The organism is Angustibacter speluncae, from assembly GCF_054777815.1.
Window position 1 is genome coordinate 55574 of record NZ_BAAHAF010000072.1, and the last position, 54638, is coordinate 110211.

66 protein-coding genes (2 of these 66 running past the window's edge) are annotated in these 54638 nt (G+C 74.0%); 23 read left to right on the forward strand and 43 right to left on the reverse strand.

All coding sequences use genetic code 11. From position 1 onward, the window contains the following. The 3 genes from ACYVKY_RS08445 to ACYVKY_RS08455 all read left to right on the forward strand — a co-directional run. Positions 1-183 carry the end of an LLM class oxidoreductase gene (locus tag ACYVKY_RS08445; RefSeq protein ID WP_460434525.1) on the forward strand. Its footprint begins 798 nt before the window's first position, so the window shows 183 of its 981 coding nt (coding positions 799-981); the start codon falls outside the window, past its left edge; its stop codon occupies positions 181-183. Between the two features lie 82 nt (positions 184-265). Beyond that, positions 266-1396 (forward strand): GGDEF domain-containing protein, encoded by a 1131-nt coding sequence (locus ACYVKY_RS08450; protein WP_460434526.1) that lies wholly within the window; start codon positions 266-268, stop codon positions 1394-1396. A 35-nt stretch (positions 1397-1431) separates the two neighbouring features. Next, positions 1432-1890: a DUF4442 domain-containing protein gene (locus tag ACYVKY_RS08455; protein ID WP_460434594.1), complete on the forward strand. Its 459-nt coding sequence runs from the start codon at positions 1432-1434 to the stop codon at positions 1888-1890. Here ACYVKY_RS08455 and ACYVKY_RS08460 read toward each other — a convergent pair. The 4 genes from ACYVKY_RS08460 to ACYVKY_RS08475 are packed head-to-tail and all read right to left on the reverse strand — an operon-like array spanning position 1860 to position 3774. Beyond that, entirely contained in the window at positions 1860-2243 is a 384-nt protein-coding gene (locus ACYVKY_RS08460) for a YchJ family protein (protein ID WP_460434527.1), read from the reverse strand. The two genes, ACYVKY_RS08455 and ACYVKY_RS08460, sit on opposite strands and share 31 nt — an antisense overlap. Next, positions 2194-2742: a DUF2306 domain-containing protein gene (locus tag ACYVKY_RS08465; RefSeq protein ID WP_460434528.1), complete on the reverse strand. Its 549-nt coding sequence runs from the start codon at positions 2740-2742 to the stop codon at positions 2194-2196. Before ACYVKY_RS08465 ends, ACYVKY_RS08460 begins: the two co-directional genes overlap by 50 nt. Before the next feature lie 42 nt (positions 2743-2784). Beyond that, positions 2785-3117, reverse strand: a complete 333-nt coding sequence (locus tag ACYVKY_RS08470; protein ID WP_460434529.1) for a hypothetical protein — start codon at positions 3115-3117, stop codon at positions 2785-2787. Between the two features lie 51 nt (positions 3118-3168). Further along, on the reverse strand, positions 3169-3774 hold the full coding sequence (locus ACYVKY_RS08475; protein WP_460434530.1) for a LysE/ArgO family amino acid transporter: 606 nt from the start codon (positions 3772-3774) through the stop codon (positions 3169-3171). Positions 3775-3847: 73 nt separating this feature from the next. On the opposite strand from ACYVKY_RS08475, the gene ACYVKY_RS08480 reads away from it, so the two are divergent. Both ACYVKY_RS08480 and ACYVKY_RS08485 read left to right on the forward strand, forming a co-directional pair. Further along, positions 3848-4717 (forward strand): ArgP/LysG family DNA-binding transcriptional regulator, encoded by an 870-nt coding sequence (locus ACYVKY_RS08480; protein ID WP_460434531.1) that lies wholly within the window; start codon positions 3848-3850, stop codon positions 4715-4717. A 48-nt stretch (positions 4718-4765) separates the two neighbouring features. Further along, positions 4766-5671: a bile acid:sodium symporter family protein gene (locus tag ACYVKY_RS08485; protein ID WP_460434532.1), complete on the forward strand. Its 906-nt coding sequence runs from the start codon at positions 4766-4768 to the stop codon at positions 5669-5671. Positions 5672-5708: 37 nt separating this feature from the next. Here the strand turns inward: ACYVKY_RS08485 and ACYVKY_RS08490 are convergent, their stop codons facing one another. From ACYVKY_RS08490 to ACYVKY_RS08500, 3 genes are all read right to left on the reverse strand, one after another. After that, positions 5709-6788: a TerC family protein gene (locus ACYVKY_RS08490; protein ID WP_460434533.1), complete on the reverse strand. Its 1080-nt coding sequence runs from the start codon at positions 6786-6788 to the stop codon at positions 5709-5711. A 129-nt stretch (positions 6789-6917) separates the two neighbouring features. Further along, complete coding sequence (locus ACYVKY_RS08495; protein WP_460434534.1) at positions 6918-8084, reverse strand: PucR family transcriptional regulator; 1167 nt, start codon at positions 8082-8084, stop codon at positions 6918-6920. Between the two features lie 89 nt (positions 8085-8173). Continuing rightward, positions 8174-9055, reverse strand: coding sequence for an SCO6745 family protein (locus tag ACYVKY_RS08500; protein WP_460434535.1), 882 nt, complete (start codon positions 9053-9055; stop codon positions 8174-8176). Positions 9056-9140: 85 nt separating this feature from the next. On the opposite strand from ACYVKY_RS08500, the gene ACYVKY_RS08505 reads away from it, so the two are divergent. Next, entirely contained in the window at positions 9141-9446 is a 306-nt protein-coding gene (locus tag ACYVKY_RS08505; RefSeq protein ID WP_460434536.1) for a hypothetical protein, read from the forward strand. Between the two features lie 18 nt (positions 9447-9464). On the opposite strand, the gene ACYVKY_RS08510 is transcribed toward ACYVKY_RS08505, so the two are convergent. Further along, positions 9465-10061, reverse strand: a complete 597-nt coding sequence (locus ACYVKY_RS08510; RefSeq protein WP_460434537.1) for a GrpB family protein — start codon at positions 10059-10061, stop codon at positions 9465-9467. Between the two features lie 110 nt (positions 10062-10171). Here ACYVKY_RS08510 and ACYVKY_RS08515 point away from each other — a divergent pair, with 110 nt between their 5' ends. Next, a complete protein-coding gene (locus tag ACYVKY_RS08515; RefSeq protein ID WP_460434538.1) occupies positions 10172-12055 on the forward strand; it encodes an acyl-CoA dehydrogenase in 1884 nt (627 codons plus the stop codon). A 101-nt stretch (positions 12056-12156) separates the two neighbouring features. On the opposite strand, the gene ACYVKY_RS08520 is transcribed toward ACYVKY_RS08515, so the two are convergent. From ACYVKY_RS08520 to ACYVKY_RS08535, 4 genes are all read right to left on the reverse strand, one after another. Beyond that, positions 12157-12429: a DUF6458 family protein gene (locus ACYVKY_RS08520; protein WP_460434539.1), complete on the reverse strand. Its 273-nt coding sequence runs from the start codon at positions 12427-12429 to the stop codon at positions 12157-12159. Positions 12430-12537: 108 nt separating this feature from the next. Then, positions 12538-13089, reverse strand: coding sequence for a septum formation family protein (locus ACYVKY_RS08525; RefSeq protein ID WP_460434540.1), 552 nt, complete (start codon positions 13087-13089; stop codon positions 12538-12540). A gap of 174 nt (positions 13090-13263) precedes the next feature. Next, positions 13264-15159, reverse strand: coding sequence for an NHL domain-containing thioredoxin family protein (locus tag ACYVKY_RS08530; protein ID WP_460434541.1), 1896 nt, complete (start codon positions 15157-15159; stop codon positions 13264-13266). A gap of 33 nt (positions 15160-15192) precedes the next feature. Then, positions 15193-15786 carry a DinB family protein gene (locus ACYVKY_RS08535; protein ID WP_460434542.1) on the reverse strand — a complete coding sequence of 198 codons (594 nt, stop codon included), beginning with the start codon at positions 15784-15786 and terminating at the stop codon, positions 15193-15195. Between the two features lie 233 nt (positions 15787-16019). Here ACYVKY_RS08535 and ACYVKY_RS08540 point away from each other — a divergent pair, with 233 nt between their 5' ends. From ACYVKY_RS08540 to ACYVKY_RS08550, 3 genes are all read left to right on the forward strand, one after another. After that, positions 16020-16406, forward strand: coding sequence for a DUF1304 domain-containing protein (locus tag ACYVKY_RS08540; protein ID WP_460434543.1), 387 nt, complete (start codon positions 16020-16022; stop codon positions 16404-16406). Between the two features lie 3 nt (positions 16407-16409). Next, on the forward strand, positions 16410-17063 hold the full coding sequence (locus ACYVKY_RS08545) for a GntR family transcriptional regulator (RefSeq protein WP_460434544.1): 654 nt from the start codon (positions 16410-16412) through the stop codon (positions 17061-17063). A gap of 80 nt (positions 17064-17143) precedes the next feature. Beyond that, positions 17144-18181, forward strand: coding sequence for an aminocyclopropane-1-carboxylate deaminase (locus tag ACYVKY_RS08550; protein WP_460434545.1), 1038 nt, complete (start codon positions 17144-17146; stop codon positions 18179-18181). Between the two features lie 6 nt (positions 18182-18187). On the opposite strand, the gene ACYVKY_RS08555 is transcribed toward ACYVKY_RS08550, so the two are convergent. The 5 genes from ACYVKY_RS08555 to ACYVKY_RS08575 form a co-directional block, all read right to left on the reverse strand. Then, positions 18188-18502 carry a type II toxin-antitoxin system PemK/MazF family toxin gene (locus ACYVKY_RS08555; protein ID WP_460434546.1) on the reverse strand — a complete coding sequence of 105 codons (315 nt, stop codon included), beginning with the start codon at positions 18500-18502 and terminating at the stop codon, positions 18188-18190. A 6-nt stretch (positions 18503-18508) separates the two neighbouring features. Further along, positions 18509-18742, reverse strand: coding sequence for a ribbon-helix-helix domain-containing protein (locus ACYVKY_RS08560; RefSeq protein WP_460434547.1), 234 nt, complete (start codon positions 18740-18742; stop codon positions 18509-18511). Positions 18743-18869: 127 nt separating this feature from the next. Further along, positions 18870-19871 (reverse strand): Gfo/Idh/MocA family protein, encoded by a 1002-nt coding sequence (locus ACYVKY_RS08565; protein ID WP_460434548.1) that lies wholly within the window; start codon positions 19869-19871, stop codon positions 18870-18872. After that, positions 19868-22000: a S9 family peptidase gene (locus tag ACYVKY_RS08570; protein WP_460434549.1), complete on the reverse strand. Its 2133-nt coding sequence runs from the start codon at positions 21998-22000 to the stop codon at positions 19868-19870. Before ACYVKY_RS08570 ends, ACYVKY_RS08565 begins: the two co-directional genes overlap by 4 nt. Then, positions 21997-22494, reverse strand: a complete 498-nt coding sequence (locus ACYVKY_RS08575; RefSeq protein WP_460434550.1) for a MarR family winged helix-turn-helix transcriptional regulator — start codon at positions 22492-22494, stop codon at positions 21997-21999. The genes ACYVKY_RS08570 and ACYVKY_RS08575 overlap by 4 nt, the downstream gene beginning before the upstream one ends. 57 nt (positions 22495-22551) lie before the next feature. On the opposite strand from ACYVKY_RS08575, the gene ACYVKY_RS08580 reads away from it, so the two are divergent. Next, the gene (locus tag ACYVKY_RS08580; RefSeq protein WP_460434551.1) at positions 22552-23754 is read left to right on the forward strand and encodes a Rossmann-fold NAD(P)-binding domain-containing protein; all 1203 of its coding nucleotides are present in this window, start codon (positions 22552-22554) and stop codon (positions 23752-23754) included. Here the strand turns inward: ACYVKY_RS08580 and ACYVKY_RS08585 are convergent. Continuing rightward, positions 23729-24034 carry an antibiotic biosynthesis monooxygenase family protein gene (locus ACYVKY_RS08585; RefSeq protein WP_460434552.1) on the reverse strand — a complete coding sequence of 102 codons (306 nt, stop codon included), beginning with the start codon at positions 24032-24034 and terminating at the stop codon, positions 23729-23731. The genes ACYVKY_RS08580 and ACYVKY_RS08585 overlap by 26 nt on opposite strands. Positions 24035-24056: 22 nt before the next feature. Then, positions 24057-24944: a DMT family transporter gene (locus tag ACYVKY_RS08590; protein ID WP_460434595.1), complete on the reverse strand. Its 888-nt coding sequence runs from the start codon at positions 24942-24944 to the stop codon at positions 24057-24059. A 71-nt stretch (positions 24945-25015) separates the two neighbouring features. On the opposite strand from ACYVKY_RS08590, the gene pdxR reads away from it, so the two are divergent. Beyond that, positions 25016-26572, forward strand: a complete 1557-nt coding sequence (gene pdxR, locus ACYVKY_RS08595) for a MocR-like pyridoxine biosynthesis transcription factor PdxR (protein ID WP_460434553.1) — start codon at positions 25016-25018, stop codon at positions 26570-26572. Here pdxR and ACYVKY_RS08600 read toward each other — a convergent pair. Next, positions 26502-28001 carry a CoA-acylating methylmalonate-semialdehyde dehydrogenase gene (locus ACYVKY_RS08600; RefSeq protein WP_460434554.1) on the reverse strand — a complete coding sequence of 500 codons (1500 nt, stop codon included), beginning with the start codon at positions 27999-28001 and terminating at the stop codon, positions 26502-26504. The two genes, pdxR and ACYVKY_RS08600, sit on opposite strands and share 71 nt — an antisense overlap. 77 nt (positions 28002-28078) lie before the next feature. On the opposite strand from ACYVKY_RS08600, the gene ACYVKY_RS08605 reads away from it, so the two are divergent. Then, a complete protein-coding gene (locus ACYVKY_RS08605; protein ID WP_460434555.1) occupies positions 28079-28753 on the forward strand; it encodes a class I SAM-dependent methyltransferase in 675 nt (224 codons plus the stop codon). Between the two features lie 105 nt (positions 28754-28858). Here ACYVKY_RS08605 and ACYVKY_RS08610 read toward each other — a convergent pair whose 3' ends face one another. Genes ACYVKY_RS08610 through ACYVKY_RS08620 form a run of 3 tightly spaced genes read right to left on the reverse strand, consistent with a single transcriptional unit; the run spans position 28859 to position 32046 of the window. Further along, a complete protein-coding gene (locus tag ACYVKY_RS08610; protein ID WP_460434556.1) occupies positions 28859-30817 on the reverse strand; it encodes a cytochrome c oxidase assembly protein in 1959 nt (652 codons plus the stop codon). Then, a complete protein-coding gene (locus ACYVKY_RS08615; protein WP_460434557.1) occupies positions 30814-31224 on the reverse strand; it encodes a copper resistance CopC family protein in 411 nt (136 codons plus the stop codon). Before ACYVKY_RS08615 ends, ACYVKY_RS08610 begins: the two co-directional genes overlap by 4 nt. Positions 31225-31245: 21 nt before the next feature. Beyond that, positions 31246-32046, reverse strand: a complete 801-nt coding sequence (locus tag ACYVKY_RS08620) for a carbon-nitrogen family hydrolase (RefSeq protein ID WP_460434558.1) — start codon at positions 32044-32046, stop codon at positions 31246-31248. A 25-nt stretch (positions 32047-32071) separates the two neighbouring features. On the opposite strand from ACYVKY_RS08620, the gene ACYVKY_RS08625 reads away from it, so the two are divergent. Continuing rightward, positions 32072-32965 carry a sulfurtransferase gene (locus ACYVKY_RS08625; protein ID WP_460434559.1) on the forward strand — a complete coding sequence of 298 codons (894 nt, stop codon included), beginning with the start codon at positions 32072-32074 and terminating at the stop codon, positions 32963-32965. Next, entirely contained in the window at positions 32962-33309 is a 348-nt protein-coding gene (locus tag ACYVKY_RS08630; protein ID WP_460434560.1) for an iron chaperone, read from the forward strand. The genes ACYVKY_RS08625 and ACYVKY_RS08630 overlap by 4 nt, the downstream gene beginning before the upstream one ends. Before the next feature lie 3 nt (positions 33310-33312). Here ACYVKY_RS08630 and ACYVKY_RS08635 read toward each other — a convergent pair whose 3' ends face one another. Then, on the reverse strand, positions 33313-33657 hold the full coding sequence (locus tag ACYVKY_RS08635) for a YnfA family protein (protein WP_460434561.1): 345 nt from the start codon (positions 33655-33657) through the stop codon (positions 33313-33315). 97 nt (positions 33658-33754) lie between these two features. Here ACYVKY_RS08635 and ACYVKY_RS08640 point away from each other — a divergent pair, with 97 nt between their 5' ends. Continuing rightward, entirely contained in the window at positions 33755-34300 is a 546-nt protein-coding gene (locus ACYVKY_RS08640; RefSeq protein WP_460434562.1) for a MarR family winged helix-turn-helix transcriptional regulator, read from the forward strand. Continuing rightward, positions 34297-35985 (forward strand): MDR family MFS transporter, encoded by a 1689-nt coding sequence (locus ACYVKY_RS08645; protein ID WP_460434563.1) that lies wholly within the window; start codon positions 34297-34299, stop codon positions 35983-35985. Before ACYVKY_RS08640 ends, ACYVKY_RS08645 begins: the two co-directional genes overlap by 4 nt. A 146-nt stretch (positions 35986-36131) precedes the next feature. On the opposite strand, the gene ACYVKY_RS08650 is transcribed toward ACYVKY_RS08645, so the two are convergent. Beyond that, positions 36132-36374 carry a toxin gene (locus tag ACYVKY_RS08650; RefSeq protein WP_460434564.1) on the reverse strand — a complete coding sequence of 81 codons (243 nt, stop codon included), beginning with the start codon at positions 36372-36374 and terminating at the stop codon, positions 36132-36134. After that, on the reverse strand, positions 36371-36604 hold the full coding sequence (locus ACYVKY_RS08655) for a ribbon-helix-helix protein, CopG family (protein WP_460434565.1): 234 nt from the start codon (positions 36602-36604) through the stop codon (positions 36371-36373). The genes ACYVKY_RS08650 and ACYVKY_RS08655 overlap by 4 nt, the downstream gene beginning before the upstream one ends. A 357-nt stretch (positions 36605-36961) precedes the next feature. Between ACYVKY_RS08655 and ACYVKY_RS08660 the strand changes: the two genes are divergently transcribed. Next, positions 36962-37318, forward strand: coding sequence for a hypothetical protein (locus tag ACYVKY_RS08660; protein ID WP_460434566.1), 357 nt, complete (start codon positions 36962-36964; stop codon positions 37316-37318). Positions 37319-37438: 120 nt separating this feature from the next. On the opposite strand, the gene ACYVKY_RS08665 is transcribed toward ACYVKY_RS08660, so the two are convergent. From ACYVKY_RS08665 to ACYVKY_RS08690, 6 genes are all read right to left on the reverse strand, one after another. Continuing rightward, positions 37439-38017, reverse strand: coding sequence for a hypothetical protein (locus ACYVKY_RS08665; RefSeq protein ID WP_460434567.1), 579 nt, complete (start codon positions 38015-38017; stop codon positions 37439-37441). Positions 38018-38103: 86 nt separating this feature from the next. After that, on the reverse strand, positions 38104-39114 hold the full coding sequence (locus tag ACYVKY_RS08670; RefSeq protein WP_460434568.1) for a PGN_0703 family putative restriction endonuclease: 1011 nt from the start codon (positions 39112-39114) through the stop codon (positions 38104-38106). An 83-nt stretch (positions 39115-39197) separates the two neighbouring features. Continuing rightward, positions 39198-39413 (reverse strand): hypothetical protein, encoded by a 216-nt coding sequence (locus ACYVKY_RS08675; RefSeq protein ID WP_460434569.1) that lies wholly within the window; start codon positions 39411-39413, stop codon positions 39198-39200. Positions 39414-39521: 108 nt separating this feature from the next. After that, positions 39522-39971: a hypothetical protein gene (locus tag ACYVKY_RS08680; protein WP_460434570.1), complete on the reverse strand. Its 450-nt coding sequence runs from the start codon at positions 39969-39971 to the stop codon at positions 39522-39524. 145 nt (positions 39972-40116) lie between these two features. Continuing rightward, the gene (locus ACYVKY_RS08685) at positions 40117-40290 is read right to left on the reverse strand and encodes a hypothetical protein (RefSeq protein ID WP_460434571.1); all 174 of its coding nucleotides are present in this window, start codon (positions 40288-40290) and stop codon (positions 40117-40119) included. Between the two features lie 107 nt (positions 40291-40397). Beyond that, the gene (locus tag ACYVKY_RS08690; RefSeq protein WP_460434572.1) at positions 40398-40793 is read right to left on the reverse strand and encodes a hypothetical protein; all 396 of its coding nucleotides are present in this window, start codon (positions 40791-40793) and stop codon (positions 40398-40400) included. A 267-nt stretch (positions 40794-41060) separates the two neighbouring features. On the opposite strand from ACYVKY_RS08690, the gene ACYVKY_RS08695 reads away from it, so the two are divergent. Both ACYVKY_RS08695 and ACYVKY_RS08700 read left to right on the forward strand, forming a co-directional pair. Further along, the gene (locus ACYVKY_RS08695) at positions 41061-41450 is read left to right on the forward strand and encodes an ester cyclase (protein WP_460434573.1); all 390 of its coding nucleotides are present in this window, start codon (positions 41061-41063) and stop codon (positions 41448-41450) included. 3 nt (positions 41451-41453) lie between these two features. Further along, positions 41454-42008, forward strand: coding sequence for a hypothetical protein (locus ACYVKY_RS08700; RefSeq protein ID WP_460434574.1), 555 nt, complete (start codon positions 41454-41456; stop codon positions 42006-42008). Between the two features lie 10 nt (positions 42009-42018). Here ACYVKY_RS08700 and ACYVKY_RS08705 read toward each other — a convergent pair whose 3' ends face one another. After that, positions 42019-42516 carry an Lrp/AsnC family transcriptional regulator gene (locus ACYVKY_RS08705; RefSeq protein ID WP_460434575.1) on the reverse strand — a complete coding sequence of 166 codons (498 nt, stop codon included), beginning with the start codon at positions 42514-42516 and terminating at the stop codon, positions 42019-42021. A gap of 66 nt (positions 42517-42582) precedes the next feature. On the opposite strand from ACYVKY_RS08705, the gene ACYVKY_RS08710 reads away from it, so the two are divergent. Then, complete coding sequence (locus tag ACYVKY_RS08710) at positions 42583-43800, forward strand: MFS transporter (RefSeq protein ID WP_460434576.1); 1218 nt, start codon at positions 42583-42585, stop codon at positions 43798-43800. Then, positions 43797-44330, forward strand: coding sequence for a hypothetical protein (locus ACYVKY_RS08715; protein WP_460434577.1), 534 nt, complete (start codon positions 43797-43799; stop codon positions 44328-44330). The genes ACYVKY_RS08710 and ACYVKY_RS08715 overlap by 4 nt, the downstream gene beginning before the upstream one ends. 29 nt (positions 44331-44359) lie before the next feature. Here ACYVKY_RS08715 and ACYVKY_RS08720 read toward each other — a convergent pair whose 3' ends face one another. The 6 genes from ACYVKY_RS08720 to ACYVKY_RS08745 form a co-directional block, all read right to left on the reverse strand. After that, entirely contained in the window at positions 44360-44740 is a 381-nt protein-coding gene (locus tag ACYVKY_RS08720) for a DinB family protein (RefSeq protein ID WP_460434578.1), read from the reverse strand. Between the two features lie 544 nt (positions 44741-45284). Continuing rightward, positions 45285-47774 carry a CHAT domain-containing protein gene (locus tag ACYVKY_RS08725; RefSeq protein WP_460434579.1) on the reverse strand — a complete coding sequence of 830 codons (2490 nt, stop codon included), beginning with the start codon at positions 47772-47774 and terminating at the stop codon, positions 45285-45287. Positions 47775-47815: 41 nt separating this feature from the next. Beyond that, entirely contained in the window at positions 47816-48289 is a 474-nt protein-coding gene (locus tag ACYVKY_RS08730) for a peptidase associated/transthyretin-like domain-containing protein (RefSeq protein ID WP_460434580.1), read from the reverse strand. Further along, positions 48286-48870 carry an RNA polymerase sigma factor gene (locus ACYVKY_RS08735; protein ID WP_460434581.1) on the reverse strand — a complete coding sequence of 195 codons (585 nt, stop codon included), beginning with the start codon at positions 48868-48870 and terminating at the stop codon, positions 48286-48288. The genes ACYVKY_RS08730 and ACYVKY_RS08735 overlap by 4 nt, the downstream gene beginning before the upstream one ends. Beyond that, positions 48867-50444 carry a S8 family peptidase gene (locus ACYVKY_RS08740; protein WP_460434582.1) on the reverse strand — a complete coding sequence of 526 codons (1578 nt, stop codon included), beginning with the start codon at positions 50442-50444 and terminating at the stop codon, positions 48867-48869. The genes ACYVKY_RS08735 and ACYVKY_RS08740 overlap by 4 nt, the downstream gene beginning before the upstream one ends. 193 nt (positions 50445-50637) lie before the next feature. Beyond that, entirely contained in the window at positions 50638-51051 is a 414-nt protein-coding gene (locus tag ACYVKY_RS08745) for a hypothetical protein (RefSeq protein WP_460434583.1), read from the reverse strand. A 63-nt stretch (positions 51052-51114) separates the two neighbouring features. On the opposite strand from ACYVKY_RS08745, the gene ACYVKY_RS08750 reads away from it, so the two are divergent. Then, complete coding sequence (locus ACYVKY_RS08750; protein WP_460434584.1) at positions 51115-51540, forward strand: hypothetical protein; 426 nt, start codon at positions 51115-51117, stop codon at positions 51538-51540. Positions 51541-51640: 100 nt separating this feature from the next. On the opposite strand, the gene ACYVKY_RS08755 is transcribed toward ACYVKY_RS08750, so the two are convergent. The 4 genes in view from ACYVKY_RS08755 to pdhA are tightly spaced (at most 44 nt apart) and all read right to left on the reverse strand, a layout consistent with a single transcriptional unit that may run on beyond the window. Continuing rightward, the gene (locus ACYVKY_RS08755) at positions 51641-52015 is read right to left on the reverse strand and encodes a hypothetical protein (RefSeq protein ID WP_460434585.1); all 375 of its coding nucleotides are present in this window, start codon (positions 52013-52015) and stop codon (positions 51641-51643) included. 44 nt (positions 52016-52059) lie between these two features. Beyond that, a complete protein-coding gene (locus ACYVKY_RS08760) occupies positions 52060-53607 on the reverse strand; it encodes a dihydrolipoamide acetyltransferase family protein (RefSeq protein ID WP_460434586.1) in 1548 nt (515 codons plus the stop codon). Positions 53608-53620: 13 nt separating this feature from the next. Beyond that, positions 53621-54616 carry an alpha-ketoacid dehydrogenase subunit beta gene (locus tag ACYVKY_RS08765; RefSeq protein ID WP_460434587.1) on the reverse strand — a complete coding sequence of 332 codons (996 nt, stop codon included), beginning with the start codon at positions 54614-54616 and terminating at the stop codon, positions 53621-53623. Beyond that, positions 54616-54638, reverse strand: the end of a protein-coding gene (pdhA, locus tag ACYVKY_RS08770; protein ID WP_460434588.1) for a thiamine pyrophosphate-dependent dehydrogenase E1 component subunit alpha. 1123 nt of this gene lie beyond the right edge of the window; the window shows 23 of its 1146 coding nt (coding positions 1124-1146); its start codon lies beyond the right edge, outside the window; its stop codon occupies positions 54616-54618. The genes ACYVKY_RS08765 and pdhA overlap by 1 nt, the downstream gene beginning before the upstream one ends.

Below are 54638 nucleotides of genomic sequence, written 5' to 3' on the forward strand. Positions count from 1 at the left end.
GCCGACTCCATCCCGTGCGGGCCCGACGTCGACGCGATCGTCGAGGCCGTGAAGCCCTACTGGGAGGCCGGGTTCACCGACATCGCGCTGGTGCAGGTGGGTGACGAGGGGCAGCAGCGCTTCCTCGACGAGGCTGCGCCCGACGTGCTCTCGGCGCTGCGCGAGGCCGCGCCGCAGGGGTGACGCCCCGGCCGCCGCTGCTCCGGTCGGGCGGCTGCGGTCACACGGCGTCAAGCAACCAGCGGGACGCACCGATGCTCCTCCTGTGCACGTGCGCGCCCTGAGCCCCGTGGCGCCGGCAGCGGCGTCCCGGCGTCGCGACCGGTGGCGCGGGTCGCTGCCCCGGTGGGAGCCGCTCGCCTGGCAGAGCGTCTCGCTCGGCCTCGGCTGCCCGGTGATCCTGCTGGTGCTGCTCGACGCCGGGGTGTTCCGGCCCGAGCGGGCGCTGTGGGTGCAGCTGTGCTGCCTCAGCTTCCTGGCCTTCGCCGCGCTGGCGCTCGCCACCGGGCGGGTGGGGCGGGTCAGCCTGTGGGCCCAGTGCGTCGAGGCCCTCGTCATGGTGCCCGTCCTCGGCACCAGCACCGACCACCTCGGGGTGCTGGCAGCCTGCGCGGTGACGGTCGTGCTGGTGCTGGTCTCGGCCGCCGCCTACCTGCCGGCCCGCGAGGTGGTCGCCCTCACCGCCGCCGGCGGCGTCGCCTTCGGCGTGCTCATGGTGGGTCAGGGCTACGGCGGCACCGGGCTCGCGCTCACGGTCACCGCCGTCGTGCTGCTGTCCGGCGTGCCCGCGGCGATCCTGTTCACCTTCCGCACCCGCGCCGAGGCCGCCGTCGAGCACGCCCGGACGATGTCGCGCACCGACGCCCTCACCGGCCTGCTGAACCGCCGGGGCCTGGCCGAGGCGGCCCGCGACCTGGTGGCCGGCGCTCGGGCCGACACAGCGGCGATCGGTGTGCTGGTGGTCGACGTCGACCGGTTCAAGCAGGTGAACGACGTGCACGGCCACGTGGCGGGCGACCGGGTCCTGCAGCAGGTCGCCGCAGCCGTCCGGGACGCCTGCCGTCCCGGTGACGTCGTGGCGCGCCTCGGCGGCGAGGAGCTGTGCGTGCTGCTGCGGTGCGACGACCCGGGCACCCTGCTCGTCGTCGGCGAGCGGCTGCGGGCCGCGGTCGAGGAGGCGCCCACCCGGCCGTCCGTCACCGTCAGCGTCGGCGGCGCGTGCGCCTCGCCCGTCCCCGTCGTCGTGGGCGACGGCCACCCGGACGGCGCGCAGGACCTCGTCCTGCGCCTGGTCGACCGCGCCGACGCGGCCCTCTACGAGGTCAAGCGCGCCGGTCGCAACGGCGTGCGGGTGCACGGCGACCGTGGCCGTCCGGCTGCGACCATGGCCGGGTGAAGCGCTCGCTGCCCCCGGCCCGCCTGGCGCGGCTGATGAGCCTGTGGCCGCCGTACCTGTTCGCCGGCATCCGGGTGGTCGCGATCTCCGACGACTGGCGGCACGCGCGCGTGCGCCTGCGCCTGACCCGGTGGAACTCGAACTACGTCGGCACCCAGTTCGGCGGGTCGCTGTTCGCGATGGTCGACCCGTTCTGGATGCTGCTCGCGATGAACGTGCTCGGCCGGGAGTACCTGGTGTGGGACAAGGCCGGCGAGATCGAGTTCGTCCGACCCGGACGCGGCACCGTGCACGCGCGCTTCGACCTCACCGACGAGCAGGTCGAGGCGCTGACCACGCCGACCCGGGAGGGTGGCAAGGCCCTGGTCTGGTTCGAGACCGAGGTCGTCGACGACGCGGGCGAGGTCGTCGCGCGGGTGCGCAAGCAGCTCTACGTGCGCCGCAAGGACGCTGTCCGCCCGGGTCAGCCCGCGGACGCCGCGCCGTCGACGTAGAGCCAGCGGCCACCGCGCACCGCGAACCGGCTGCGCTCGTGCAGCGTCCCCGGCACCCCGTCCTGCGTCCACGACGCGGTGAACGCGACCCAGTCCTCCCCGGACCCGTGCACGTCCAGCCCGGTCCACACCGTCGCCGGGTCGAGCTCGAGCTCGGCCGGACGCGTGCGCGGGTGCCAGGTGCGCACCAGGTACGACGCGTCACCGACCGCGTACGCCGCGTACCGCGAGCGCATCAGCCGCTCCGGGTCGCCCGCCTGCTCGGCACCGAGGTGCAGCGGCCCGCAGCAGGAGTCGTACGGCTCACCCGTCCCGCACGGGCAGGGCGGGCGCGCGAAGGCGGGACCGGTCACCCCCGGACGGTAGCCCGGCCGGCAGCAGCCGGGTCACCAGCCAGGTGAACGCGAGGCCCGCGGCGACGATCGCCGCGGTGACCACCGCCATGCCGAGCCAGTCCTGCTGGAAGGCGCTGGGGATCAACCGGGTCGGGACGGCCACCACGCCGACGAACGCGCCGAGCAGCCCGAGGTAGGTGCCGATCATGTTGGCGGCGTGCGAGCGCACGTCGCCGCGACGGATGCGCCACAAGCCCAGGGTGAGCGTGACCAGCGTGAGGACGCTGAGCCCGTGGATCCACGAGAAGCTGCCCGGCCGCAGGTCCTGGATCCAGAAGCTCGACCCGGCCGTGAGGTACATGGCGACCACCCAGACCCGACCGATCAGCTTGTGGGCCGCGTCGCCGCGACGGCGCCGCACCACGTTCACCGCGCCGAGCACCATCGCGAGCGTCGCGGCCGTCGCGTGCCCGGCCACCAGCGGCGTGAACCCGTCCACCCCGACCACCTCCGACATTTGGATAGCGTCACTATCCATTCATCGGACGGCGCGCGCAAGTCACCCGTCCGGCCCGCGCAGGTGGTGGGCGGGCAACCACGCCTGCAGCAGCACGGTGTCGAGGTCGGGGGCACCACCGTCGACGGCCCAGGCCACCCGGCCCGACCACGCGCCGGACGGCTCGCGCCGCCACTCGGTAAGCAGGCCGGGCCAGCGGCCGGGCGACTGGGGAGGGTCGACCACCCAGCAGTGCTGCGCCCGCGGCCGCACCTGCGCCGGCTGCGCGGCGGGGAGCTCGTAGCCGTCCTCGTAGCCGGTGCCGGTGCCGATCCCGGCCCGCGCGGAGCGCTCGGCGAGGGTCCTGCCCCGCCCCGCTGTCATCCCGCCGGCCACCCCACCCATGGTGCCACGCGGTTCGAACACGTGTACGACGAGCGTCCGGTCTCACCCGACCAGCAGCAGCACCGCGAGTCCGAGCATCACCGCCGCGATCAGGCCGTCGAGCACCCGCCACGCGGACGGACGGCGGAACACCGGCGTCAGCAGCCGGGCGCCCGCACCGAGGGCGGAGAACCACAGCAGGCTGGCCGCCCCGGCCCCCGCGCCGAACCACCACCGGCCCTCGGCCCCGTGCGTGCTCGCGACCGAGCCGACGAGCAGCACGGTGTCGAGGTACACGTGCGGGTTGAGCCAGGTGAAGGCCAGGCAGGTGGCCAGGGCCGCCTGCCACGACAGCCGGCGACCGGCCGGGTCGGCCTCGAGGCTCCCGCCGCGCAGGGCGCGCCGGGCGGCGAGCAGGCCGTAGACCGCGAGGAACGCCGCCCCGCCCCACCGCACCAGCTCGACCGCCACGGGCGCGCGCTCGACCAGCACCCCGATGCCGGCGACGCCGAGCAGGATCAGCACCAGGTCGGAGACGGCGCAGACCGCGACGACGAGGACGACGTGGTCGCGTCGCAGCCCCTGGCGCAGCACGAAGGCGTTCTGCGCGCCGATGGCGACGATGAGCGACAGGCCGGTGCCGAGACCGGCGAGCAGGGGGAGCAGCACCCCTCGACCGTGGCACGCCGGAAGTGGTTCACTCCAGCTCATGTTCCTTCAGGTGCTGAAGCGGCGCTGAACAGTGCCGGACGTCCTCCCCGACCACGCCCGCACCCTCGCCGCCATCGCCGCGCTGGGCAGCTTCGACGCGGCGGCGCGCCACCTCGCCCTCACCCCGTCGGCGGTCAGCCAGCGGATCGCCGCCCTGGAGCGGGCGGTCGGTCGCCCGGTGCTGCACCGCGCGCGGCCGGTCCGGCTCACCGAAGCGGGCGAGGCCGTCGCGCGGTTCGCGCGCCAGGTCGACCTGCTCGCCCACGACCTCGCGGACGAGCTCGGGCGCGAGCAGGAGCGTCCCCACCTCACGCTGGTCGTCAACGGCGACTCCCTGCACACCTGGGCGCTGCCGGCCCTGGCGTCGGTCGCCGACCGGGTGCAGCTCGAGGTGCTGCGCGAGGACCAGGAGCACTCCCTCGACCTCGTCCGCAGCGGCGCCGCGGCCGCCGCCGTCACCTCGGTGGCCGAGCCGCTGCCCGGCTGCCGGTCGACCCGGCTCGGCACCGTGCGCTACCGCCCCTGCGCCGCACCGGGTTTCGTCGACCGGTGGTTCCCGGACGGGGTCGACCGCGACGCCCTCGGCCGGGCTCCGCTGCTCGTCTTCGACCGCAAGGACGACCTGCAGGACCGCTGGCTGCGGCGGCGGCTGCGGCGCGCTCCCGACGTCGCGCGCCACCACGTGCCCGCCGCCGAGGAGTTCGCCGAGGCGATCCGGCTCGGCATGGGCTGGGGGATGGTCGCCGACCTCGAGCGGCACCAGCGCCCGGACGGGCTGGTCGTCCTCGACGACTCGCCCGTCGACGTCGTGCTGCACTGGCAGCAGTGGCGCACGGCCCCGTCCGCCCTCACCGCGGTGGCCGAGGCGGTGCGGGCGGCCGCCCGCGAGGCGCTGATCTGACCCGGACGGGTCCTACCGACCACGCTCGGTCACCACTACGTTCGGCGCGTGGACTCAGCGCTGACCACGATCGGGCTGCCGGTCGCCCTCGCGATCATCATGTTCGGCCTCGGGCTCGACCTGACGCCGGCCGACTTCCGCCGGATCGGCCGCGCCCCCCGGGCGGTCGTGACGGCGCTGGCCTGCCAGCTGCTCCTGCTGCCCGCCGTCTGCTTCGGGCTGGTGGTGCTCTTCGACCTCCCGCCGCTGCTCGGCATCGGGATGATGCTGCTCGCCGCCTCGCCGGGCGGCACCAGCGCGAACCTGTTCAGCCACCTGTTCCGCGGCGACGTCGCGCTGAACATCACGCTCACGGCGATCAACTCGGTGGTCGCGCTGTTCACGCTCCCGCTGGTGACCGGATTCGCGATCGCCTGGTACGGCCGGCAGGACGACGTGCGGCTGCCGTTCGTCGAGGTGGTCGAGGTGTTCGCGATCGTGCTGGTGCCGGTGGTGCTCGGCATGGCGGTCCGGGCGGCACGCCCGGCGCTCGCCGCGCGGGCCGACCGGCCGGTGCGGATCGGCTCGGCCGTCATCCTCGCCATGCTGGTGGCCGGGATCCTGGTCGACCAGCGCGAGGACGTCGCCGAGTACCTGGCGCAGATCGGCGCCGTCACCGCGCTGTTCTGCGCGATCAGCCTGGTCGTGGGCTACGCGGTGCCCCGCGCGGTCGGGGTGCGCCGGGCGCAGGCGGTGGCGTCGTCGATGGAGATCGGCGTGCACAACGCGACGCTCGCGATCTTCGTCGCCGTCGAGGTGCTCGACGTCGTCGAGGCCTCGATCCCGGCCGCCGTCTACAGCCTCTTCATGTTCGTCCTCGCCGCGCTCTGGGGCACCCTGCTGACCCGCGGGCGCCGCGCGGACGACGACGGCGACGACCGGGACCACCGGGTCCCGGCCGCCGCCGTGGGGTGACCGGCCGCCCGAGCGGCCGGTCAGGCGTCCCGGTCCGTCAGGACCGCGCGCCGGTCTTGCGGAGCGGGTCGTCGTCGGGGTCGACCGCCGTGGCGGACGTGCCGCCGTCGAGGTGCTTGTCGGTGGCCGCGGCCGGGCCGGTGCCGTCGGCGTCGTCGAGCGCACCCGCCTCCTCCGCCTCGTGCGAGGGCGCCGGCCGGACGATGCTCAGCACCACCGAACCCGCGAGCAGCAGCGACACGACACCGAGGCTGACCAGCGACGGGATCTCCGGGATGTCGGTGCTGATCGTCTTGTGGGCCGCCTGCAGCACCAGCTTTACGCCGATGAAGGCGAGGATGATCGCCAGGCCCTTGGACAGGTAGTGGAACTTGTCGAGCAGCCCGGCGAGCAGGAAGTACAGGGCGCGCAGACCGAGGATCGCGAACGCGTTCGAGGAGTACACGATGAACAGGTCGTCGCTCACCGCGAGCACGGCGGGGACGCTGTCGACCGCGAAGACCAGGTCGGCCATCTCGATCGCGACCACGACCGCGAGCAGCGGCGTGGCGACCCGGCGGCCGTTCTCCCGGACGAAGAACTTCGTGCCGGCGTACTCGTCGCGCACCGGCATGATCTTGCGCAGCATCCGGACGCCGAAGCTGGTGCTCGGGTCGAACTCGTCGTCGTCGTCCTTGAGCAGCTTGTAGGCGCTGTACAGCAGGATCGCGGCGAACAGGAACAGGATCGCGGTGAACTGGCTGACGATCGCGACGCCGGCCGACAGGAAGATCGCGCGGAAGACCAGGGCGCCGATGACGCCGTAGAACAGCACCCGGTGCTGGTACTGGGCCGGCACCTTGAAGTAGGCGAAGATCAGCGCGAAGACGAAGAGGTTGTCGACCGACAGGCTCTTCTCGAGCAGCCAGGCGGTCGAGTACTCGACCGCGGCGTTGGTGCCGAGCGCCCACCAGACGAGCCCGCCGAAGGCGATGGCCAGGCCGACCCACAGGGCGCTCCACCACGCGGCCTCGCGGAACTTGATGACGTGCTCGTTGCGGTGCGCGAGCAGGTCGACCGCGAGCATCACGACGATGCCGATGCCGAGGGTCAACCACAACCAGAGGGGGACGTCCACGGGTGCCTCCTGCGAGCAGACGGGGGTGCTTGAGCTCTCACCATCGTCGCCCGCCGCGGGCGTCGCCGCCGGGTCGGCGGCCGGACGAGACCAGCTGCTCCTCGTTGCCGATCGTCGGCAACGAAGACGTCACTCGGCGAGGGAGACGCCCGGCCAGCCGAGCAGCCGGGCGACGGCGGCGGCCGTCTGCAGGGTGAAGCGGTCGGCCGGGTCGGTCGGGTCGTGCCCGGTGAGGTCGGCCACCCGGGCCAGCCGGTAGGTCACCGCCCGCACCGACAGGTGCAGGCGCGCCGCCGTCTCGGTGGCCACGCAGCCCGTGGCGAACCACGCGTCCAGGGTGGCGACGAGCGGCGCCGCCCCGCCCCGCGCGCGCTCCAGCGGCAGCAGCACCGAGCGCACCAGGTCGTGGGCCGCCGGCCGGTCGCGCAGGAGCAGGCGGTGCACGGTGAGGTCGCCGGCGTCGACCACCTGCTCGACCAGGTCGAGCCGAGCGGCCAGGTCGAGCGCCTCGGTCGCCTCGTCGTGCCCGGCCCGCACCGTCGCTGCACCCGGACGGGGCCGGCTCACCGCCACCCGCCAGCCCGGTTCGTCGAGCCGGCGCACCTCCGCGGCCACGACCTCGCTGGCCTGCCGCACGGACGCGGCGTCCGGCGCCGCGAACACGCAGGTGAGCACGCCCTCACGGATCAGCACGAGCGGCTGCGCGTCGCCGTGGCGTCCCTGCATCGCCCGCTCGACCCGCCCGGGCAGCGCCGCGGTGCCCGGGTCGCCGAACCCGGCCGGCGAGGTCGCGAGCGCCACGGCGAGCGGACCGGACGCGGGGAGCCCGAGGTCGGTGGTGGCACCGGCCTCGACGGCCGCGCGGCCGCCCGTGAGCAGGGCGTCGAGCAGCGCGTGCCGTGCCGACTCGAGCTGGCGGGCGAGGTCGATGCGGGCCAGCTGGTAGCCCTCGGCGAGCGCCGCGACGACGTCGTGGGCGGCGCGGAGCACGAACAGCGCGGCCTCGCGCACCCGGTCGGCGCCGCCCGCGCCGACCTGCGGCACGTCGCGCCACAGCCGCCACGCGGCGGACAGGTACAGGTCGACCAGCGCCCGCAGCGCCACCCCCTGCTCGGCGGCGACGCGACCGGCCTCGGCGCAGGCCTGCAGCTCGTGCCGGCGCAGCTGCCGCCCGGTGGCCGCGGCCTCGACGACCGTGTCGAGGTAGCCGCCGAGCAGCGCGGGGTCGGTGCCCCCGGCGTCGGACGCCGCGCCGGCCGCGACGGCTTCGAGCTGCTCGTCCAGCGTGCGCGTCATCGACCCCTCCAGCCGGTTGCCGGGACCCGGCAACCGCCATCGTAGGGCGCACCATCCGTTCGGGCTCCTCGGCGCGGGCCCGCCACCCGTCAGGCCGGACGGGTCGCCATCACCCCGTCGGCGGGGTACGCACCGGCGGCCACCGCGCGACCGGACAGCGAGCGACCGAGGGCCGTGAGGCGCGCCAGCCCGTCGGCGTCGAGCACCCCGAGCGGGCGGGCGCTCGCGGCGTCGGTGGCGACCTCGAGCTCCTCGCGCAGGGCGCGACCGGCGTCGGTGAGCCGCCCGTCCGGGTCGAGCAGGCCCCGCGCGCGGAGCCCGTCGGCGGCCTCCTGCCACTGCTCCGGCGTCCACCCCCGGCTGGCGGCGGCGAAGGCGGGCGCGAACCCGCGTCCGCCCGCGGTGTGGCTGACGAGCGCGTCCAGGCCGGTGACCCCGCGCTGCACCAGCGCGGCGACGTGGCCGTCGCCGCGGTGCTCGCGCAGGACCGTGACCGCCTGCCAGAACCGGGCGAGCGGGTGGTCGGGCACCTCGACCTCGGCGTGCGCGGCGGCGAGCGGACGACCCTCGGGCTCGCACGCGGCGGCCGCCCGGCCCGCGAGGTCGGCCAGGACGTCGACCTCGGCCGGGCCGGCGCCGTCGAGCAGCCGTCCGAGTGCCGCCACGACCGCGCGCCAGCGGGCGTCGAGCACCTCGGCGGGGCTCGCGAGCGTCCAGGCGCGCGGCAGCGCCCGCGCGACCGCGGCGGGAGCGAAGTTGTAGAAGGTGGCGACCACGACCCCCGCGCCCACCGCCCCGAGCGGGGCCGAGCGCTGGGCGAGGTAGGGCATCCGCCCGGGCCGCAGCCCGGTCGCGAGCAGCTCGCGCTCGGACTCGGCCGAGAAGTACACGAACGAGTGCAGCGGCTCGAGCACCCGGTACGCGCGGCGGACGTCGGCCGGGTCGTGCCGGGTCGCGATCGGCGTCGTCACGACGCACCTCCTCCTGCTGGGCGGGGGCCCAGCATCACACCGCGGACGCCGACCCGCCCGGCGCCGCCCCGCCTAGGATCGCGTCGTGCGCGCCCCCGATCCCCTGTCCCGCCTCGCCACCGAGGGCGCCGACCGGGCCCGGACGGCCGCACGCCGCACGTCCGAGACGGTGCGGCAGATGGGGGTGGGGGCACGGCGCCTGACCGGGGCCGCCCGCGAGCAGGCACGCGGGCCGGCCGGCGAGCTGCGCACCGCGGTCGGCGGGGTGCTCAGGGACCTGCCCGGCGCCGTGGTCGACACCCTGCTGCAGGGTGGCGACGACCACAGCCCCCGGAACCCGCCCGAGCCCGCCGCACGCCGTCCCGCGCGCGAGGTGCCACGCAGCCGCTGACCCGCGGTCGGCACGAGCTCAGGGCAGCAGCCCGTGCGCGCGGAACAGGCGGTCGTAGATCTCGATGATCACCGGCTCCTTGCGGGCGTTGTAGTCCATCACGTGCTCGCCGGCCGCGGTCGAGGCCGCGGCGGCGCCCGTCTTGGCGTCGCGGTAGAGCGCGAGGTCGTCGGGGTGCTCGCGCAGCCAGTCGCGGAACAGCCGGTGCCGCACCACCTCCGGGCAGTCGGGCCCGAAGACGTGCAGGTTCGTGCGGGGCTCGGCGAGGGTGAAGCAGCGGTGCTGGTGCCAGCTGGGCTCGCGGACGACGAGCCGGAACCCGGCCGCCTCGAGGTCGGGGCGGTAGGCGTCCTCGTCGGCCGGGTCGGCGACGGTGAGGTCGACGTCGACCACCGGCTTGGCGGGCAGCCCGGGCACCGAGGTCGACCCGACGTGCTCGACCGCGAGCACCCGCTCCCCCAGCGCGGCGCGCACCCGGTCGGCCACCCGCGCGTACAGCGCCGGCCACGCGGGGTCGTAGGGGACCACCTCCACTGGGCCGGGCGTCGGACCGGTGATCCACTCGACGTCGTCGGCCGGCTCGTGGTGGCGGGTGATCTCGGCGGGCGTCGGCACGGCCGCGAGCCTACGGCGGACGCCACCGCGAGCCGTCCCGATCCGCTTGCAATTGTTACCGGGCGGTAGCACCATGGCAGTTACTGACCGGTAACTGGGAGGACGGGGCGATGAGCCACTACACCGCGAACCTGCGCGACATCGAGTTCAACCTGTTCGAGGTGCTGGGGCGCCAGGAGCTGCTCGGCAGCGGTCCGTACGACGAGGTCGACCACGGCACCGCGCGCGAGATGCTCGCCGAGGTCGCCCGCCTCGCCGAGCACGAGCTGGCCGCCTCGCTGGTCGACTCCGACCGCAACCCCCCGGTCTTCGACCCCGCCACGCACGAGGTCTCGATGCCGGAGTCCTTCGTGAAGAGCTACCAGGCGTACATCGACGCCGAGTGGTGGCGCACCGACATCCCCGCCGAGCTCGGCGGCACCGTGATCCCGCCGTCGCTGCGCTGGGCCATCGCCGAGATGGTGCTCGGCGCCAACCCGGCCGTGCACATGTTCTCCGCCGGCTTCGCGTTCGCGAAGGTGCTGCACACCCTGGGCACCGACGACCAGAAGCGGCTCGCCCAGCTGTCGGTCGACGGCCGCTGGGGCGCCACCATGGTGCTGACCGAGCCGGACGCCGGCTCCGACGTCGGCGCCGGCCGCACCAAGGCCGTCCAGCAGCCCGACGGCACCTGGCACATCACCGGCGTGAAGCGGTTCATCACCTCCGCCGAGGCGCCGTTCTACGACAACGTCGTGCACTTCGTGCTCGCCCGCCCCGAGGGCGCCGGCCCCGGCACCAAGGGCCTGTCGCTGTTCATCGTCCCCAAGTTCCACGTCGACCTCGAGACCGGCGCGCTCGGCGAGCGCAACGGCGCCTTCGTCACCAACGTCGAGCACAAGATGGGCCTCAAGGTCTCGACCACGTGCGAGGTGCGCTTCGGCGAGGTCGACGGCGTCCCCGCGGTCGGCACCCTGCTCGGTGAGGTGCACGACGGCATCGCGCAGATGTTCAAGATCATCGAGTTCGCGCGGATGATGGTCGGCACGAAGGCGATCGCGACGCTGTCGTCCGGCTACCTGAACGCCCTCGGCTACGCCAAGGAGCGGGTGCAGGGCGCCGACCTCACGCAGATGACCGACAAGGCCGCGCCGCGCGTCACGATCACCCACCACCCCGACGTGCGCCGCTCGCTCATGCTGCAGAAGGCCTACGCCGAGGGTCTGCGGTCGCTGGTGCTCTACACCGCCAGCCAGCAGGACACCGTCGACGTCGCGGCCCGGGCGCACGGGTCGGAGGACTTCGAGGCCGGCTCGCCCGAGGACATGGCGGTGCGGGTCAACGACCTGCTGCTGCCGCTGGTGAAGGGCGTCGGCTCGGAGAAGGCGTGGGTGCTGCTCGGCACCGAGAGCCTGCAGACCTTCGGCGGTTCCGGCTTCCTGCAGGACTACCCGGTCGAGCAGTACGTCCGCGACGCCAAGATCGACACCCTCTACGAGGGCACCACGGCCATCCAGGGCCAGGACTTCTTCTTCCGCAAGATCGTCCGCGACAAGGGCCAGGCGCTCGGTCACCTCTCGACCCAGATCCAGGAGTTCGTCAAGGGCGACAACGGGTCCGGCGAGCTCGCGACCGAGCGCGAGCTGCTCGGCAAGGCGCTCGAGGACGTCCAGGGCATCGTCGGCTACATGGTCGGCCAGCTGATGGCGTCCGACCCGCGCGGCGGCGAGCAGAACGACGTGCGCAACCTCTACAAGGTCGGCCAGAACACCACCCGGCTGCTGCTGGCCACCGGCGACCTCGTCGTCGGCTGGCTGCTGCTGCGCCAGGCCGAGGTGGCCACCGCCCGGCTCGCGGACGAGGACCTGGCGGTCAGGGACCGCGCCTTCTACGAGGGCAAGGTCGCCGCGGCCCGGTTCTTCGTCCGCAACCAGCTGCCGCCGATCACGGCCGAGCGGGCGATCGCCGAGGCCACCGACAACGCGCTGATGGACCTCGACGAGGCGGCCTTCTGAGCCTCGCACCACCCTGACCCTCGCATCACCCTGGCGACGCGCGAAGGGCCGGCACCCCCCGGGTGCCGGCCCTTCGCTGTGTCGTCAGGCGGTGCGGTCGGTCAGATGCCGTCGCGGTGCTCCTCGCGCACGACCGTCTCGCCCGGACGCGCGGCAGCGGGCGGCGCGGCGGCCGGGGGTGCGGTGTGCTGGACGACCGTCTCGCTGGTGCGCCGGCGCTGGCTGGTGACCAGGCCGAGGATGATGGCCAGGATCCCGGCCGCGATGCAGATGTAGCCGATCACGGTCAGGTCGATGACGTCCCAGCTGTCCTTGACCGCGAAGGCCAGGATCCCGCCGAGGACGAGGAGGAAGATGCCTCCACCGAAGCCCATGGGTCGTCCCTTCGTCTGGTCCCCTCGGGGTCGGGGACTCGGCACCGAGTGTGGGCCCGGGTGCCCCTCGACGCACGGCGAAACGCGGACGGGTGAACGACCGGGTGCTCAGCGCGAGGCGCCCTCGAGCGTCCCGGTGACGGGCCCCGCGGGGTCGGAGACGACGCAGAGGATCTCCCGGTCGCCCGCGCGCCAGGAGTCCTCGGTGGGGTGCAGGTAGGTCACCCGCAGCGCCGAGCCGGCGAGCGGGCGCCCGACGAACTCCTCGAAGGGCGCACCGCAGCCCTGCGCCGCGACCGCCACCGCGTCGAGGCCCGGGAAGGTCGCGCGGTCCTCCATCCGCACCACGGCGTAGGCCTCGCCGAGGTGCGGCGTGGCGCAGTCGACGACGGGCACCTCGGTCAGCTCGCCCTCGCCCGTCGCCTCGTCGATGCAGTCGCCGACGACGACCTCGAACGGGTCGACCTGGCCGGGGGTGCGGGTGGCGGACGCGGACGCGGTGGGGACCGAGGTCGACGACGTCGCGGGCGGCGTGCGCGAGGGGGTCGAGGAGCAGGCGGCGACCACGAGCAGGGCCACCAGGGTCAGGACGGTGGCGACGCCGCCGAGGGCGGTGAGGCCGCGCTCGGTGGGCAGCCGCGTACGGCGCCTGGACACCACCCCGCTCACCCCCAAGCACGCGGACGGCAGGCACCGTCCTCGCTGCGAACCCTAGACGGAGCAACCGACGCGCCCGGGCCCTTTGGTCCGATCGGACCCGGAGGGCGTACGGGGCACCTGAGCGGGCGTCGCCCGGACGGGCGAGGCACCGTCCGCCCAGCGGGACAGGGGGTCTCAGCCGGCCCGCAGCGGGAGGTCGAGGCGGGCGGCACCGCTCTCGGTCAGCCGCACCGGGATGCCCCAGTCCTGCTGGTACAGGTGGCAGGCGGCGTGCTCGGGCACCTCCCCGGTCTCCGGGTCGCCGTCGCAGGCCGCGGCCTGCACCGCGACGTGCACGACGCCCTCGGGGACGTCCGGGTCGAGCACCAGGGTGCGGGTCAGCCCCGTCGAGCGGCCGGCGCCCGCGCGCAGCAGCTGCTCGGGCGTCGCCGAGACGGTGAGCGAGGTCGGGTCGCCCCAGCGGTCGTCGAGCTTCTGGCCCGTGGGCGGGACGAAGTCGACGACCAGCTCGACCTCGCCGGGGCGCACCTCGGTGACCGGTCGGGCGGTGCGCATCGACGCGCCCCGCACCTCGCGCGCGGCCGGCGGCAGCGGCACCCGCACGAGCCGGTGCGCGGCGGACTCGACGACCACGAGCACGGGCTCGCGGCCCGTCGCGTCGACCACGACGTCGGACGGCTCGGCGAGGCCGTCGGCGAGCGTGCCGACCTGGCCGGTCGCCGGGTCGTAGCGGCGCACGGCGCCGTTGTAGGTGTCGGCGAGCGCGACGCTGCCGTCGGGCAGCACGGCGACGCCGAGCGGGTGCTGCAGGCGCGCGTCGCCGGCCGGGCCGTCGACGTGCCCGAACTCGAACAGGCCGGCGCCGACGAACGACTCCAGCGCCGGTCCCTCGGGTCCGTGGACGAGCCGCCGCAGCGCCGAGGTCTCGGGGTCCGCGATCCAGACGGTGCCGCCGTCGGCGGCCAGCCCGGACGGCTGGGCCAACCAGGCCTCGGTCGCCGGGCCGTCGCGCAGCCCCTCGTTCGTCGTCCCGGCGAGCGGGCCGGCGGTCACGGGGTCGGCGAGCAGGTCGACCGTCCAGAGCTGGTGATTGCCGGCCATCGCGACCAGGAGCGTGCCGTCACCGTCCCCCGGGCGCCACCAGGTGAGGTCCCACGGGGTCGACAGGTCGCGGGCAGCGGGGCCCTGGCCGGCGTCGGGCCGTGACCGCAGCTGCTCACCCGTCCCGGCGAGCGTGGTGACCGACCCGTCCGCGAGCCGGACGCCGCGGACGGCGTGGTTCACGCTGTCGGCGACCACGAGGTCGACGCCGACCCGCTCGGCGACGTCGGCGGGCAGCACGTGCACGCCCTGCGGCTCGCTGAAGGCGGCGGTCTCCGCCGGCCCGTCGACCAGGCCGCGCTCGCCGGACCCGATCCGGCCGCGCTCGGTCTCGAGGTCGTCGTCGAGCAGCACGAGCTGGTGGTGGGCGGTGTCGGAGACCACCCACCCGCCGCCGGGCAGGGCGGCGACCTTGCCGGGGAAGCGCAGCGCGCTGGTGGGCGGCGCGGGCGGCACGTACGGGCCCTCGCCGCGGTGCAGCGTGCCGGCGGCGTCGTGCTCGGCCACCAGCTCGGCGAGCAGCACCTCGAGCCCGTGCGCGTGGCCCTCGCCGGCCATCTGCGCCACGACGTACCCGTTCGGGTCGACGAGCACGAGGGTCGGCCAGGCGCGGGCGGCGTAGGCCTGCCAGGTGGTGAGGTCGGGGTCGTCGAGCACCGGGTGGTGCACGCCGTACCGCTCGACCGCCGCCTCGACCGCGGCCGGGTCGCGCTCGTGCTCGAACTTCGGCGAGTGGACGCCGACCACGACGAGCTCGTCGGCGAACCGCTCCTCGACCGGCCGCAGCTCGTCGAGCACGTGCAGGCAGTTCACGCAGCAGAACGTCCAGAAGTCGAGCAGCACGAACCGTCCGCGTAGGTCCGCCAGCGACAGGTCGCGGCCACCGGTGTTCAGCCACCGCCGGCCGGTGAGCGGGCTGGCCCGCACCTTCGGCAGCCGGATGTCGTCGCCGGGTCGGATCGCCGTCACCCCACGATGATCGGCCACCGCCCGGCGCAGGCGTCAGCCGGGCTGCACCCCGACGGGCGAGCGGCCGGACTGCGCGGCCCAGCCCTCGGGCGGGTCCTCCCCGACCCGGCCGTCGACGGCCTCGCGCAGCAGGTCGGCGTGGCCGGTGTGGCGGCCGTACTCCTCGACCAGGTCGTGCAGCAGCCGGCGCAGGTTCACCACGAACCCGTCGTCGGCCCCCCACGCGACCCGCTGGCCCAGGTCGTCGGCGGCCAGGGCCGCGTCGAGGCGCTCGTCGGCGCGGCGCACGGCGTCGTCCCACAGACCGTAGAGCTGCTCGGCCGACAGGCCGTCGACCGAGAAGACGTACTCCTTCGGGGTGCCCTCCCAGGTCGCCATGCCCGCCCACGGCGGGCCGTAGGGGGCGCCCGACAGCGCACTGCCGAACTTCTCGTCCTCGACGCAGGCCAGGTGCTTGAGCAGGTTCGCCATTGTGAGCGACGAGGCGCCGACGGTGCGGGTCAGGCCGTCGAGGTCGAGGCCGTCGACCTTCCACCGGAAGGTGGTGCGCAGCCGCACCAGCGAGCCGCGCAGCGCCTCGACCTCGGTGCCGGCGAACGGGGGTTCCCAAGGGATGGTGTCGTCCATGGGCGGCACGCTAGAGGCGGTTGCGGACGGTCTGCGTCCGGTTCGCGGGGTGCACCCGTGACCGCCGGAGCCCGGACGCCACGAGTGGTGGCTTCGCGCCGCTCGAAGCAACCACTCGCGGCACCGAGGTCGTGAGATGCGCACTTGTCGCCCGTTCGCAGGGTGCGGAAGGGGCGACAACTGCGCACGAGCGGCCTGACCGGCGCCGGTTCGCCGAGGTCTACGCTCGGGCCGTGCTGACCGTCGCCCTGGTGCTCGCCGCGCTCGCCGCGCTGCTGCACGTGTACATCTTCGTGCTCGAGTCGGTCCGATTCTCGCAGCCGTCGACGCAGAAGGTGTTCGGCGTGCGGCCCGACGACCTCGACGCCGTGCGGCCGTGGGCCTTCAACCAGGGCTGGTACAACCTCTTCCTCGCCGTGCAGACGCTCGTCGGCATCGCCCTGGCGGCGTCCGGGACGGTCGGGGTCGGCATCGCGCTGGTCGTCGCCGGCGTCGGGTCGATGCTCGCCGCGGCCCTGGTGCTCGTGGGCTCGGACCGCCGGCGCGCCCGCACCGCCGCCACCCAGGGCACGATCCCCGCGCTCGCGCTGCTCGCGCTGCTCGTCCACGCGCTCGTCTGACCCGTGCCGATCCCCACCGCGTCCCCGCCGCCGGACCGCCGGCTGCTGCGCGACGACGTCTACGGCCGGCTGCGGGACGCGATCATCGACGGCACCTTCGAGCCGGGCGAGCAGCTGCGCGACGTCGACCTGGCCACCTGGCTCGGCGTCAGCCGCACGCCGGTGCGCGAGGCGCTGCTGCGGCTGGGTCAGACCGGGCTGGTCGTCGCGCTGCCCGGCCGGTCGACCACCGTGAGCACGGTCGACGGCCGGGCGGTGCGCGAGGCCCGCGACGTCGTGGCGGCGATGCACGAGCTCGCCGTCCGCGAGGCCGTGCCGAGCCTGACCGCCGACGACCTCGAGCGGATGCGGCGCGCCAACGCGGCGTTCGCGCGAGCCGTCGACGAGGGGGACGTCGACGCCGCGCTCGCGGCCGACGACGAGCTGCACGGCGTCCCGGTGGCGGTGTGCGGCAACCGGTCGCTGGCCGCCGTGCTCGAGCAGCTCACCCCCGTGCTGCGTCGCGCGGAGCGGCTGCGGTTCGGTTCGGACGACGGGCGCGAGTCGGTCGCGCAGCACGACGAGCTCATCCGGCTCTGCGCGGCCGGCGAGGTGGAGCGTGCGTCGGCCGTCGCGTTCGGGACGTTCCACGGCCTGGCGGCGATCGGGACGGACTGACCCCACCGACCCGACGCCTGCGATATATTGCATTCCGGTAGCTGGTGGATGCTCCCCCGGCGACAGCCCAGGAGGCACGCGTGATCCTCGACCGGTTCGAGCGGTACCCGCTCACCTTCGGCCCGTCCCCGGTGCACCACCTGCGCCGGCTGACCGAGCACCTGGCCGCCCACGGCGGCGGTGCGCAGGTGTGGGCCAAGCGCGAGGACGTGAGCAGCGGGCTCGCCTACGGCGGCAACAAGATCCGCAAGCTCGAGTACATCGTCCCGGACGTGCTGGCGAGCGGCGCCGACACGCTGGTGTCGATCGGCGGGTACCAGTCGAACCACACCCGGCAGGTCGCCGCCGTCGCGGCGCACCTGGGGCTGCGGTGCCGGCTCGTGCAGGAGCGCTGGGTGCCGTGGGAGGACCCGACCAACACCCAGGTCGGCAACATCCTGCTGAGCCGGCTGATGGGCGCCGACTCGCGGCTCGACGACAGCGGGTTCGACATCGGCATCCGCGACTCGTGGAAGGACGCGCTGCGCGAGGTCGAGGAGGCCGGCGGCACGCCGTACGCCATCCCGGCCGGCGCGAGCGAGCACCGTCTCGGCGGACTGGGTTTCGCGAACTGGGCGTTCGAGGTGGCCGAGCAGGAGAAGTCGCTCGGCGTCACGTTCGACACGATCGTGGTCTGCACGGTCACGGGCTCGACCCACGCGGGCATGATCGCCGGCTTCGCGGCGCTGGAGGACCTCACCGGCGTCCGCCGCCGCGTGCTCGGCATCGACGCCAGCGCGACGCTCGAGAAGACGCGCGACCAGGTCGGGCGCATCGCCCGGCACACCGCCGAGCTGATCGAGCTCGGCCGCGACCTGCGCGACGACGAGATCACGGTGCTCGAGGGCTGGGCGGGCGAGCTCTACGGCCTGCCCGTCGACTCCACGATCGCGGCGATGGAGCTCGGCGCCCGGCTCGAGGCGATGATCACCGACCCGGTGTACGAGGGGAAGTCGCTCGCCGGGCTGATCGACCTGGTGACCTCGCGCGAGATCCCGGAGGACTCGCACGTGCTGTACGCCCACCTCGGTGGCCAGCCCGCGCTGAACGCCTACCACTCGCTCTGGCCGGCGTCGTAGGTCGCCTCAGCCGAGCAGCGGGACCTCGAGGTCGTAGGCGAGCACGACCGCGCGGGCGAGCTCGGCCTCCTGCGCGTCGAGCAGGTACCCGAGGGTGCGACCCAGGCTCCCGACCGGCACGGTCAGGACGTTGTCGAGCGACACGGCGCTGTCGTGGTCGAGTCCGTTCGCCGGACCGACCCGCACCTCGCTCGACAGCCCCCGGACGGTCGAGGTGATGGGCGCGACCGTCACCTTCGTCATGGCGCCGCGCGCGGCGTCGCGGGTGAGGACCAGGACGGGGCGCGTCTTGTCGAGCCGCGCCAGCCGGATCTCGCGCACCCGCGGTCAGTCCACGACCGGTGGGTGCGCCGCGGTCCAGGCCACGACGTCGTCGAGGTCGTCCGCTGCGCCGTGCTCACCGAGCAGCCTCGCGTCCTGCTCGGCGACGACCCGGCGCATCTCGCGCTCCAGCGCCGAGGCGACGACGGCCGCCCTGCTCGGCGCCTGACCAGAGGCCACCGCACGGTCGAGGAACGCGACCATCTCGTCCGGCAACCGGACGGCGATCTGAGTGCTCATCGCCCCAGCCTACCTTCGTGCATCCCGAAGTGGGATGCGACGAACGAGTGCGCAGGACCGGGGCGTCCGGCTGCCGCGCTCGCCCCGCTCCTGCGCATCCGGTGCACGCGGACGACGTCCGCGCTGGTCACGGCCGGTCGAAGCCCTCGTCGACGTGCGGCGCGCCGATCACGTCGAGCGCCTCGTCGAGCACGGCCATCACGGTGAGGGTGTCCTCGAGCGGCATCACCGGCGACTCGGTGAGGCCGTCGCGCAGGCAGGCGGCGACGTGCTCCATCTGGTGGGCGTACCCGCGTCCGGTGAGCGGGTTGTCGAGCACCTGCGCCTCCTCGCCCGACCGCTCGACCACGATGCGGTGCGGGTGGTGGAAGCGCGGCTCGACCGTGACGCGTCCCTGCGTGCCGACGATCGTCGCGCGACCCGGGGTGTCGCCGAGCAGCGAGCACGACAGCAGCGCGAACGCGCCGGACGGGTGGTCGAGCAGGAGCGCCGCCTCGCTGTCGGTGCCGAGCTCGTTGATCGTCGCCGTGGCCTGCAGCCGGGACGGCGCCCCGAGCAGCATCTGCGCGAACGAGACGGGGTAGACGCCGAGGTCGAGCAGCGACCCACCGCCCTGCGCCGGGTCGTACAGCCGGTGGTCGGGGTCGAACGGCAGGACGAAGCCCAGGTCGGCGGTCACCGAACGGATCTCGCCGATCACGCCGTCGGCGAGCAGCTCCCGGAGGCGGACGATGCCTGGCTGGAACCGGGTCCACATCGCCTCCATGACGAACAACCCGGCCTCGCGCGCCTGCCGCACCAGGTCGTCGGCGGCAGCCAGCGAGCACGTGAACGCCTTCTCGACCAGCGCGGGCTTGCCTGCCGCCAGCGCGGCCGACGTCACCTTGTGGTGCTGCGCGTGCGGCGTCGCCACGTAGACGACGTCGACGTCCGGGTCGGCGAGCAGCTCCTCGTACGAGCCGTAGGCCGTCGCGAAGCCGTGCTCGGACGCGAACGCCTGCGCCCGGCCGAGGTCGCGGGAGGCGACGGCGGTGAGCTCGGCCCCCTCGACCAGGGCGAGGTCGCAGCTGACGGTGGCGGCGATGCCGCCCGTGGCCAGCACGCCCCAGCGGGTGGTCGGGACGCTCATCGCAGCTCCTCCGGACGCGCCCAGTCCCGACCCAGCACGTGCTGGTCGAGGAACGCGAACACCGTCGCGTACCAGGCCTGGGAGTTGTTCGGCGTGAGGATCCAGTGGTTCTCGTCCGGGAAGTAGAGGAACCGGTGGGGCGTGACGCCGTGCTCGTCGGCCGAGCGCGCGACCAGCTCGTACCAGAGCCGCAGGCCCTCGTTGATCGGCACCCGGTAGTCCTTGTCGCCGTGGATGACGAGCATCGGCGTCACGATGCTGTCGACGTGGTGGTGCGGCGAGTTCGCCTGCGCCATCTCGTCGGTCAGCTCGTGCAGCCAGTAGTACGCGGCGTCGGTGGTGAGGCCGAAGTTGTCGAGCGCCCAGAGGCTGGCGTGGGTGACGACGGCCTTGAACCGGTCGGTGTGCCCGGCGACCCAGTTCGCCATGTAGCCGCCGAACGACCCGCCCATCGCGGCGGTGCGGTCGGCGTCGACGTCGTCGCGCGCGATGGTGGCGTCGGTGATCGTCATCAGGTCGGTGTACGGCGCCTGACCCCAGGCGCCCCAACCCTTCTCGATGAAGTCCTGGCCGTACCCGGTCGACAGCCGCGGGTCGGGCAGCAGCACGGCGTACCCGCGCGCGGTGGCGGTCCACGGGTTCCAGCGCCAGGTCCAGGCGTTCCACGAACCGAGCGGCCCGCCGTGGATCCACAGCAGCAGCGGAGCCGGCGACGTCGCCGACGCACCCTCGGGCAGCGCGAGCCAGGCGCGCAGCGGGGTGCCGTCCTCGGCTGTGGCGGTCACCTCGGTGAGCGTGCCGGGCACCTCGAGGTCCGGCACGGGCGACGGGATCGGCTGCGGCGCACCGCCGGTCATCGGCACGCGCACCGGCGCGGCCGGCGCGTCGATCGCCGAGCGCAGCGCGTAGACCCACTGCCCGTCGGCGCTGACCTCGTAGGACGAGTACGCGCCGTCGTCGGTCGTGAGCCGGGTGCGCTCGCCGGTGGCGACGTCGACCCGGTACAGCGGCGCGCGCCCCTGCTCGTCGGCGGCCACCACCAGCGCGGCGCCGTCCGGCGTCCAGCGCGGCGTGCCGGGCCACAGGTCCCAGTCGGGTGTCAGGTCGCGCACCTCGCCACCGCCGGCCGGCACGAGGCCGAGGCTCACGTCGGGCGCGCGGTGCGGGGTCGACCGGCGGAACAGCGTGAGCGCGATCTGCGTCCCGTCCGGGCTGAAGCGCCCGCCCTCGTGCTCGACCTCGGCGTCGTCGGCGAGCACCGTCACCTCGCGGCTCGCGACGTCGATCGTCGCGAGGACCACGCGGCGGTCACCCTTCGCCTCCGGCACCGTCCAGTCGACGACGACGGTGCGGCCGTCCGGGCTGAGGTCCCACGAGGCCCGGTCGTCGACCCGTCCCGGCACGTGGCCGGTCAGGTCGGTGAGCTCGAGCCGGGGGTCGGCCTCGGCGGCCAGGGCCGAGACGTCGGCGGGAGCGGCGGTGAAGAGCCTGGTCGAGGCGGGTCCGAGGTCGTGGTCCCAGTACCGCACCGGGTACGTCTCGTGCAGGATCGCCGAGACCTTCGCGTCCTTGCGGGCCTTGACCACCTCGGTGTCGTCGCCGCGCTCGTCGGCGAGCGGGTGCGTGCCCGACGCGAGCAGCAGCGTGCCGGCCTCGCGCGCGACGACCAGGCCGCCGACGCCGCCTGCCCGCCGCGCCACCAGCCGCGCCTCACCGCCACCGCGGGGCAGCAGCCACAGCGCCGGGACCTCCGAGTCGTCCTGCTCGTCACCGGGGTTCGTGCCGGGGCGCCCGGCGGTGAACAGCAGGTCGCCGTCGACGGTGAACGCCGCACCGGACTCGCCCTTCGCGCCGCGGGTGAGGCGGCGGGCGGGCGCCTCACCGGCGGGGTCGAGCTCCCACAGCGCGCTGACGTAGCCCGCCTTCTTCGCGTCCAGGGTCTGCACCGTGGCCACCAGCCGCGAGCCGTCGGGCGACAGGGCGAGGCCGCCCACCCGCGGCAGGCCGACGAAGGCGGCGAGGTCGTGGAACGGCGTCGGGGCCTCGGTGGCTGGTTCGTCGATGCTGGTGGCGGCCTGCTCGGACGCGACCTGGTCGAGGGCGTCCGGCTGCTCGGTCGGGGTGGTCATGCGCCCTTGCTACCAGACGCGACCCGGAGCCGGTGCCGGTCGGTCAGCTCGCGGATGGCCTCGAGGTGCTCGCGCATGGTCTCGAGCTCGGCGACGGTGAGGTGCCCCATCATCCGGGCGCCCTCCTCGACCAGGGGGCCGTAGGCCTCCCACACCCGCGCCCGGCCGTCCTCGGTGAGCTCGACGAGCACCTGACGGCGGTCGGACGGTGACGGCACCCGGCGCACCCAGCCGCGCTCGGCCAGCCGGTCGATCATGGTCGTCGTGGCCGCCGGGCGCAGCCCCGTCGCCTCGCTGAGACCGCCTGCGGTGGCGGGCCCGTCGGTGAGCCGGTCGAGGCAGCGGCGGTCGGCGGGGTTGAGGCCGAGCGCCCGCCCGACGGCGTCGTCGAAGGCCTCGGTGCTGCGCTGGTAGCGCTGCATCGCGAGCCCGACCTGCTGGACGAGCTCGTCACGCGACGCGCGCCGACGGGGGGCTTGACGGGACGACGTCACCAGCGCATCCTTTCGATATTCGAAATATCTGGTTCTCGTAACGAGAGGATAGGTGTGATGAGGGCTCTGGTGGTGGGTGGCGGGGTCGCCGGACCGGCGTGCGCGCTCGCGCTGCAGCGCGTGGGGATCGAGGCCGTGGTGCTCGAGCGTCGCGCGGCCGACGACGTGCACGGCGGGTCGTACCTGACGGTGGCGCCGAACGGACTGGCCGCCCTCGACGAGCTGGGCGCGCTGGAGGCGGTGCGCGAGGTGGCGAGCCCGACGCGGCGCAACCGGATGCTCTCGGCGTCCGGCCGGGTGCTCGGGGAGCTGCCGCTCGGGCGCCCCCTCCCCGACGGCACCGTCGCGCTCACGGCCCGGCGCTCGGCGCTCGCCGGGGCCTTGACCGATGAGGCGACGCGGCGCGGGGTCGAGGTGCGCCACGGCGCCCGGGTGGCGTCGGTCGACGCGGACGAGGGCGCCGTGCTGCTCGACGACGGCTCGCGGCTCGAGGCGGACGTGGTGGTCGGGGCCGACGGCGTCCACTCGCTGGTGCGGCGCGCGGTCGACCCGGGCGCGCCGCCGGCACGCTACGTCGGGCTGACGAACTTCGGCGGCCTCACCCGCGGCACGCCGCTCGCCGCCGGGCTCGAGCCGCAGGCGTGGCACTTCGTCTTCGGCCGCCGGGCGTTCTTCGGCGCGCACCCGCTGCCGTCCGGCGACGTGGCCTGGTTCGTCAACGCGCCGCGGCCCGCGGTGGACCGCGAGGAGCGCCGCACCACCGACGACGCGACCTGGCGGGCGTGGCTGGTCGGGCTGCTCGACGGCGACGCCGGACCCGGTGCCGAGCTGGTGCGCACCGGCGAGCTCGAGCTGGCCGGCGACAGCACCCACGACCTGGGGCACGTGCCGGTGTGGCACCGCGGCCGCACCGTGCTCGTGGGCGACGCCGCCCACGCCCCCGCGCCGAGCTCGGGCCAGGGGGCGTCGCTCGCGCTCGAGGACGCCGTGGTGCTGGCCGGCGCCCTGCGCGGCGCGGACCGACCGGCCGCGGCGTTCGCCGCCTACGAGGCCGCCCGCCGGCCGAGGGTGGAGCGCGTGGTGCGGGCCGGCGCCCGCACGAGCAGCGCCAAGATCCCCGGCAGGGTCGGCACCGCGGTGCGAGACGCCGGCATGCGGGTCGCGTTCCGCTGGTTCGTCACCGAGCGGAGCACGGCCTGGACGACCGACCACCGCGTGTCGCTCGACGCACCGGTCACGGCCCCTCGTACGCGCGGGTGACCGTCGCGACCCGCACCGTGTAGCGCTCGTACCAGCGGTCCCGGCCCTCGCGCTGGGCGAGCAGGTGCTCGGCGACCTGCTTCCACGCGGCGGCGGCCGCCTCGTCGACCCAGTACGAGACCGACAGCCCGAGACCGTCCGCGCCCCGGGCGCCCTCGAACCCGAGGTACCCGGGCTGCTGCGCGGCGAGCGCCTCCATCCGGTCGGCCGCCTCGCCGTAGCCGTCGGTGTCGTCGGTCAGCCGCGAGGTGAACAGCACGGCGGTGTACGGCGGCTCCACCCGCACGATGGTGCCAGGCAGGTCACACCACAGGCGTCGGAGTCGAGGCGGTCCGGGGGCGTGCACGCCCCGCTCCGGCCGCCGACTCCGACGCGGCTGGTCGCAGCCCCACCACGAGGCCGGCGGCGACGAGCAGGACGCCCGCCCAGACCGGCGCGGCCGGCAGGTGGCCGGTGAGCAGCACACCGAGGCCTGCAGCCGACACCGGCGCGACGCCGGTCAGCAGGCCCGACCTGGCCGCGCCGACGACCGCCACGCACCGGTACCAGACCACGAAGGCGAGCGCGGTGACCCCCACGGCGAGGTAGGTGGCGGCGGCCAGCTCGGCGGGGGCGAGCGAGAGCGCAGCGCGGGGCCCCTCGACGACGACGCCGAGGGCGCCGAACGCTGCTGCCGCGAGCCACGTCGCGTGCACCGACACGCCCACGGCGCCGTGACGCCGGAGCAGGGGGAGGGCGAGCAGCGTGAACCCGCACTCGCAGACCAGCACCAGCAGGGCCCACGCCAGCCCGGCGAGGTCGCTGCGGCCGCTGCCCTGCACCAGCACCGCGCCGACCGTGACGAGCCCGGCCGCGGCGAGCACCGCACGGGAGGGCCGACGGCCCTCGAGCAGCGGGCCGACGAGGCCGAGCACGACCGGCACGCTGGCCACCGCGACGCCGAGGACGGCGGGTTCCGCGTGCCGCGACCCGTGCACGAGGGCGAGGTTGAACAGCACCAAGCCGGTGAGCACCACGCCGCCGAGCCAGCACCACTCGGTCCCGCGCGGACGGCGCACCGGCACGCCCGTCACCCGCGCGAACGCGACGAGCAGCACCGCCGCCGCGGCGTACCGCAGCGCCTGGACGGTGAGCAGCGGCGCGTCGACCAGCACCCCCGAGACGGCGACGCTGCCGCCGACCAGGGCCATGCCGAGTGCACCGCCGGCGAGGGCGGAGGTGGTTGCGGTGGAGGAGGTCACGGGTCCACGCTCGTCCCTGCATGGTCCGGTCGCCAGGTCCAAGCCGGGCTCGTGGTGGTGGACCAAGGAGGCGCGACGTGGCCGACGGATCCGACTTCCTGCACCTCGACCCGGCCGCCGCGCCGGCACGCGACCGCACCGGTTGGCTGACGTCCGCGCTGCGCGAGGCCGTGGCGGACGGGCGGCTGGCGCGAGGCGACCGACTGCCTCCGACCCGTGCGCTCGCCGGCGATCTCGCGCTGTCGCGCGGCGTCGTGGTCGAGGCGTACCGGCGGCTCGCCGACGAGGGCCTGGTGTCCGGACGGACCGCCGCCGGCACCGTCGTCACCGGCGTGGTGGCGACCCCGGCGGCACCTCGACCGACCGGGCCGCAGGACCCGCCCGGTGCGGCCGACCGGCTGCCCGACGTCCGGCACCGTCACGGCGGCACCGACCTGTCACCGGGGCGGCCCGACCTGTCGGCGTTCCCGCGGTCGGCCTGGCTGCGCGCCGAGCGCGCGGTCCTGGCCGAGGCGGGCGTCGACGACCTGTCCTACGGCGACCCGCGCGGCGTCCGCGCGCTGCGCGAGCAGCTGTCATCCTGGTTGGCCCGCACCCGCGGGGTGCGCGCCGACCCGGACGACCTGGTCGTCGTGGCCGGCGTCGCCCAGGCGCTGGCGCTGGTGGGTCACGTGCTGCTGGCGCGCGGTACCCCGACGGTGGCCGTCGAGGACCCCGGGTCACGCGGTGCGCGGGACCAGCTGCGGCACTGGGGTCTTCGCACTCATGCCGTCCCCGTCGACGACGACGGGTTGGTCTGCAGCGCCTTGCCGTCCGGCGCCGACGCCGTGCTGGTCACCCCTGCCCACCAGTTCCCGACGGGGGTGCCGCTCGCCCCGCACCGGCGCCGCGAGCTGCTCGCCTGGGCGACCGCAGCAGGCCCGGGCCGCCGGCTCGTGGTCGAGGACGACTACGACGCCGAGCACCGCTACGACCGCGCCCCGGTGCCGGCGCTGCAGGCGTCCGCCCCGGGCGAGGTGGCGCACACCGGGAGCACCTCCAAGACGCTGGCACCGGGCATGCGGCTGGGGTGGCTGGCCCCGCCGCCGCACCTGCTGGCCGACGTCGTCGCGACGAAGCACGCGAGCGACCTGGGGTGCCCGGCGGTGCCGCAGCTCGTGCTGGCCCGGCTGCTCGCCGACGGGACCTACGACCGCCACCTGCGCCGGGTGCGCGTGCGCCAGCGAGCCCGGCGCGACGCCGTGGTCGTCGCGCTGCAACGCTTCTCACCGGGGACGGAGGTCGCGGGCGTCGCCGCGGGCATGCACCTGCTGGTGCTGCTCGACGACGGGTGCGACGACGTCGAGGTGGCCGCCCGCGCGGCCGAGGCCGGCGTGGTGGTGCACCCGCTGTCGTGGCACCGCACGGAGGCGGGACGCCCCGGTCTCGTGCTCGGCTACGCCGCGCACCCGCCCGACCGGCTCGTCGAGGCGGTGCGGACGCTGGCCGGGGTGCTCCCCGCCGCCGTCAGCGCGCGGTCGACCGGAAGTGGAAGGTCGCGTCGGACGGGCCCTGCGCCTGCGGCCAGCGGCTCGTGACGACCTTGCCGCGGGTGTAGAACGACACGCCCTCGGGGCCGTGCACGTGCTTGTCGCCGAAGAGCGAGTCCTTCCAGCCGCCGAAGGAGTAGAACGCCATCGGCACCGGGACGGGCACGTTGATGCCGATCATCCCGACGTGCACCCCGCGCTGGAACCGACGGGCCGCCTCGCCGCTGCTGGTGAAGATCGCCGTCCCGTTGCCGTAGGGGTTGGCGTTCACCAACGCGATCGCCTCGTCGACGGTCGCGGCGCGCACGACCGACAGCACCGGGCCGAAGATCTCCTCGGTGTAGACGTCCATGTCGGGGGTCACCAGGTCGACCACGGTGGGGCCGACGAAGAAGCCGTCCTCGTGGCCGGCGACGGTGAAGCCACGGCCGTCGACCGCGACCCGGGCGCCCTGCTGCTCGCCGGCCGTCACGATCGACTCGATGCGCTGCTTGGCGGCGGCCGTGACCACCGGCCCCATCTCGCTGGCGCGGTCGTTGCCCGGCCCGACCTTCACCGCGCGTGCGCGGGCGGACACCGCCTCGACGACGGCGTCGGCGGCCTCGCCCACGGCCACCGCGGCCGACACGGCCATGCACCGCTCGCCCGCGGACCCGAAGGCCGCGGCCGACAGGTGCTCGGCGGCGAAGTCGACGTCGGCGTCCGGCAGCACGATCGCGTGGTTCTTCGCCCCGCCGAGGGCCTGCACCCGCTTGCCGGTGCGGCTCGCCCGCTCGTGGACGTAGCGGGCGATCGGGGTCGAGCCCACGAACGACACGGCGGCGATGCGGGGGTCGTCGAGGACGGCGTCGACGGCCTCCTTGTCGCCGTGCACGACGTTGAATACCCCGTCGGGCAGGCCCGCCCGCTGCCACAGCTCGGCCACGAGGCGCGACGGGCTCGGGTCGCGCTCGGACGGCTTCAGCACGAACGCGTTGCCGCACGCGATCGCCACCGGGTGCATCCACATCGGGACCATCACCGGGAAGTTGAACGGCGTGATGCCGGCGACCACGCCGAGCGGCTCGCGGAACGAGAACGAGTCGATGCCACTCGACACCTCGTCGCTGTAGTCGCCCTTGAGCAGGTGCGGTATCCCGCAGGCGAACTCGACCACCTCGAGGCCGCGGGCCACCTCGCCCTGCGCGTCCGAGAAGACCTTGCCGTGCTCGGCCACGACCATCTCGGCGAGCTCGTCGGCGTGGGCGTTCACCAGCTCGCGGAACGCGAACAGCACCTTGGCCCGCTTGGCCACCGCCGTCTGCGACCACCCCTCGAACGCCTGCGCGGCGACACCCACGGCGTCGGCGACGTCCTGCGCCGACGCGAGCCGCACCTCGCGGGTCTGGGCGCCGGTGGCCGGGTCGAAGACCGCCGCCGTGCGCTGCGAGGTCCCGCTCGTCGGGCGTCCGCCCACCCAGTGCTCGACCGTCTCCACGCCCGCTCCTCTCCCGGGCGCCGCCGGGCGGGCGGCGCGTCCTGGGCTAGGTCTACAGGATCGGGCACCATGCCGGGATGAGCGACGACCGCGACTGGGACGTCCGTGCCGACCAGCTCGCCGACCGCGCCCTGGCCGACGGCGCGCCGACGCGGTGGTTCGACGAGCTGTGGAGCCAGGCCGAGCGCGACGAGATCGACACGCCCTGGGACCGCGACGCGCCCTCACCGCCGCTGGTCGAGCGGGTGCGCGCGCTCGGCGAGGGTGCCGGACGCCGGGCCGCCGTCGTCGGCGCCGGCCTGGGCGCCGACGCCGAGCTGCTCGCCGGGCTGGGCTGGGACGTGCTGGCGTTCGACGTCTCCCCCGCTGCGGTGCGCACCGTGCGCGCCCGGCGCCGCGGCTCGCCGGTGCGGTACGTGGTGGCCGACCTGCTCGAGCTGCCCGACGAGCTGCGCGGCGCGTTCGACCTGGTCGCCGAGGTCTACACCGTGCAGGCGCTGCCCCGGTCGCTGCGGGCGCGGGCCGTGGCGGGCGTCCGCACCCTGCTCGCGCCCGGCGGGACGCTCGTCGCGGTGCAGATGGTGCGCGGGGAGCGTCCGGCCGAGCAGGGGCCGCCCTGGCTGCTCGACCGCGCCGAGATGGAGTCGTTCGCCGCCGACGACGTGGTGCTCGACGACCTCGACGTCGTGCCGCACCCGACCCGTCCCAACGGCCCGGAGCACTGGGTGGCCGTCCTGACCCGCCACCCCTGACCGTTTGCCCCCTCCAGTGGTCGACCTGGCACTGCACGAGGCGCGGAACACCACTTCGGTGTCACGACCGCCACTGAACTGGGCGAACGGGCACCGGGCGAGGCGTCAGCGGCCGCGCATCTGCTCCAGCATCCGGTTGTACTCGTCGAGCTCGGCGTCGCCGTCGCGGTCGGTCCGCCGGTCGCGGCGCCGCGCCTCGCGCTCGTCGCTGCGGAACCACTGGTAGGCCACCAGCAGCGCGAGCCCGACGGTCGGCACCTCGCCGATGCCCCAGGCGATCGCGCCGCCGTCGTGCTGGTCGGCGAGCGCGTCGATGCCGAGCCCCAGCGAGCTGAAGTAGGTGGCCTCGAGCAGGGTGTCGGTCGAGGTGAGCGCGACGCCGAAGAAGGCGTGGAAGGCCATCGTCGCGAACAGCAGCAGCAGCCGCAGCGGGTAGGCGACGCGGGCCGGACCCGGGTCGATGCCCACCAGCCCGTTCGCGAACAGGTACCCGGCGAGCACGAAGTGGATCATCATCAGCTCGTGGCCCACGTGGGTCTGCAGCGCCTGGCCGAACAGCGGCGTGAAGTAGAACGCGATCATGCTGCCGACGAAGATCGTGGCGGCCACGACCGGGTGCGAGACGAACCGCGCGAACCGCGACTCGACCAGGCCGAGCAGCCACTCCCGCGGGCCGCGCGAGCCGTCGCGGCGGCGCGGGAGCGCCCGCAGCGCGAGGGTCACCGGCGCCCCGAACACCAGCAGCGCGGGGACGACCATCGACAGCGTCATGTGCTGCACCATGTGCACGCTGAACAGCACCCGGCCGTACACCGCCACGCCGCCGCAGGTGACGTACAGCAGCAGCAGGCTGCCCAGCAGCCAGAGCACGGTGCGGTGCAGCGGCCAGCGGTCGCCGCGGGCGCGCAGCCGGCGCACCCACGTCAGGTACACGACGACCATCGCGACGACGGCCCCGAACCACAGCACGTCCTGGGAGACCTCGGTGAGCAGCCGCGACGGCTCCAGCGGCGGCGGCAGCGGCTCGCCGGTGACGAGCTCGGCCGGCGTCGGGTCGGTGAACGGCTCGTCCGGGACGGGGCTCGCCGACCGCGACAGCGCCACGCCGAGCCCGAGGGCGACGCCCATGACGACGACCTCGGCGGCGACCAGCCGCCAGAACAGGGCGGCGGAGCCCTCGGTGAGGCGTCGGAGCAGGTGCTCGCGGTGCCACCAGCCGGCGAACCCCAGCAGCACCAGGGCGATGACCTTCACCAGCAGGACGGCGCCGTACGGGGTGACCATCCCCGCGAACCCGCCGACCCGTGCCCAGCCGTTGGCGGCACCCGACGCCGCGACGAGCGCGAACGCCCAGCCGGCGACGGCGGAGTAGCGACCCGCGACGGTGCCGACGTCGCGACCGAGGCCGTCGCGGCGCCCGAGCCACGCGAGCGTCACCAGCCCACCGGTCCACAGGCACACGCCGGCGAGGTGCATCCACCACGACGAGACGACCAGCTCGTGGCTGGCGCTGCCGGCGGAGTGGCTCGTCAGCGCGAGCGGGACGAGCGCGACCAGGCCGAGGACGGCCGCGACGCCGGCGCCCACGGGGCCGCGCACGGCGGACGCGAGCAGCGCGACGACGGCGACGAACGCCACCTCGATCGCCACCTGGCGACCGACGTCGACCGACGAGACGTACTGCCACAGCGCGGGTCCGAAGCGGGGGTCGTCGAGCGGGAGCATGACGACGTCGGCCGCACCGAGCACCAGCACGGCCACGCCGGCGAGCGCCCAGACGACGGCGGCGCCGTTGCCGAGCGCGCGGGCGCGCTGCCAGGCGGCGTGGTCGGGTGCGAGCAGGGCCGCGGCGGCGAGCAGGCCGGCGACCGCGAGCGCCGCGGCACCGGCGTGCACGACCCGGGCGACCGGGTAGCCCCAGCGGACCACCAGCCCGGGGTCGCCGAACGCGGACGCGGCGGCCGCACCCGTGACGACCGCGCCCACGACGCCGGCGACGACCGCGACGACCGCCCCCGCCGGCAGCGCGACGGCGGCGGACGTGCTGCGGGTGCCGGTACTCACCGGCGGAACAGCTTGCGGAAGATGAGGACGCCGACCAGGACGAAGGCGACGAGCAGCGCCCCGATGAGCAGCGGCCCGTACGTGGCCTCCTCGACCGGCGCCTGCTCGCCCGGCGCCAGCACGGTGAACCCGGTGCTGCTGGTGCGGCCGTCCAGCACGACCGCGACCTCGTAGCCGCCGGGACCGGCGTCGTCGACCGGCACGGTCACGGTGTCGCCCGCGACCACCGGCGTCGGGCTGAGCTCGCCGTCCGGGGTCGTCAGGGTCGCGGTCACGTCACCCTCGACGGGCCGCGCGTAGGTCAGCACGACCTCGGTCGGCGCCTGCTCGACGTACCCGCCGTTGTCCGGCGTGATCGCGACGACGCTCTGCGCGGCGAGCACGGCGGTCGGGACGAGGGCGGGCACCGTCCCAGGGTAGGCGCGTGCTCAGCCGAGGCGGCGGTCGGCCAGCACCGGGAACCGCTCGCGCACGGCGGCGACCTCCGCGGTGTCGACCTCGACCTGGAGCATCTGCTCGTCGGTGCCGGCCTCGGCGAGCACGTCGCCGGTGGGGCCGACGACCAGGCTGCGGCCACCCATCTCGTGCCCGGCGTGGGTGCCCGCGGTGTTGCACGCGATCACGACCACCTGGTCCTCGATCGCGCGGGCGCGCGACAGCAGCGTCCAATGGTGGACGCGGGCGGCGGGCCAGGCGGCGGGGACGAGCACGACCTCGGCGCCGGCGTCGAGCAGCGCGCGGAACATCTCGGGGAAGCGCAGGTCGTAGCAGGTGGCCAGGCCGACGACGACGCCGTCGCCGCCGGGGTCGCTCACCGGCACCGGCACCCGGACGGCGACGAGGTCCTCGCCGGCCTCGAGCAGCCTCGGCTCGCCGACGCCGAACCCGAACCGGTGGATCTTGCGGTACGTCGCGAGCCGCGCGCCGTCGGGGCCGAGCAGCAGCGAGGTGTTGTACAGGTGCTCGCCGTCGCGCTCGATGACCGACCCGGCGTGCACGACGGCGCCGATCTCGCGCGCGGCGTCGGCGAGCGCGGCGGCCGTGGGGCCGTCGACGGGCTCGGCGCGGTCGGCCCAGGTGCGGTAGGCGAACCCGCCGTGCGGCCAGAGCTCGGGCAGCACGACCAGGTCGGCGCCCCGCCGCGCGCGCACGAGCGCGGCGACGCGGTCGCGCCGCTCGTCGACGGTCTCGTCGTCGCCGTAGCCGATCTGCAGGACGTCCACGCGCACGGGCCCCAGCGTAGGCTCCGCCGGCATGGAGGCTGGATCGGCGCTGGTGGACGTCGCGACCCTGGCGCGGCGGCTCGCGTCCGACGACCCGCCGCTCGTGCTCGACGTGCGCTGGACGCCGACCGTCAGGCGCGCCGAGGGTGGCGGCTCGCTGCTCGCCGGCAGCGACCGCGACGCCCACCTCGCGGGCCACCTCCCCGGCGCCGTGTTCTGCGACCTCGACGCCGACCTCGCCGGTGCACCGGGCGAGGGCGGACGCCACCCGCTCCCGTCCGCCGAGGCGCTGACCGCGACGCTGCGCCGCTGGGGCGTCTCGCCGACGACCCCGGTCGTGGTGCACGACACCGGTTCCGGCCCGCCGCTGGCCGCGGCGCGCGCGTGGTGGGTGCTGCGCTGGGCAGGCCACCACGACGTCCGGGTGCTGGACGGCGGTCTCGCCGCCTGGACCGCCGCCGGGCTCCCCCTCGAGACGGGCGAGGTCGTGCGCGAGCCCGCCGACGACGCCGTGGTGCACACCGGCTCGATGCCCGTGGCCGGCCTCGACGAGCTGGTCGCGCAGGTCGCGGCGTCCGGGTCGGTGCAGGGGTCGTTCGTCGACGTCCGTGCGGCAGAACGGTTCTCGGGCGAGACCGAGCCGGTCGACCCCGTGGCCGGCCACGTCCCCGGCGCCTCGAACCTGCCGGTCGACCGCCTCGTCGGGACGGACGGACGGCTGCTCGACGGTGACGCGCTGCGGTCGGCGCTCGGCGACCTCGTCGAGGCGCCGGCGGGCGAGGTGACCGCGTCTTGCGGCTCGGGGGTCGCCGCCGCGGTGCTGGTGCTGGCCCTGCACGAGGTCGGCGTCGACGCCGCGCTCTTCCCGGGGTCGTGGTCGCAGTGGACGCGCGACGCGTCCCGTCCGGTGGAGGTGGGTCCGTGAGCGCGGTCGACAACTACGTGGACGAGCAGCCGGAGGCGAACCGGGAGGCGCTCGCCGAGGTGGTGGCCGCCGTCCGGCGCGGCCTGCCCGGCGCCACGGAGAGCATCCGGTACGGCATGCCGGCCTTCGTGGTCGACGGCTACGGGCTGCACGTCGGCGGGTGGAAGCACCACGTCGGCCTGTACCCGGTGCCCCGGTTCGACGAGGCGGACCCGGTGCTGGAGGCCGACCTCGAGCCGTACCGCACCCATAAGGACACGGTGCGGTTCCTCTACAAGCACCCCGTGCCGTACGAGCTGGTCGAGCGGGTGGCGGCAGCCGTGGCGGTGCTGCGACGCGGGTGACCGTCAGCCGGTGACGTCGGCCCGCGGCGCGTACATGATCACCGCGACGCCGACGAGGCACAGCAGGGCGCCGGTGACGTCCCAGCGGTCGGGGCGGAAACCGTCGACGACCATGCCCCAGGCGAGCGAGCCGGCGACGAACACGCCGCCGTAGGCGGCCAGGATGCGCCCGAAGTGCGCGTCCGGCTGCAGCGTCGCGACGAACCCGTAGACGCCGAGGGCGAGCACGCCGGCGCCGATCCAGACCCAGCCGCGGTGCTCACGTACGCCCTGCCAGACCAGCCAGGCGCCGCCGATCTCGGCGAGCGCGGCGGCGACGAAGAGCACGACCGAGCGCAGGGTGTCCACGCGGGAATGCTCCCAGGGGGTTCAAGGTTGCGTCCCGACGGACCGAAGAGTTGCATGTACCTTGCAACAACATGTACCACCCATCGAGAAGGACGTCGTGACCGCCACCCCGCTGCCCGCCCGCTCGTACGGCGACCCGGTGATCGACCGGGCCACCGGGCTGAGCCAGCACCTGCTGGTGCTGAACCGGTCGATGCAGTCGATCAAGACGGCGGCGGCGGCCCGCAACGACGACGGCGTCTCGATGTCGACCTACGTGCTGCTGTTCCACCTGCTCGCCCAGGGCCCGCTACGCCCGAAGGCGCTGGCCGAGAGCGTGGGGGTCGACCCCTCGACGATCAGCCGGCAGGTCGACCAGCTGGTGCGGCTCGGCCACGTGGCCCGGACCGCCGACCCGGACGACGGACGGGCCACGCTGCTCGTCCCCACCGACCAGGGCCGCGCCACCCACGCCCGCATGCGCGAGCAGAGGGACCGGCTCTTCGCCGGCCTGCTCGCGCACTGGGACGACGACGACGTCGCCACCCTCACCGCGCTGCTGGGCCGCCTCACCGGCGACCTGACCGACGCCCTCCCCCGCATCCTCGCCGAGCTGTCCGCACCCGCGGCGGCGGCACCCACCCAGGACGGAACGACCCGATGACCAGCACGCCCGTCGAGAAGCCGCCGGCGCCCTCGCTCACCCACCGCCAGATCGTCACGATCCTTATCGGCCTGATGCTCGGCATGTTCCTGGCCGCGCTCGACCAGACGATCATCGCGTCGTCGATCCGCACCATCGCCGACGACCTGCAGGGTCTGTCGCAGCAGGCGTGGGCCACCACCGCCTACCTGATCACCTCGACGATCGCGACGCCGCTGTACGGCAAGCTCTCCGACATCTACGGCCGCAAGCCGTTCTTCCTGTTCGCGATCGGCATCTTCGTCGTCGGCTCGGTGCTGAGCGGTCTGGCCGAGTCCATGACCTGGCTCGCGATCTTCCGTGGCGTGCAGGGCATCGGCGCCGGCGGACTGTTCTCGCTGGCGCTGTCGATCATCGGCGACATCGTGCCGCCGCGGGAGCGCGCGAAGTACCAGGGCTACTTCCTGGCCGTATTCGGCACGTCGTCGGTGCTCGGGCCGGTCGTCGGCGGCTTCTTCGCCGGCGCCGACACCATCCTCGGCCTGGACGGCTGGCGCTGGGTGTTCCTGATCAACGTGCCGCTCGGCCTGATCGCACTGGCCGTGGTGAGCCGGGTGCTGAACGTGCACCACGTGCGCGTCGACCACCGCATCGACTGGGTCGGTGCCATCGCGCTCGCGGTGTTCCTCGTGCCGCTGCTGCTGCTCGCCGAGGAGGGTCGCGGCTGGGGCTGGACGTCGGCCGCGTCGCTGGTCTCGATGGCGGTGGCCGCCGTCGGCCTGGTCGGCTTCGTGCTCGCCGAGCGCGCGGCGGGCGACGAGGCGCTGCTCCCGCTGCGGCTGTTCCGCAACCGCACCGTGGCCGTCGGCTCGATCCTCAACACCGTCGTCGGCATGGGGATGTTCGGCATCCTCGCCGGGCTGCCGCTGTACCTGCAGCTCGTCCGCGGCGCGACGCCCACCGAGGCGGGCCTGCTGCTGCTGCCGCTGACCGCGGGCATCATGGCCGGCTCGATCATCTCGGGCCAGGCGATCTCGCGCACCGGTCGCTACAAGATCTTCCCGGTCGTCGGCGCGTTCCTGCTGACCGCAGGGGCTTTCGGCTTCAGCCGCATCGGCGTCGACACCTCGATGTGGGTGACGGGCACGATCATGGTCGTCTTCGGTCTGGGCCTCGGCCTGAACATGCAGCCGCTCATCGTGGCGGTGCAGAACGCGGTGAGCCCGCGCGAGATCGGCGTCGCCACCGCATCGGCCACGTTCTTCCGCCAGGTCGGCGGCACGCTCGGCACCGCGGTGTTCCTGTCGATCCTGTTCTCCACCGCGGGCGACAACATCGCCAAGGCGTTCCGCTCGATCGCGCCGACGGCGGACTTCCAGGCCGCGCTGCGCGACCCGGCGGTGCTCGAGAACCCGGCGAACCAGCAGGTGCTGCAGGCCGTCCAATCGGGCGGCGGCGTCGGCTCCGGAGCCTCCGGCGTGCTGGACGACTCGTCGTTCCTGACCCAGCTCGACGACCGGCTCGCCCGGCCGTTCCTGGTCGGATTCGCCGACTCGATGGACCTGGTGTTCCTCGTGGCCACCGGCGTCCTGGCGCTGGCGATCGTCGTGGTGCAGTTCCTGCCCGAGCTGCCGCTGCGCACCTCGTCGGGGATGGACGCCATCCGCGACGAGGACGCCGCGAAGGCCGCTGCCGCCGGGCACTGACCTCGACTGAGGTCACGAGCCCCGGGTCGCCTCCGCAGGTCGGAGGTGGCCCGGGGCTCGGTCGTTCCCGGCAGGAGTGATGCCTCGAGCAGCGTCCCCGCTGCGACCGGGTACCTGTGTCACACCGCCCAGTTGGGGCGCATCCATCAGGGCAGCAGGTCGAGGTACTTCCTGCGCGCCGGCATGGCGTGGATGACCATCTGCTCGCCGGTTGCGAAGACCGACACCACCGTCTCCAGCAGGCGGGCACGGGTGTCGAAGCCCAGGCGCAGCTCCCGGTCTGGCGGGCCCTCCCCGTCGAGGGGTTCGATCCACAGCGACCACTCCGACGCCTGGATCGCGTCCTCCGGTGCCACGCCGTGCTTGAGGGCGCTCGGGTGGACCTTCACGCAGCGAAATGAGCCAACGCGGCCCGGATCGCCTCGGACCTACTCATGTCGCTCCTGGCGGCCGCAGCATCAAGTGCCTCGAGCTCCTCGGCGGTGAGCCGCACCGCCACGACCTGCATCGGTTCAGCGCCACGGCCAGGACGCCCACGACCGCGACGCTTCAGTTCCTCGACGTCGTATCCGGCTTCGGCCTCATCGGCCCACTTCTGGATCTGGTCCTCACTCACCATCCCAATATCGTATAACGAAACTCAGGTAGGCTCCAGACACGCGGAGCCGTCGATCGGGAAGCCAGCTGACGCGTGGACGGGACTGACCCGCGCGCGTCATCGGCCTCGAATGCGCGCCCCTCGGGGTCGCCCTTTGGGGTGCCACCTTCCGCCGCGTGCCGGCGTGCCGGCTCGTACTGCTGAGACCCTCAGGTGGGCGCAGCGTCGACTCGCAGGTGTCAGGCTGTTCACGTGAGCAGTGCGGGACCGGCCGACGCGCAGACCTGGAGGCCCCTGCTAGTCGGACGCATCATCTTGGTGATCATAGGTGCGGGGTGGATTGGCATAGCCGTCACCATCCTCATTGATCCTACGGGGATGCCTAGCGGCTTCGACATCGAGCTGCTGGGAATCCTCACTGTCGCCCTGCTGATCGCTGCGGGCTTCATCAGCGTCGCGTTCTCCTACATCACGGTCGGCGAGGATGAGCTGGTTATCCGAAACTTCTGGCCACGTGCGCGACACATCCCCTACGCGTCAATCCGATCAGTGGGAATCGGGTACCAGGATGTAGAGGTGCGAGTTCGGGGTCGAAGGTGGACCACCTACGGGTGGGCGGTTCAGCAGTCAAACTGGCGATCCGCGACGGGCAAGCCCGGTCGTTCCGAACGTCTCCTCCGGCTCATCAAGGACCGCGCACCCCACATCTACGTTCCGCAGATCGACCGGCCGTAGCCCCCAGCACGATCCCTCGGGCCTGAAGCGCATGACACGCGCTAGTTGCCCCATTCCGCCGCATATGGCGCGGTCTTGCCGGATGAACGTGTCCGCTCTCGAGGCTGGTCGATCATGCGGTCAGCTGGATTCAGAGTGAGAGGCAGCACGGATCGCGTCTCGGAGGTTGTCGTACGCGACCGGGTCGCCGGCGAGTTCAGTGAGCGCAACGAGGCCCATGCGCACGCCTGCGCGCGATTGAACCCGTGACCTTGGCGCCACGTAGAACACCCACTGCGTGGTCGAGAGCGGGTCGTAGTTGTCGTGAGACCGGGCCGTGTGTAGGCAGAAGACGTAGACATCGGCGTGGTAGCCCTGCTCGCGCGCACGGGCGCCACTAGCGACGTCCCAGCCGTAAGCAGGCGCCACCTGAAAGCTCGGTGTGCTGACCTTCCGCTGTGCCCAAGACTGCAGGTAACCGGAGGCCTTCACCTCGATCTTCGTGCCGTCAGGAGCCGTGACATCCCAGGGGTCCCATTCGACCCGGGCGCCGCTGGCTCCGACCGCTCGTGCGACGAGGAACTCCGCCAAGTAGCCGCGCACGTTGTTGGTGCGCAGGTCGCCCATCGCGAACCGCCAGAAGTCCCGGACCGTGGCGTCGACGCCGGCGAACGGCTCATCACCCTGCAGCTCACGGGCTGCGGGCGGCACGATCTCCATCGCGGCATCGAAGCACAGTCGAGCTGACGAGCCGCCGCTGTGGCCCATCGGCCCCTCGCTCTCTGCCGCGCGGTGGCTCCTATGGGCTAGGTAGCGATGGCCGGCAGCGTGTACCTCTCAGAGAGGGCCGCTGCCCATTCCTTCAGCTGGGGCGTGCCGGCGCACGCCTCGAAGAATCGTTCGTGTGTCCATAGTGCAACCGGGGTGAGTGGCTGATGCGCCCGGATCGTTTCGATGACCTTCCGCGCAGCGGTGTCGTTCTGACGGGCAAGAACGACAGCAAGAGTGTGGCCGACCCCGGTGCCTCCGCGCAGGCCATGGCGGCGCAGGGAGTCGGTCAGCAGCACCGACCTGAGGAACTGGCTGCCGCCGGCCGCCACGATGGAGGACATCGCGGTCTCGCTGAGGCCAGCTCCCGCCGCATGACGCCCGTAGCGCTCCCATGTCGCCTTAGTCGGCGAGAAGGAGTCGGTGTACTTCACCTCCACGGTCACGAGGAGCCGCGAGCCATCCTCGAGGTTGAGGTAGGCAGCCAGATCGAAACCAGACCGGTCGGCCGTGTGTTCCTCGCGGGGCGGGAACCACTCTGCCTCGATGCCGTTGAGCTGGTGAGACGGGTGACCGCTGTCCTGAAGTGACGCGAGACCTGTGACCGTTTCGCCCGTCAGGGTCGAGAGAACACGTGCTGCCGCCTCCGGCTGGGTGCGCAGCTCCCCGGCGATGCTGAACGCCAGTGGTTGGCTGGACAACAGATTGCGCCACAAACGATCGGGTTCGGCGAGCCCGCCGAGTGCAGCGAGCTCTCCTTGGCGATGGTGCGCGTACCGACGGGCCGCCTCGGACATCAGGTTGACGCCGGCCGCGCCGACGCTCTGGCCGCCGTGTTCATGGGCCAGGCAGCTACCGAGCGTCCTATAGCGCTTGCGAGCGGCCGCGGACGTCGGGGGCCCTGCCGGCCAACGGAGCACCGTCTCGCGCCACCACGACTGATGCGCCCGATGTGCCGCCACCGTCTTGATTCGATCTAGCGGCTTCCTGTTCGAGACGCTCGCCGGTTCTTCAGCAGACTGCTCCTCCGCGCGCCCTGATACTGCCATTGGTCGACCCTATGCAGTAGCTCACTGACGTGCGTCCTTCCACCGCCAATCGCGTACTCGGGTCAGCGCCACAACGTTCGCGGTCAGTGCGCGGTATCGGCCGACCTCCAGGCGATCAATCGTTCGCTCACGTCATGCCAGTCGAGGTCGACCCCTCGGTCTTCGGCGTCTTCAACCCACTCCGCTATCAGCTGGAAAAGATCCTCCGCGGTTACGCCCCTCCACCGCTCAGGGTGGTCAAAGGCGTCGTCGCGGAGGTTCCAGAAGGCGTCGGCCAATCTGCGCTCGATGTTGGGCACCCTCAGATGGTATGAGCGCCGGCCCCGCCAACCGGTGCTGCACTTCGCCGCCTAGGGTCTGCCCGTGTCCGGAAGTCCCTGGGGACGCAAACGCGAGCACGGACGTTGCTATGGGCTGGACGCTGGGCCGTCAGCATCGACCGTCCTGCCTCGGGCAAGCAGCTCGAAAACCAGCGCCCCCACGGACACCACCAGGAACAGCCCGAGCGGGATGGCGATCGCCAACGTGCCGGAGGAGTCCTGCGATCGAATGTCGACGACCCACGCTGGGTCCTGGCGGTCTTGCCATACCTGGATGGCCTGACCCGGTTCGTAGTCTTCCTGCGACACCTGGCGTTGAAGCAGGTGTTGTTGGCCATCGGGCAACTCGACGGTCACGCGGGGAACGTTGCTCGTCGGATCAACGACCTTCGTCACCACCGCTGAAAACTGCTCGCTACGGCCAACTCGCTGCGAGTACACCACGCCGCTCGCCAGAAGGCCGATGAGCAACAAGACGCTGAGAACGCTGCCGCCGGCGTAGGCAATGACTGCCGTCCGCCTGCGGAGCATGAGCACCTCACGGTCGTCGAAGTCGTCGAGACGGCTATGCGGACACCCGCTCGAAGCCTCCCCGACGTCCAGCATCCCATAGCAATTCGCTCATCGCGGCGCACTGCTGTCAGCCGCACTGTAGGTACCTCGCCAATATGCAATGGGTGCGTCACTTCGCCGCGAGCAGACCCTCGCGAGCGTCGCTCTGCCACTGGGCCCGCGCGTCCCTAGCGCGCGCCCGTGCCTCCGCGCCCCAGTTGCGGACGATCACGTACACCGTGACAGCAACGATGATGGCCATCGCCCAACCGGGCCCGACGACGCTCGCGTCCCATCTAGCCATCCACTTACGCCCTCCCTAGCGACGAGACTCGCATGGCCAAGCTGTGTCGTGTCGACGCTTCCACCTCGCCGCGGGCCCGTCGACTGCGTGCCCCATTCCGCCGCGAATCAGCGGGTGAGAACGCGCAAACGACGACCAATCACGAGGCCTTCGCGCAGGAGTGCACGCACCAGCCGTGAGCGTTGCCGGCGCGTCGTGATCCGTCCGGTGCCGAAGATCTCCACTCCGTCGCCTGGTGGCTCGTCGAGCGCGTACACCTGCACAGTGCCTTGGAACTGACAACCGAGGTCCTGCGCGTGCTCCTCGAAGAGCTCGAGCGCCCGGAGGCAAGCTTGCTCCCGATCCTCTGCCCGGATGAGCAGCACACTCTCCTCGACTGACGTCGACATGTAGATGAGGCCGCGCGCGCCGAACCATCCGCAGTCGGGCGGGTCGTACTCAGGTTCAGCCCCGTCTGCCCACTGCTCGATGACTGGGTCGACGCTCCGCCTCCTGGTTGCCACTGTCGAAGCGTAGGTAGCGGCGCGCGCCCCGTACTCCGGTTTTGACCTAGCCCACTTCGCCACCTGACGGCACTCCGGCGAGGCACTTCTCGACGAAGGACCCCTGTGCTCGAACGGGTCACGACCGCGCCGACGGTTCCGGCTCGCTTGGTTCGACCCGACCGGCACCGGGTGAGGCCGTCGGCAGCGTCCTCGCGGCCCGTGGCCAGCCGGTCACGTCACGACCGAGGAATGGCGCCCGGCGCGCACTGCGACGAACATCGCCACGTGGACCACGACGCACTCGCCGACCTGTACGGCCGGTACATCGGCACCTGCAACCGGCACCGGTTCCAGGAGCTGGGTGAGTTCGTCCACGACGACGTCGGCGGTGACGTGCCCGGCCTGGCGGCCTACGTCGCCGGGCTCGAGCAGGTGGTGTCCGCGTTCCCCGACTACCACTGGGAGGTCGAGCACGTGCTCGTGGACGGCGATCACCTCGCCGCCCGGCTCACCGCCACCGGGACCCACACCGGCACCTTCCGCGGGATCGAGGCCACCGGACGCCGTCTGACGACCATGGAGCTGGCGATGTACCGCTGGTACGACGGCCGGATCGCGCACTGCTGGGGGGATCTCGGCAGCACCGTCCGCGACGCCCTGGTGTCCGGAAACTGACCGGTGGCCCGTCGCAACGTCCTGGTCGACGGGGTGTCGGGCTCCGGCAAGTCCACCGTCTTCGACGAGCTGCGCCGGCGCGGCGTCCCGGCCGTGTCGACGGACCGCGACTGGAGCGCCCACCTCGACCCCGTCACCTCGCTCCCGGCGCCGGCGTCCTACGACACCTGGTGCTGGCGCCCCGAGGTGGCGTCGCCCGCGTTGCAGGACGACACCGTCGACGAGCTGTGGGTGTGCGGCGGCGCGCGCAACCGGGACCGCTTCCTCCCGCTGTTCGACCGGGTGTTCCACCTGCAGGTGGACACGGCGACGCTCCGAGCCCGACTGGCGCGACGAGTCGTCGCGGACCGCGACCGGCTCGGGCCTGCGGCCGAGCGGAACTGGACCCCGATGACGGAGGCCGAGGTCCGCGACACCCTGGCGCTGCACGCCCGTGGGGACGCACCCGCCGGCGCGGTCGACGTCGACGCCACCCTGCCGGTGCGAGATCTCGTGGACCTGCTGCTGCGGCTGGCGTCGGCGGGCACGCGGGCCGAGCACCGTCCGCGCAGGAGCTGAACGGGCCCGATCAGCCGAGCGGCGGCGGGAGCACCGTCCGCGCAGGGACCGGCGTGGACACGACGAACGACGTGGTGGTCTGGCCGTGGACGAGGAACCTGTCGAGCACTGCCTCGAGGTCCTCGATGCGTGGGACGTGCACCTTGATCAGGAAGCAGTCCTCGCCGGAGACGCGGTGGCACTCGCTGACCTGCGGTGTGGCGGCGGCGAGGTCGGCGATCTTGGGCAGCTGGCCCGGGCCCGGACGGACGCGGACCCACGCCGCCACCGGCAGACCGACCGCGGCCGGGTCGACGTCGAGGCGGTAGCCGCGGATCACGCCCGACTCCTCCAGCCGACGCACCCGGTCCCGCACGGCGGGAGTCGACATCGACACCGCGCGCGCGAGGGCGGACGTGCTCAGCCGCGGCTGCTCGGCCAGCAGCGCGAGGATGCGCCGGTTCACGTCGTCGAGGACGCCGTCGCCGGGCTGGAGGCCGTTCCCCCCGAACACCTTCGATCTGGTCAAGATCCGGCCTCGATTCCGTCAGAGCGGCATGGGCACCATGCGAAGCAGGCCTCGACGATAGAGCACGTGAGTCCGACGACGACGGGTCCGGCGCTGCGGCCGGGCGTACCGGCGGCGGCCGTCGTGGCGGTGCTGACGGCGGCGCTGGGCATCTCCACCGCCTACGGGATGCTGCTGCTGCTGCCGCTCCTGGTCGAGGAGCTCGGGGGCAGCGAGGCGGACTTCGGCCTGGTCCTGTCCGCTGCGGTCGTCCCCGCTGCGGCGGTGCTGCTTTGGATCGGCGCGCACCCGCGCCGGGTGCGTCCGCACTGGATCCTCGTCGCTGCGACGCTGGGGTTCTCGGCGGCGGCGGGCGGCGCGGCGCTCGTCCGGAGCACCTGGGAACCCCTGCTCCTCGTCGGTCCCGTCCTGGGGTCGGCCTGGGCGGTGGTCTACACGGTGATGCCGATGATCGTGGACGAGATGGTCACCGACGACGGACACGTGACCCACTTCGGGTACCTGACCGGGACGCAGCAGATCGGGATCGGCGTCGGGCCCGTGGTCGCCGGGTGGTTGTCCCGCACCGCCACGGACCTGCGCGGTGCGTTCGTCGTCGCGGCGCTGCTCGCCCTGGTGGCGGCCGCGGCCACGGTCGTCGCCGCGCACCTGGTGCCGGACGCCCGGCGGGAACCGGGCGCTCCGCGACCCCGGACCGGTGTCCTGCGCTCGGCCAGGACGCTGGCCGCGTCGGCGGCCGGGCCCTGGCTCGTCGTCATCACGCTGTTCGCGTGCCTGTTCACGACCATGACGCAGTTCCAGACGACCTACGCGGCGACGCAGGACCTGGACTACTCGGTCTTCTTCGTGAGCTACACGCTGGCTGTGATCGGGGTGCGGTTCCTCGTCGCGCCCCGGGTGCGTCGACTCGACCAGACCCGGGTGGTCGCCGCCTCGGTCTCGGTGATGCTGCTGGCCGTGGCCGCCTTCCTGGTGGTCGGCTCGAACCCCGTCGCCTACGGCGCGGCCGCAGCGGTCCTGGGTCTCGGCTACGGCCTGGCGCTGCCCACGACGCAGGCGCTGGCGGTGTCGCAGTCGGACCCGGACCTCCGTCCGCAGGTGCTGCCGGCGGCGGGACTGGTCTTCCAGACCGCGATCCTCGCCTTCCCGCTGGTGGTCGGCGCCATCGTGACGAGCTTCGGCTACCGCGCCCTGTTCGTCGTGCTGGTCGCGGCGGCTGCAGTCCAGGTGGGCATCGCCTGGCGGCAGGCGATGTCACCGGTCGCGACCAGGATGCGTGCATGACCACCGCCCCGGGCGCCGACACCCGGTCCAGTGCCCACGCCTTCGACTCCCTGCACGGCACCTGGGCCGTGCACCACGCGGTACGGCGAGGCCGGCTCGACGGCGTCCACGACTGGGACACCTACGACGGGCGAGCCGTGTGCGCGCCGATCCTCGACGGCGCCGGGCAGCTCGACCAGATCTGGCTTCCGCACCGCGGGGTCATCGGGTCGACGCTGCGCCTCTACGACCGGGTGACCGACACCTGGCGGTTGCACTGGTCCACCTCGGACGCGGCCCGCCTCGACCCGCCGCTGGAGGGAAGGTTCGTCGACGGCGTCGGCACCTTCACCGGCACCGACGAGCTGGACGGGCGCGCCATCGACGTGCGCTTCGTCTGGGACCGGATCGGTCCGACGCGCGCCCGGTGGACCCAGTCGTTCGCGTGGTCGGGCAGCGGCGAGTGGGAGCCCAACTGGACGATGGACTTCGACCGCATCTCGAGCGACGCGACCTCCGCCACCACGGGCCGGCTCGACCTCACCCGCTGACGCGCTGGTGCGACCGGCAGCGGGGCTCGTCACCAGGGCAGCTGGAGCTCCACGGCAGAACCTGGCGGGTCCTCGCCGGTCCGGCCGTCCACGGCCTCGCGCAGCAGGTCCGCCTGACCGGTGTGCCGGCCGTACTCCTCGATCATGTCGACCAGCAGGCGCCGGACGGTGGCCGGTCGTCCGCTGCCCGTGCGGTACGTCGCGCCGAGGCCGGCGTCGGTGCCCAGCGCCTCGCGCAGCCGGGCCCGGGACCGCTCGACCGCGTCCGACGACGACCGGTACAGCGACTCGGGCGGGTCGTCGTCCGCGGACCTCAGCACCTCGTCCGACGGGAGCGGGCCGTCCGCCGTCCCCCACTGCCCGGGCAGCGACCTGCCGCCCAGGTCGCGGGTGAAGTTCAGGTCCTCCATGTGCGCGAGGTGCTTCAGCAGCCGTCCGAGCGTGAGCTCGGACGGGAGGGAGCCGACGGGACAGGCCGGTGGCGTCGAGATCGGCGCACTTCCAGGCGAACGTGGCCCGCTGCCGCTCCAGCGAGCCGACCAGGGTCGCCGCCTCGGAGCCCACCGCAGGTGGTTCCGGGTAGCCGCCGCCGTCCTCCTGCCCCACACCGGCACCCTAGGACGCGGCGTCGACACCCGCCCGCGGTCACGATCTGCTCCGAGACGCGCAGGGTGTCGACGCCCGGTCCTGCGTCGGACCTGGGCCCCCGGGACCATCCGCCCGCCCGGGCTCGAGGACTGGTCACGCAGCAGGCTGGTGCGGATCGCGTTCGCGGCCAGCCTTGACGGTCGTCCGGGGCAGGCGATTGGGGAGGACCCCCGGTCCACCCCTCAGGGACCGGCGGGTCCTCCCCACTCGCTCACCGGGTCGGCGCCCTCCCCTCCGAGGAACCGCTCCGGTGCTGGGCAGGAGCGGCCCGCCGCCGCCCTGATACCGGCCGCGCGGAAGAACTTCTCAGCCGGCGCCGAAGCAGACCAGTGGCGCCACGGCGTCGTCGTCGAGCGACCCGAGCGCCGCCGCCAGCGCCGCAGCCGGCGACAGCCCCGCGCGCAGTCCCTCGTGGTGCCGCACCGCGACCACCTCGGCGACGTCGTCGCCGACCCGGGCGACCGAGGCGACGACCGACCGGGTGCCGCCGTGCAGCAGCGCAGCCGTGGTGCCGAGCGCCTCGTCGCCGGGACGGATGCTCGCCATGCCCGCCTCGCAGGCCGACAGCACGACGTGCTCGGGCAGCCGCGCGACGGCGTCGAGGTCGTGGCCGTACAGCCAGCCGTCGGCGAGCAGGAGCGAGGAGAACAGCGGGTTGTCGGGCTCGTGCCGGCCGTGCGCCGCCACGTGCAGCACCCGGGCGCCGTCGAGCGCGGCCAGCGTCGCCCCGACGGTGGCGTCGTCCCCGGCCAGGACGGTGGCGTCGGTGCCCCGCGCCACGGCTCGCACCTCCGGCTCGGCGCGCGCGACGTCCGGGCCCGCCACCAGCACGGTGCGGCCGTCCTCGCGGACCGGCCGGGACGAGCGGTCGATCCACCAGGTGGCCGACGGCGCCACCGAGACCTCGCGCCCGCGCAGCTGCGGCAGCATCGTCCACGGCACGACGGCCGACTGGCCCGACGGCACGAGCACCACGGGACCGTCCGTGCCGTCGAGCGCCGGCGCGACGAGGGCGGCGAACCGGTCGAGACCGCTGCGCAGCGAGCCGGACACGGTGCGCCGCAACGGTTCCGGTAGCGCGTGGCCCGCGAGCAGGTCGAGGTCGGCGCGCACGCGCAGCACGTCCTCGCGCACCTGCGCCGAGGCGCCGAGCGGCACCACCCGGGCACCGGACCGGTCGACGACCAGCGCGTGCACCCGACCGGCGAGGGCGAGCAGCGACACCAGAGTGGCCCCGTCCAGGGCTGCGACGAGCCGGTCGCGAGCGACCGGGCCGAGCACCTCCCCCGCCCCGGACGCCTGCCACGCCAGCGCCCGCACCTGCTCCTGCACGGCCGCGGCCTGCTCCCGCCACGGCCCCGGGTCGGAGCCGGACACCCGCGCCGCCTGCTCGTTCTGCTGCAGGAACCGCAGCCGCGCGAGCAGCTCGCCCACGCGTCCGTCCTGCCGCGGTCGGACGGCGAGCACCCGCGACCCGGCCGCGCGCACCTGCTCGGACCAGGCGAGCACGTCGTCGGGGTCCCCACCGCGCAGCGCCTCGGCGAGCCCGTCGCGCGCGAGCTGGCGGCCGATCCGGGTGGCGGACGTCAGCAAATCGACGCTGCCGAAGCCGGCCTGCACCTCGTGCAGGTCGCGCAGGCCGCGTGCCCGGCTGCGTTGCGCCGCGACGGAGCGACCGTTGACCGCCTCGACCGCGGCCCGGGCCTCGTGCCCGAGCATCCGGGTCGAGACGCGGTACCCACGGGGCGCCCACGCCTCCGCCGGACGGGCGGCGGCCGCGTCGGCACCACGTCCGAGCCGGGCGAGCGAGGACGCGTGCAGCAGCCGAGCGACGTGGGCCTCCTCGCGCAGGCCCTGCGCCTGCAGGCGCGGGGCCAGGTCGCGGGTGAGCTCGACCGCCCGCGCGGGCCGGGCCAGGTGCTCGATCTGCGCGAGCTCCAGCTCGGCCAGCAGCGCCCACCCGGTGGCCTGGCGGCGGGCGAAGGTGGCGAGCGCCCGGCGCGCCCAGCGCCGCGCGTCGGGGAGGTCGCCGACGAGGCGCGACACCTCGGCGAGGCCGAGCTGGGCGTTGGCGCGGTCCTGCCCGAACGCCGACCCGCGCAGCAGGTGCACCGCGCCGGCGTACTCGCGGCCGGCCTCGTGCAGCAGGCCCGCCGACTGCAGCATCTCGGCGTGACCGCGCGCCGACGTCCCGCGCATCCAGGCCGAGTCCGACCCCATCACGGCACGTGCGCGGACGATGAGGCGCAGCGCGGCCGGCAGGTCTGCCCGCAGGTGGGCGAGGTAGGCCAGGTTCCCGGTCGCCTTGGCGACCTCGAGGTCGTGGCCGCCCGCCTCGGCGAGCTCGAGCGAGCGACGGGTGTCGGCCTCGGCCGCCGCGAGATCGCCTGTGCGCAGGGCGAGCACGCCCCGGTTCAGCAGGGTCAGGACGGCGTCGATCGTCGACGGGTCGAGCAGCGGGACGGCGCGGTCGAGATCGGTCTGCGCGTCGACGAGGCGTCCGCCGCGCAGCAGCATGAGCCCGCGCTGGCCGAACCAGACGCCGACGGCGTGCTCGTCGACGTCGTCGCCGGGTGCGGGCCGGCACTCGTCGAGCGCCGACAGCCCGGCGGCCATGCCGGTGAGCTCGTAGCGCGCGAGGGCGAGCGAGATGCGGCACCGCAGACGGAGGGTGGCGTCCAGGCCCGGCTCGGCGACGAGCCGCTCGAGCCGCCGCGCCGCCTGCGCGTGGTGCCCGCGCGTCGCCAGGCGCACGGCGTCGCGCCACCGCGCGTGCGCGTCCCCGTCCCCGGCCACGCCCTCAGTCTGTCGGACGCCCGACCGCGCGGGCGGGTGCCTCAGAGCTCGATCGGCGGCGTGGCGACGGCGTCGCCGCCGGTCCCGCGCAGCACGAGCTGTGCCAGCCCCGGGACCAGGTCGTCGAGAGCGAACCGGCCGTCGGCGTCGACCTCGGCGTCGTGGTTCGACCCGTCGGACTGCCGCACGACCACCTGACCGCTCGCCGCCGGCGAGACCCAGCCGTCGACGCGGCGCCGGCCGTCCGGCCGCTCGCTCACCGTGATCATGATCGACAGGTGGTCGGTGCTGAAGGTGACCGTGCGGGCGGTCTCGGTGCTGCGCGCGCCGGCGGCGACGTCGACCTCCGAGGTGAGCGCCAGCATCTCGACCTCGGTGTCCAGGTCCTCCAGCCAGATCGCGAACTGGACGCGGTCGACCAGGCCGGTCGGCACCGGGTCACGGCGCTCCCACAGGCCGCGCAGCGCGTCGAGGAGCTGGTCGTCGTCCTGGGGCAGGGCGCGGGAGGCGTTCACGTCAGGCTCCACTCGGGGTCGGCGACGCAGGCGCGCCGCAGCTTGTCGAGGCACCGGCCGCGGGTGGGCCCGATGCTGCCGACGGGGATGCCCAGCTCGGTCGAGATGTGCTTGTAGTCAGGGCGGTCGGAGAAGGCCAGCACGCGCAGCAGGTGCCGGCAGCGCTCGCTCAGCTCGCCCGCGTGCCGCCACAGGACGCGGTGCCCCGCGTCCTCGACGACGGCGTGCTCGGCGCTGTCGACCGACGGCAGCCGGACGTCGACCTCGGCGTCCTCGACCAGGTCGACCTTCGCGCGGCGGTACGACATCCGCGCCGCCTCGCGGCGGACCGTGACCGACAGCCAGCGCAGCACCGCCTGCGGGTCCTGCACGGTGTCGCGCTTGCGCACCAGCTGGAGCCAGGTGTTCTGCACGGCGTCCTCGGCCTCGGCCTGGTCGAGCCGGTACGAGCGGGCCAGGTGCCACAGCGTCGGCGTCAGCAGCCGCACGAGGTCGTCGAGCGCGCCGGGACGGCCCTCGCCCCAGGCGACGAACAGCTCCCGTGCCCGATCGGCGGTGTCGGAGTGCGTGCCGGTGGTCATCGGGTGCTCCTCCTTGGCGACGATCCAGGTGCCCTGTGCTGGTGCGCCTTCCAGACCGCGCGGACGACGTCCGTGACCTGGTCGGGGCTGAGCCCGTCGTCGAAGCCGTGGGCCTCGAGCAGCGCCTGCGCGAGCCGGCCGGCGACCACGGGGGCGGCGAAGCTGGTGCCGCTCCAGACGCCGAAGCCGGCGCTGAAGTCGTCCGGGTCGAGCGTGCTGTGGACGCGCCCGTCGTCGGCCGTCACCTGGACCGCGGGCGACAGGCCGCCCTGCAGCCGCACCGGCAGCGTGCTGACGAGCGAGGCGCCCTCGGCCCAGCAGCGCACCCACGGGCCGAAGTTGCTGTACAGCGCGACGGTGCCGTTCGGGTTCAGCGAGCCGACGCTGGTGACCGGGACGACGCCGGGCTCGACCCGGGTCACGCGCCCGCCGCGGTGCGGCGCGAACGCCGCCGGGTAGACGGCGTCGTGCCAGCCGTTGTTGCCGGCCGCCGCGACGACGGCGACGCCGAGCGACCCCAGGTCGCGCAGCACCGGCAGCATCAGCTCGTCGTACGCGACGTCGTCGGCGCTGGTGTGGCGGTAGCCGAGGCTCAGCACGACCACGTCGACCTGCAGCCCGCGACGCGGGTTCTCGCGGTGCCGGCGCACCTGCTCGGCCAGCACCAGCAGGCACCTGACCAGCTCGTACTCGTCGGCGACGCCGTCCGAGCGCATCACGCGGACCGCGCGCAGGTCGGCGTCCGGGCAGAGCTGGCGGACGAGACCGGCGATGAAGGTGCCGTGCCCGCTGTGGCTGTCGAGCGCGCCGTCGAGCACGCCCATCCGCACGCCGTGCGCCTCGGGGTCGGTCGCGGGGTCGGTGAAGCCGACCTCGACGCCACCGAGCTCGAGGCCGCGGGTGACGCCGTCCGCCTCGGTGAGCCACGGGTGCTCGCCGACACCGGTGTCGAGCGTGACGACGACCGGGCGGCGCCGACGTCCCTTCGTGCGGGCGGGCTCGGGACCGACCCAGTCGACCGGCTGGCGGGCCCCGAAGCCGGCCAGGCCGTAGGACGCGATGCCGGCCGAGGTGGCGGAGGCCGGGGGGTTCATGCCGCCGGTGGTCGGGATGAGTCCGCCGGTCGCCGGGACCAGGCCCCCGGTCGCCGGGACGAGGCCGCCGGTCGCCGGGACCAGGCCGCCGGTGGCGGGGACGAGGCCGCCGGTGGCGGGCACCATCCCGCTGAGGGCGTCGTGCGCGCTCAACCACTGGTTGGCGTTGACCATCACGGCGAGGTCGGGCTGCCGCCTGCCGGTGCGCTCGCGGCGGGCCATCCGCTTGGCGCGGCGGACGACGCGCTGGGCCACGGTGACCGGGTCGTCGACGCGCTCGCCGAACTCGTCCTCGAGCACGAACGAGCGGGGCGTCTTCGCGTAGTCGGGGTCGCCGAGGACGCGGGCGAGGTCCTCCGAGCGACGCGTCTCGACGGGGACCACGTCGAGCGACTCGGCGGCCCGGCGCACCAGGTCGTGCGCGCGGGCGTGGTGGGGTCCGGGCGAGACGATGATCTCGTCGACCACGTAGCGGCTCACTCACGACTCCAGCACGACGGGACCGCCGGCGCGGTCGAGGGGTACGCCAGCCAGGAGGGGACGGGCTGCGTCGTTGATACACCCTCCTCGCGGCCGGGCACAGGGCGGTCGCGGACCGACGCGTCGGAGTCGACGCGCGGAACGGGACGAACGGGGCTCCGGAGGGCGTCGACCCCGACGCGTCGGTACGTCGTCAGGCCGGTGACGGGCTCCGGTCGCCCAGCACGAGCTGCCAGACCTCGGGGCCGTGCTGGGGCTGCAGCGGGAGGCGCAGCACCCGGCCGTCGGTGGTGACGACCTGCGAGCCTCCCGACCGCGGGTGCCGACGGATGTCGGCGATCTCGTCGAAGCCGAGGTCGTGGTGCCGTCGGCCCACCCACCAGCGCAGGCGCCCGTCGCCCACGTGCACGATCGACCTCGGCACGACGAGCAGCACCAGCAGCAGGCTGCCCACCGCACCGAGCGCGCTGACCACGGTCCAGCCGTCCGGGGCGCCGCCGTACCGCAGGTCGCCCACGACGGCCAGCACCTGGCTCAACCCCACGAAGGCGGAGGTCGCCCCGATCAACCGCGCTTGCCCGAGCCCGAACCGCCTCGTCCCCTCCACACCTCGACGATAAGGACACCCGGCGCCCCGCGTGGGTCGTTCCCGAGCGGGCAGGGTGGTGCCGTGGGCTACTGGCTGCTGCAGGGCAACCCCCGCCGGTGGGACGACCCGTCGGCCCTCTACCGCGACCCGATCACGTCGTGGTGCGTCACCGGCGTGCAGCGCTCGGTCGAGGTCGGCGACGGCGTGCTGCTGTGGATGGCGAACCCCGACCCGGAGCAGCGCGGCGTGCACGCCGTCGGCACGGTGGCCGGCCCGGTCGAGCTGCGCGGCAACGGCAAACCGTTCGTGCCGCTGGCCGTCAACCGCTACGTGACGCACGACCCGGTGTCGGTGCTCGAGCTGCGCGGCACCCCCTTCGCGAGCCACCCGGTGCTCGCGATGGCCCGGCGCACCGCCTACCCGTGCACCCCGACCGAGTTCGAGGCCGCCGTCGCGCTGGTGCAGGCGCACGACCCGACGCCGGCACCGACCCGGCCGCCCACCTGACGGGCAGAGCCCTCGGAACCACGGTGCCCCTCACGCGGGAGCATGCCGGTGCCGGCCGGTCGTTCCGAGCGCTGTGCTCGTCCGGACGACGCCGACAGGGTCAGACGGTGACGCCGCGCTCGTAGAGCGCCTGGGCCGCCGCGGGGACGTCCTCGGCGCGCAGCGGGGTGGGCAGGCGCCGGCGGTCGGTGGTCTCGAGCCAGACCACCGTCCGGTCGTTGTCCTCACGCAGCGCGGCCACCATCTCCAACGGGACGACGTAGCGACGCATCCGGCGGTCGCGCCAGCGCACGCCCCGCTGCCCGATCCGCAGACCCTGGGACCGCGCCCCCAGCGCGATGGCGAAGGGGCCGAGGACGGCCACGGCCAGGTGACCCCAGAACAACCAGTCGAGCTCTCCACGCGACCACCGCTGCCACGCCAGCAGCGCCTGCATGGCCACGACCGCCCACTGGATCGCCTGCGACGCGCGCACCTTCCCGCTGACGATCGTGGTCTCGCGTCTCCCCTGGCGGCGCGTCACCCCCAGACGAGCCCCTGCTCGGGATGCTCCAGGACGGCGGCGACGTCGGCCAGGGTCCGGGACCCGAGGTCGCCGTCGACCAGGCGGTGGTCGAACGACAGCGTCAGCTGCATCACCTGGCGCACCGCGAGCTCGCCGTCGACGACCCACGGCATCGGACGCACCTGGCCCATGCACAGGATCGCGGACTCGCCCGGGTTGAGGATCGGCGTGCCGCCGTCGACGCCGAAGACGCCGACGTTCGTGATGGTGATCGTCCCGCCCTGCATGTCGGCCGGGGGCGTGCGGCCCTCGCGCGCGACGTCGGTGAGGGCGTTGATCGCACCCGCGAGGCCGACCATGTCGAGGCGCTGCGCGTCCTTGACGTTCGGCACCACCAGGCCGCGCGGCGTGGCGGCCGCGATGCCGAGGTTCACGTAGTGCTTGGTGACGATCTCGCCGGCGGCGTCGTCCCAGAACGCGTTGATGCCGGGGTTGCGGCGGACCGCGAGGCACAGCGCCTTGGCCACGACGGTGAGCGGCGACACCCGCACGTCGCGGAACTCGCGGGACGCGCGCAGCCGCTCGACCAGCTCCATCGTCCGCGTGACGTCGACGGTGACCCACTCGGTGACGTGCGGCGCGGTGAACGCCGAGCGCACCATCGCCTCGGCCGTCATCTTGCGCACACCCTTGACCGGAGAACGGGTCTCGCGCTCGCCGCTCTCGACCGGAGCCGCCGCGACCGCGGTGGTCTCCTCGGCAGCGGAGCCACCACCGTTCGCGAGCGCCAGCACGTCGTCGCGCGACACCGTCCCGTTCGGGCCGGTCGGCGTGGCCGACGCGAGGTCGACGCCGAGGTCGCGGGCCAGCTTGCGCACCGGCGGCTTCGCCAGCACCCGCGCGGACGACGCCACCGGCGCGACCTCGACCGTCCCGACCGACGGGAGCGACGCCCCCGGCACGGGAGCCGACGGCACCGGGGTGACCGGCGCGGCGACGCGCATCGGCGCGACGGGCGTGGCGACCTGGCGCTCGGCCGAGAACGCCTCCTGCACAGCGGCTTGCGCACCCTCGGGCTTGCCGCCGCCACCGCGACGCGGACGCCGCTTGGCCTCCTGCGACTTGGGGCCGTAGCCCACCAGCACGGACGTGCGGCCGCCCGGAGCGGGACCACCGATCAGCCCGGGCTCGACGAAGCCCTCCTCGGGCGGCTTCGGCACCATCTCCTCGCCGGGGCCGCCGATCTCGGGGCGCTCGGCGGCGGTGGCCTGCTCGGGCACGTCGCCGGTGGGAGTGCCTGCGGGAGCGGCGCCGTCGGGGTCGACGTCGATCGAGATGATCGGCGTGCCGACGTCGGCGGTGACGCCTTCGGCGACGTGGATCTCGACGACCTTGCCCGCGAACGGGCACGGCAGCTCGACCAGCGACTTGGCGGTCTCGATGTCGACGATCGGCTGGTTGATGACGACGGTGTCGCCCACCGCCACCTTCCACGCGACGATCTCGGCCTCGGTCAGGCCCTCGGCGGGGTCGGGCAGCAGGAACTGCTTGATCTGCGGCATGGGATCCCTTGTCTCAGAACGCGAGCGAGCGGTCGACGGCGTCGAGCACCCGGTCCAGGTCGGGCAGGTACTCCTCCTCGTGCCGGCTCGCCGGGTACGGGATGTGGAAGCCGCCGACGCGCAGCACCGGCGCCTCGAGCGCGTAGAAGCACCGCTCGGTGATGCGCGAGGCCACCTCGGCGCCCATGCCGAGGAAGGTCGCGGCCTCGTGCACGGTGACGAGCCGGCCCGTCTTCAGCACCGACGCCTCGACGGTGTCGACGTCGAGCGGCGACAGCGTCCGCAGGTCGATCACCTCGATCGAGGTGCCGTCCTCCTCGGCCGCCTTGGCGGCCGCGAGGGCCGTGGTGACCATCGGGCCGTAGGCGGCCACGGTGACGTCCGAGCCCTCGCGGACGACGCGTGCCTGGTGCAGCGGCAGCGGCGTGACCGAGGTGTCGATCTCGCCCTTCTCCCAGTAGCGGCGCTTCGGCTCGAAGAACATCACCGGGTCGTCGGACGCGATCGCCTGCTGGATCATCCAGTACGCGTCGGCGGGATTCGAGCACGAGACGACCCGCAGGCCGGCGGTGTGCGCGAAGTACGCCTCGGGGCTCTCGGAGTGGTGCTCGACCGCCCCGATGCCGCCACCGAACGGCACCCGGATCACCACGGGCAGCTTCACCGAGCCCTGCGAGCGGTAGTGCATCTTCGCGAGCTGGGTGACGATCTGGTCGTACGCCGGGAAGATGAAGCCGTCGAACTGGATCTCGCAGACGGGCCGGTAGCCGCGCAGCGCCATGCCGATCGCGGTGCCGATGATCCCCGACTCGGCGAGCGGGGTGTCGATGACGCGGTCCTCGCCGAAGTCCTTCTGCAGGCCGTCGGTGACGCGGAAGACGCCGCCGAGCTTGCCGACGTCCTCACCCATGACCAGGACCTTCGGCTCGGCCTCCATGGCCGCGCGCAGACCCATGTTGATGCCCTTGGCGATCGTCCCCTGGACGACGCTCGTCACCGCCTCGCTCATCAGTGACCCTCTCCCTCGAAGG

Bases quoted from the DNA above. Each gene is read 5' to 3' on its own strand.
- ACYVKY_RS08455 (WP_460434594.1), top strand. From the start codon at position 1,432: ATGAGCCTGTGGCCGCCGTACCTGTTCGCCGGCATCCGGGTGGTCGCG.
- ACYVKY_RS08465 (WP_460434528.1), bottom strand. From the start codon at position 2,742: ATGTCGGAGGTGGTCGGGGTGGACGGGTTCACGCCGCTGGTGGCCGGG.
- ACYVKY_RS08495 (WP_460434534.1), bottom strand. From the start codon at position 8,084: ATGACGCGCACGCTGGACGAGCAGCTCGAAGCCGTCGCGGCCGGCGCG.
- ACYVKY_RS08515 (WP_460434538.1), top strand. From the start codon at position 10,172: ATGAGCCACTACACCGCGAACCTGCGCGACATCGAGTTCAACCTGTTC.
- ACYVKY_RS08520 (WP_460434539.1), bottom strand. From the start codon at position 12,429: ATGGGCTTCGGTGGAGGCATCTTCCTCCTCGTCCTCGGCGGGATCCTG.
- ACYVKY_RS08535 (WP_460434542.1), bottom strand. From the start codon at position 15,786: ATGGACGACACCATCCCTTGGGAACCCCCGTTCGCCGGCACCGAGGTC.
- ACYVKY_RS08560 (WP_460434547.1), bottom strand. From the start codon at position 18,742: ATGAGCACTCAGATCGCCGTCCGGTTGCCGGACGAGATGGTCGCGTTC.
- ACYVKY_RS08565 (WP_460434548.1), bottom strand. From the start codon at position 19,871: ATGAGCGTCCCGACCACCCGCTGGGGCGTGCTGGCCACGGGCGGCATC.
- ACYVKY_RS08570 (WP_460434549.1), bottom strand. From the start codon at position 22,000: ATGACCACCCCGACCGAGCAGCCGGACGCCCTCGACCAGGTCGCGTCC.
- ACYVKY_RS08580 (WP_460434551.1), top strand. From the start codon at position 22,552: ATGAGGGCTCTGGTGGTGGGTGGCGGGGTCGCCGGACCGGCGTGCGCG.
- ACYVKY_RS08590 (WP_460434595.1), bottom strand. From the start codon at position 24,944: ATGGCCCTGGTCGGCGGCAGCGTCGCCGTCTCGGGGGTGCTGGTCGAC.
- pdxR (WP_460434553.1), top strand. From the start codon at position 25,016: ATGGTCCGGTCGCCAGGTCCAAGCCGGGCTCGTGGTGGTGGACCAAGG.
- ACYVKY_RS08605 (WP_460434555.1), top strand. From the start codon at position 28,079: ATGAGCGACGACCGCGACTGGGACGTCCGTGCCGACCAGCTCGCCGAC.
- ACYVKY_RS08625 (WP_460434559.1), top strand. From the start codon at position 32,072: ATGGAGGCTGGATCGGCGCTGGTGGACGTCGCGACCCTGGCGCGGCGG.
- ACYVKY_RS08645 (WP_460434563.1), top strand. From the start codon at position 34,297: ATGACCAGCACGCCCGTCGAGAAGCCGCCGGCGCCCTCGCTCACCCAC.
- ACYVKY_RS08655 (WP_460434565.1), bottom strand. From the start codon at position 36,604: ATGGTGAGTGAGGACCAGATCCAGAAGTGGGCCGATGAGGCCGAAGCC.
- ACYVKY_RS08660 (WP_460434566.1), top strand. From the start codon at position 36,962: ATGCCTAGCGGCTTCGACATCGAGCTGCTGGGAATCCTCACTGTCGCC.
- ACYVKY_RS08665 (WP_460434567.1), bottom strand. From the start codon at position 38,017: ATGGAGATCGTGCCGCCCGCAGCCCGTGAGCTGCAGGGTGATGAGCCG.
- ACYVKY_RS08670 (WP_460434568.1), bottom strand. From the start codon at position 39,114: ATGGCAGTATCAGGGCGCGCGGAGGAGCAGTCTGCTGAAGAACCGGCG.
- ACYVKY_RS08685 (WP_460434571.1), bottom strand. From the start codon at position 40,290: ATGGCTAGATGGGACGCGAGCGTCGTCGGGCCCGGTTGGGCGATGGCC.
- ACYVKY_RS08715 (WP_460434577.1), top strand. From the start codon at position 43,797: ATGACCACCGCCCCGGGCGCCGACACCCGGTCCAGTGCCCACGCCTTC.
- ACYVKY_RS08720 (WP_460434578.1), bottom strand. From the start codon at position 44,740: ATGGAGGACCTGAACTTCACCCGCGACCTGGGCGGCAGGTCGCTGCCC.
- ACYVKY_RS08735 (WP_460434581.1), bottom strand. From the start codon at position 48,870: ATGACCACCGGCACGCACTCCGACACCGCCGATCGGGCACGGGAGCTG.
- ACYVKY_RS08760 (WP_460434586.1), bottom strand. From the start codon at position 53,607: ATGCCGCAGATCAAGCAGTTCCTGCTGCCCGACCCCGCCGAGGGCCTG.
- ACYVKY_RS08765 (WP_460434587.1), bottom strand. From the start codon at position 54,616: ATGAGCGAGGCGGTGACGAGCGTCGTCCAGGGGACGATCGCCAAGGGC.